The sequence below is a fragment of the Streptomyces morookaense genome (assembly GCF_013030945.1).
Classification (GTDB): domain Bacteria; phylum Actinomycetota; class Actinomycetes; order Streptomycetales; family Streptomycetaceae; genus Streptomyces; species Streptomyces morookaensis.
The window spans coordinates 1-57671 of sequence record NZ_JABBXF010000044.1 but is presented as its reverse complement, the minus strand read 5'-3'; the positions used below and the strand labels follow the sequence as shown (position 1 = coordinate 57671).

At 71.9% G+C, this 57671-nt stretch carries 49 protein-coding genes, 1 pseudogene and 1 riboswitch; of the genes and pseudogenes, 23 read left to right on the top strand and 27 right to left on the bottom strand.

Annotated features, from left to right (window positions below; translation table 11 throughout):
• The first annotated feature begins 145 nt into the window (after positions 1 to 145).
• Positions 146 to 1574 (top strand): annotated as a pseudogene (gene murJ, locus HG542_RS19930) (murein biosynthesis integral membrane protein MurJ).
• An 81-nt stretch (positions 1575 to 1655) separates the two neighbouring features.
• On the opposite strand, the gene HG542_RS19925 reads toward murJ, so the two are convergent.
• The 4 genes from HG542_RS19925 to HG542_RS19910 form a co-directional block, all read right to left on the bottom strand.
• Positions 1656 to 2882, bottom strand: a complete 1227-nt coding sequence (locus tag HG542_RS19925; protein WP_171083334.1) for a cytochrome P450 — start codon at positions 2880 to 2882, stop codon at positions 1656 to 1658.
• Positions 2883 to 2979: 97 nt separating this feature from the next.
• The gene (locus HG542_RS19920; protein ID WP_171083333.1) at positions 2980 to 3825 is read right to left on the bottom strand and encodes a DUF4097 family beta strand repeat-containing protein; all 846 of its coding nucleotides are present in this window, start codon (positions 3823 to 3825) and stop codon (positions 2980 to 2982) included.
• 47 nt (positions 3826 to 3872) lie between these two features.
• Complete coding sequence (locus tag HG542_RS19915; RefSeq protein ID WP_171083332.1) at positions 3873 to 4010, bottom strand: hypothetical protein; 138 nt, start codon at positions 4008 to 4010, stop codon at positions 3873 to 3875.
• A 209-nt stretch (positions 4011 to 4219) separates the two neighbouring features.
• Entirely contained in the window at positions 4220 to 4975 is a 756-nt protein-coding gene (locus tag HG542_RS19910; RefSeq protein ID WP_171083331.1) for a class I SAM-dependent methyltransferase, read from the bottom strand.
• 841 nt (positions 4976 to 5816) lie between these two features.
• Here HG542_RS19910 and HG542_RS19905 point away from each other — a divergent pair.
• Positions 5817 to 7259: a hypothetical protein gene (locus HG542_RS19905; protein WP_171083330.1), complete on the top strand. Its 1443-nt coding sequence runs from the start codon at positions 5817 to 5819 to the stop codon at positions 7257 to 7259.
• Positions 7260 to 7284: 25 nt separating this feature from the next.
• Here the strand turns inward: HG542_RS19905 and HG542_RS19900 are convergent, their stop codons facing one another.
• Positions 7285 to 7869, bottom strand: coding sequence for a dihydrofolate reductase family protein (locus HG542_RS19900; RefSeq protein ID WP_171083329.1), 585 nt, complete (start codon positions 7867 to 7869; stop codon positions 7285 to 7287).
• 125 nt (positions 7870 to 7994) lie between these two features.
• Here HG542_RS19900 and HG542_RS19895 point away from each other — a divergent pair, with 125 nt between their 5' ends.
• Positions 7995 to 8570 (top strand): TetR/AcrR family transcriptional regulator, encoded by a 576-nt coding sequence (locus tag HG542_RS19895; protein ID WP_171083328.1) that lies wholly within the window; start codon positions 7995 to 7997, stop codon positions 8568 to 8570.
• On the opposite strand, the gene HG542_RS19890 is transcribed toward HG542_RS19895, so the two are convergent.
• The 4 genes from HG542_RS19890 to HG542_RS19875 all read right to left on the bottom strand — a co-directional run bounded on the left by HG542_RS19890 (position 8545) and on the right by HG542_RS19875 (position 15511).
• On the bottom strand, positions 8545 to 9600 hold the full coding sequence (locus HG542_RS19890) for an MsnO8 family LLM class oxidoreductase (protein ID WP_171083327.1): 1056 nt from the start codon (positions 9598 to 9600) through the stop codon (positions 8545 to 8547). The two genes, HG542_RS19895 and HG542_RS19890, sit on opposite strands and share 26 nt — an antisense overlap.
• Before the next feature lie 1240 nt (positions 9601 to 10840).
• The gene (locus HG542_RS19885; RefSeq protein WP_171083326.1) at positions 10841 to 12139 is read right to left on the bottom strand and encodes a lanthionine synthetase C family protein; all 1299 of its coding nucleotides are present in this window, start codon (positions 12137 to 12139) and stop codon (positions 10841 to 10843) included.
• Positions 12136 to 15279, bottom strand: a complete 3144-nt coding sequence (locus HG542_RS19880) for a lantibiotic dehydratase (RefSeq protein ID WP_171083325.1) — start codon at positions 15277 to 15279, stop codon at positions 12136 to 12138. Before HG542_RS19880 ends, HG542_RS19885 begins: the two co-directional genes overlap by 4 nt.
• 85 nt (positions 15280 to 15364) lie before the next feature.
• Positions 15365 to 15511, bottom strand: a complete 147-nt coding sequence (locus HG542_RS19875) for a hypothetical protein (RefSeq protein WP_171083324.1) — start codon at positions 15509 to 15511, stop codon at positions 15365 to 15367.
• A 351-nt stretch (positions 15512 to 15862) separates the two neighbouring features.
• Here HG542_RS19875 and HG542_RS19870 point away from each other — a divergent pair, with 351 nt between their 5' ends.
• From HG542_RS19870 to HG542_RS19815, 12 genes are all read left to right on the top strand, one after another.
• A complete protein-coding gene (locus HG542_RS19870) occupies positions 15863 to 17176 on the top strand; it encodes an FAD-dependent oxidoreductase (protein ID WP_171083322.1) in 1314 nt (437 codons plus the stop codon).
• Complete coding sequence (locus tag HG542_RS19865) at positions 17173 to 18129, top strand: terpene synthase family protein (protein WP_171083320.1); 957 nt, start codon at positions 17173 to 17175, stop codon at positions 18127 to 18129. Before HG542_RS19870 ends, HG542_RS19865 begins: the two co-directional genes overlap by 4 nt.
• Before the next feature lie 19 nt (positions 18130 to 18148).
• Positions 18149 to 19492 (top strand): cytochrome P450, encoded by a 1344-nt coding sequence (locus tag HG542_RS19860; protein ID WP_171083318.1) that lies wholly within the window; start codon positions 18149 to 18151, stop codon positions 19490 to 19492.
• Positions 19493 to 19796: 304 nt separating this feature from the next.
• On the top strand, positions 19797 to 20459 hold the full coding sequence (locus HG542_RS19855; protein ID WP_190076325.1) for a double zinc ribbon domain-containing protein: 663 nt from the start codon (positions 19797 to 19799) through the stop codon (positions 20457 to 20459).
• A 183-nt stretch (positions 20460 to 20642) separates the two neighbouring features.
• Positions 20643 to 21200 carry a hypothetical protein gene (locus tag HG542_RS19850; RefSeq protein ID WP_171083316.1) on the top strand — a complete coding sequence of 186 codons (558 nt, stop codon included), beginning with the start codon at positions 20643 to 20645 and terminating at the stop codon, positions 21198 to 21200.
• Between the two features lie 19 nt (positions 21201 to 21219).
• Positions 21220 to 21978 carry a class F sortase gene (locus HG542_RS19845; RefSeq protein WP_171083314.1) on the top strand — a complete coding sequence of 253 codons (759 nt, stop codon included), beginning with the start codon at positions 21220 to 21222 and terminating at the stop codon, positions 21976 to 21978.
• A gap of 175 nt (positions 21979 to 22153) precedes the next feature.
• Complete coding sequence (locus HG542_RS19840) at positions 22154 to 22720, top strand: phosphoribosyltransferase family protein (RefSeq protein ID WP_171083312.1); 567 nt, start codon at positions 22154 to 22156, stop codon at positions 22718 to 22720.
• A gap of 53 nt (positions 22721 to 22773) precedes the next feature.
• A complete protein-coding gene (locus HG542_RS19835) occupies positions 22774 to 23742 on the top strand; it encodes a cysteine synthase family protein (RefSeq protein ID WP_171083309.1) in 969 nt (322 codons plus the stop codon).
• The gene (locus HG542_RS19830; protein WP_171083308.1) at positions 23739 to 24416 is read left to right on the top strand and encodes a YggS family pyridoxal phosphate-dependent enzyme; all 678 of its coding nucleotides are present in this window, start codon (positions 23739 to 23741) and stop codon (positions 24414 to 24416) included. Before HG542_RS19835 ends, HG542_RS19830 begins: the two co-directional genes overlap by 4 nt.
• Positions 24417 to 24434: 18 nt before the next feature.
• On the top strand, positions 24435 to 25376 hold the full coding sequence (locus HG542_RS19825) for an EamA family transporter (RefSeq protein ID WP_171083306.1): 942 nt from the start codon (positions 24435 to 24437) through the stop codon (positions 25374 to 25376).
• On the top strand, positions 25366 to 26601 hold the full coding sequence (locus tag HG542_RS19820; RefSeq protein ID WP_171083305.1) for an ATP-grasp domain-containing protein: 1236 nt from the start codon (positions 25366 to 25368) through the stop codon (positions 26599 to 26601). The genes HG542_RS19825 and HG542_RS19820 overlap by 11 nt, the downstream gene beginning before the upstream one ends.
• A 174-nt stretch (positions 26602 to 26775) precedes the next feature.
• A complete protein-coding gene (locus HG542_RS19815) occupies positions 26776 to 27216 on the top strand; it encodes a DUF779 domain-containing protein (protein ID WP_171083435.1) in 441 nt (146 codons plus the stop codon).
• Here HG542_RS19815 and HG542_RS19810 read toward each other — a convergent pair.
• Both HG542_RS19810 and HG542_RS19805 read right to left on the bottom strand, forming a co-directional pair.
• On the bottom strand, positions 27153 to 29330 hold the full coding sequence (locus HG542_RS19810; protein WP_171083433.1) for a putative bifunctional diguanylate cyclase/phosphodiesterase: 2178 nt from the start codon (positions 29328 to 29330) through the stop codon (positions 27153 to 27155). The genes HG542_RS19815 and HG542_RS19810 overlap by 64 nt on opposite strands.
• Positions 29331 to 29613: 283 nt before the next feature.
• Positions 29614 to 30954 (bottom strand): C39 family peptidase, encoded by a 1341-nt coding sequence (locus HG542_RS19805; RefSeq protein ID WP_171083303.1) that lies wholly within the window; start codon positions 30952 to 30954, stop codon positions 29614 to 29616.
• Between the two features lie 233 nt (positions 30955 to 31187).
• On the opposite strand from HG542_RS19805, the gene HG542_RS19800 reads away from it, so the two are divergent.
• Both HG542_RS19800 and HG542_RS19795 read left to right on the top strand, forming a co-directional pair.
• Entirely contained in the window at positions 31188 to 31775 is a 588-nt protein-coding gene (locus HG542_RS19800; RefSeq protein WP_171083301.1) for a uridine kinase family protein, read from the top strand.
• A gap of 518 nt (positions 31776 to 32293) precedes the next feature.
• The gene (locus HG542_RS19795) at positions 32294 to 34234 is read left to right on the top strand and encodes an AAA family ATPase (RefSeq protein WP_171083299.1); all 1941 of its coding nucleotides are present in this window, start codon (positions 32294 to 32296) and stop codon (positions 34232 to 34234) included.
• Positions 34235 to 34431: 197 nt separating this feature from the next.
• On the opposite strand, the gene HG542_RS19790 is transcribed toward HG542_RS19795, so the two are convergent.
• The 10 genes from HG542_RS19790 to ribD all read right to left on the bottom strand — a co-directional run bounded on the left by HG542_RS19790 (position 34432) and on the right by ribD (position 42913).
• On the bottom strand, positions 34432 to 35526 hold the full coding sequence (locus HG542_RS19790; RefSeq protein WP_171083297.1) for a hemolysin family protein: 1095 nt from the start codon (positions 35524 to 35526) through the stop codon (positions 34432 to 34434).
• Positions 35523 to 36860, bottom strand: coding sequence for a hemolysin family protein (locus HG542_RS19785; RefSeq protein WP_171083295.1), 1338 nt, complete (start codon positions 36858 to 36860; stop codon positions 35523 to 35525). The genes HG542_RS19790 and HG542_RS19785 overlap by 4 nt, the downstream gene beginning before the upstream one ends.
• Positions 36861 to 37016: 156 nt before the next feature.
• Positions 37017 to 37397: a PH domain-containing protein gene (locus HG542_RS19780; RefSeq protein ID WP_171083432.1), complete on the bottom strand. Its 381-nt coding sequence runs from the start codon at positions 37395 to 37397 to the stop codon at positions 37017 to 37019.
• 99 nt (positions 37398 to 37496) lie between these two features.
• Positions 37497 to 38345 carry an ATP phosphoribosyltransferase gene (hisG, locus tag HG542_RS19775; protein ID WP_171083293.1) on the bottom strand — a complete coding sequence of 283 codons (849 nt, stop codon included), beginning with the start codon at positions 38343 to 38345 and terminating at the stop codon, positions 37497 to 37499.
• Between the two features lie 54 nt (positions 38346 to 38399).
• Positions 38400 to 38669, bottom strand: coding sequence for a phosphoribosyl-ATP diphosphatase (locus HG542_RS19770; protein WP_171083291.1), 270 nt, complete (start codon positions 38667 to 38669; stop codon positions 38400 to 38402).
• 34 nt (positions 38670 to 38703) lie between these two features.
• On the bottom strand, positions 38704 to 39189 hold the full coding sequence (gene ribH, locus HG542_RS19765; RefSeq protein ID WP_171083290.1) for a 6,7-dimethyl-8-ribityllumazine synthase: 486 nt from the start codon (positions 39187 to 39189) through the stop codon (positions 38704 to 38706).
• A gap of 28 nt (positions 39190 to 39217) precedes the next feature.
• Positions 39218 to 40498 carry a bifunctional 3,4-dihydroxy-2-butanone-4-phosphate synthase/GTP cyclohydrolase II gene (locus HG542_RS19760; protein ID WP_227724715.1) on the bottom strand — a complete coding sequence of 427 codons (1281 nt, stop codon included), beginning with the start codon at positions 40496 to 40498 and terminating at the stop codon, positions 39218 to 39220.
• Positions 40495 to 41157: a nicotinamide mononucleotide transporter family protein gene (locus HG542_RS19755; RefSeq protein ID WP_171083288.1), complete on the bottom strand. Its 663-nt coding sequence runs from the start codon at positions 41155 to 41157 to the stop codon at positions 40495 to 40497. The genes HG542_RS19760 and HG542_RS19755 overlap by 4 nt, the downstream gene beginning before the upstream one ends.
• The gene (locus HG542_RS19750) at positions 41154 to 41771 is read right to left on the bottom strand and encodes a riboflavin synthase (RefSeq protein ID WP_171083286.1); all 618 of its coding nucleotides are present in this window, start codon (positions 41769 to 41771) and stop codon (positions 41154 to 41156) included. The genes HG542_RS19755 and HG542_RS19750 overlap by 4 nt, the downstream gene beginning before the upstream one ends.
• A gap of 2 nt (positions 41772 to 41773) precedes the next feature.
• Complete coding sequence (ribD, locus tag HG542_RS19745) at positions 41774 to 42913, bottom strand: bifunctional diaminohydroxyphosphoribosylaminopyrimidine deaminase/5-amino-6-(5-phosphoribosylamino)uracil reductase RibD (RefSeq protein ID WP_171083284.1); 1140 nt, start codon at positions 42911 to 42913, stop codon at positions 41774 to 41776.
• A 172-nt stretch (positions 42914 to 43085) separates the two neighbouring features.
• Positions 43086 to 43216: riboswitch (FMN riboswitch) on the bottom strand.
• A 223-nt stretch (positions 43217 to 43439) separates the two neighbouring features.
• Here ribD and HG542_RS19740 point away from each other — a divergent pair.
• Positions 43440 to 44657 carry an MFS transporter gene (locus HG542_RS19740; RefSeq protein ID WP_171083283.1) on the top strand — a complete coding sequence of 406 codons (1218 nt, stop codon included), beginning with the start codon at positions 43440 to 43442 and terminating at the stop codon, positions 44655 to 44657.
• Positions 44658 to 44669: 12 nt separating this feature from the next.
• Here the strand turns inward: HG542_RS19740 and HG542_RS19735 are convergent, their stop codons facing one another.
• Positions 44670 to 45371 (bottom strand): hypothetical protein, encoded by a 702-nt coding sequence (locus HG542_RS19735; RefSeq protein ID WP_171083281.1) that lies wholly within the window; start codon positions 45369 to 45371, stop codon positions 44670 to 44672.
• Positions 45372 to 45596: 225 nt separating this feature from the next.
• Between HG542_RS19735 and HG542_RS19730 the strand changes: the two genes are divergently transcribed.
• Both HG542_RS19730 and HG542_RS19725 read left to right on the top strand, forming a co-directional pair.
• Positions 45597 to 46997: a uracil-xanthine permease family protein gene (locus HG542_RS19730; RefSeq protein ID WP_171083279.1), complete on the top strand. Its 1401-nt coding sequence runs from the start codon at positions 45597 to 45599 to the stop codon at positions 46995 to 46997.
• A 90-nt stretch (positions 46998 to 47087) separates the two neighbouring features.
• A complete protein-coding gene (locus tag HG542_RS19725; protein WP_171083278.1) occupies positions 47088 to 47768 on the top strand; it encodes a DUF5995 family protein in 681 nt (226 codons plus the stop codon).
• Positions 47769 to 47803: 35 nt separating this feature from the next.
• On the opposite strand, the gene HG542_RS19720 is transcribed toward HG542_RS19725, so the two are convergent.
• A complete protein-coding gene (locus HG542_RS19720; protein ID WP_171083276.1) occupies positions 47804 to 49525 on the bottom strand; it encodes a flavin monoamine oxidase family protein in 1722 nt (573 codons plus the stop codon).
• A 64-nt stretch (positions 49526 to 49589) separates the two neighbouring features.
• Positions 49590 to 50390, bottom strand: coding sequence for a carbon-nitrogen hydrolase family protein (locus tag HG542_RS19715; protein ID WP_171083274.1), 801 nt, complete (start codon positions 50388 to 50390; stop codon positions 49590 to 49592).
• Between the two features lie 207 nt (positions 50391 to 50597).
• Here HG542_RS19715 and HG542_RS19710 point away from each other — a divergent pair, with 207 nt between their 5' ends.
• The 3 genes from HG542_RS19710 to HG542_RS19700 all read left to right on the top strand — a co-directional run bounded on the left by HG542_RS19710 (position 50598) and on the right by HG542_RS19700 (position 53578).
• On the top strand, positions 50598 to 52115 hold the full coding sequence (locus HG542_RS19710) for a hypothetical protein (RefSeq protein ID WP_171083272.1): 1518 nt from the start codon (positions 50598 to 50600) through the stop codon (positions 52113 to 52115).
• Between the two features lie 20 nt (positions 52116 to 52135).
• Positions 52136 to 52789, top strand: a complete 654-nt coding sequence (locus HG542_RS19705) for an NUDIX domain-containing protein (protein ID WP_171083270.1) — start codon at positions 52136 to 52138, stop codon at positions 52787 to 52789.
• Between the two features lie 87 nt (positions 52790 to 52876).
• Complete coding sequence (locus tag HG542_RS19700) at positions 52877 to 53578, top strand: metal-dependent hydrolase (protein WP_171083268.1); 702 nt, start codon at positions 52877 to 52879, stop codon at positions 53576 to 53578.
• Positions 53579 to 53593: 15 nt separating this feature from the next.
• Here the strand turns inward: HG542_RS19700 and HG542_RS19695 are convergent, their stop codons facing one another.
• The 3 genes from HG542_RS19695 to HG542_RS19685 form a co-directional block, all read right to left on the bottom strand.
• Entirely contained in the window at positions 53594 to 54049 is a 456-nt protein-coding gene (locus HG542_RS19695; RefSeq protein WP_126913291.1) for an Lrp/AsnC family transcriptional regulator, read from the bottom strand.
• A 78-nt stretch (positions 54050 to 54127) separates the two neighbouring features.
• Positions 54128 to 55645: an amino acid permease gene (locus HG542_RS19690; protein WP_227724702.1), complete on the bottom strand. Its 1518-nt coding sequence runs from the start codon at positions 55643 to 55645 to the stop codon at positions 54128 to 54130.
• Positions 55646 to 55974: 329 nt separating this feature from the next.
• Positions 55975 to 57417, bottom strand: coding sequence for a GuaB1 family IMP dehydrogenase-related protein (locus HG542_RS19685; protein ID WP_171083267.1), 1443 nt, complete (start codon positions 57415 to 57417; stop codon positions 55975 to 55977).
• Positions 57418 to 57671: the final 254 nt, after the last annotated feature.

Here is a 57671-nt window from a genome sequence, read left to right as displayed (position 1 = left end):
GCGCCCTTCGGATCAGAGGACGGAGAGGCCTATCAAGTGTTCAACTGCAGGGCGCGGCGAGCGTGGCAGGCAGAACTGACGGCTCCGGGTACGCGAGCGCAGATCGGACACCACTTCATGTGATCTCGGGCCGTAGGTTGGCCGTATGACGGATGGCAATGGCATACGGACTGCGGCCCGCACCGGACCGCAACGGCGAAAGCGCGGGCGGCACGCGGCCCCTCAGTCGGGCGGCGGCAAAGGAGGACTGGCGCAGTCGTCACTCTTGATGGCGGCGGGGACCCTGATGTCCCGGGCCACGGGGCTGATCCGGCAGGTGCTGCAGGCCGCCGCGCTGGGGACGGGGCTGCTGGCCACCGGCCTTCGAGCTGACGGTGACGTTCGCCCGGTTCCTGCTCCCGCAGATCTTCTTCTACGGCCTGTTCAGCATCCTGGGGCAAGTCCTCAACGCCCGGGACCGGTTCGGGGCGATGGCCTGGACACCGGTTCTCAACAATGTCGTGCTCATCACGGTGTTCGGCGTCTACGTCGGGCTCATGACCGTTCCGGACCGGGTGCAGGACATCACCCCCGCACAAGTGACCTGGCTCGGCGTGGGCACGACATTGGCCCTTGCCGTGCAGGCCGTCGCCCTGGTCCCGTTCGTCCGCGCGACCGGCTTCCGGTTCCGCCCGCGCTTCGACTGGCGCGGGGCGGGCCTGCGCAAGAGCATCGGTGCGGCCCGCTGGACACTGCTGTTCGTCCTGGCCAACCTGGTGGCGAGCACGGTGGTGACCCGTTACGCCTCGGCCGCCGACCAGGCCCTGCCCGAGGGCGGGGTGGGGTTCACCGCCTACTCCAACGCGCAGACGATCTGGATGCTCCCCCAGGCCGTCGTCACCGTCTCCCTGGTCACCGCCCTGCTGCCCCGCATGAGCCGGGCCGTCGCCGAAGGGCGCCCGGACGACGTACGCAACGACCTCTCCCGCGCCCTGCGGATCAGCGGTGTCGTCATCGTCCCCACCTCGTTCTTCTTCCTCGCCTTCGGGCCGGAGATCGCTCAGCTGCTCTTCGCCCACGGAGCCGCCGGCCCGGCGGCCGTCCGGCCGCTGGGCCACATGCTGCAAGCGCTCGGGGTCGGGCTGATCCCCTTCTCCGCCCAATACCTGCTGCTGCGCGGCTTCTACGTCTTCGAGGACACCCGCACCCCGTTCATGATGGCGGTGTGGATCGGCGCCGTGAACATCGCCCTGGCCACCGCCTGCCATCTGCTGCTGCCCCCGCGCTGGGCCGTCACCGGCATGGCCGCGGCCTACGCAGCCTCGTACGCCGTCGGCATGCTGCTCACCGCGGTCCGGCTGCGGCGCCGCCTCGAAGGCCGCCTGGACGGGCGGCGCTTGTGCCGCACCTACGGCAAGCTCGTCGCCTCCGCGGTGTCCGCAAGCGGGCTCGGCTGGCTCGCGGCCCGCTCCTGCACGACTTGGGCGCCTGTCCTGCCCCTGGCTGCGGGAGGCGCCACGATGGCCGTGCTGTTCCTGCTCCTCGCGCGCCTTCTGAAGACGGACGAACTGCGGAGTCTGCCCGGGATGAGGTGACCGGACACGGCAGCGCCGAGGAGCGGCCTCTGTTCGAGTATTCGAGCGTTCGAGAAGAGGCCGCTCCCCCTGTCGCTCGGCCTACCGGGCTGCTTCCGTCCAGGTGACCGGCAGTTCGTGGACGCCGTAGATGTTCATGTCGGTCTTGAGCTTCACCTCGCCGGCCGGAATGGCGAGTTCGAGCGTCGGGAAGCGGCGCAGCAATCCCGCGAAACCGGCGCGCATTTCGATGCGGGCCAATTGCTGGCCGAGGCATTGGTGGACGCCGTGGCCGAAGGCCACGTGACCGCGGGCCTTGCGGTGGACGTCCAGGGTGTCGGGGTTGTCGAAGCGCCCGGGGTCGCGGTTGGCGGCCAGCAGCGCGACGACGACGGTCGAGCCCTTGGTGATGGTTTCGCCGCCGAGTTCGATGTCCTCCGTGGCGTAGCGGTAGAAGATGTCCGCAACGGACAGGTAGCGCATGAGTTCCTCGACCGCATCGGGCATCAGATCCGGGTTTGCCCGCAGTTCGGCCAGCTGCTCGGGGTGCTCCAGGAGCGCGAAGGTGCCCAGTCCCAGCATGTTGGCGGTCGTCTCGTGGCCCGCGAAGAGCAGCAGGAAGGCGATGCCGACCAGTTCCTCGACGGAGAGGTCCTCGTCGCGGGCCAGGTCGGACAGGATGTCGTCGCCGGGTTCGGCGCGTTTGCCCGTGACCAGTTCGGCCAGATACGAGGTCAGTGCACCGTACGCGGCCACCTTTTCCTCCAGCGTCTGCTCCCTCACAAGGAACTTGGCCGAGTTGACCTGGAAGGTCTCCCGGTCCGCGTAGGGGACGCCGAGCAGTTCGCAGATCACCAGCGAGGGCACCGGCAGTGCGAATTCCTTGACCAGGTCGACCGGCGGGGCGAGGCGCGCCATTTCGTCCAGGTGCCGCTCGGCGATGTCGACGATGTGCTCTTCGAGTTGCTTCATGCGTTTGACGGTGAAGGCGCCGATGAGCTTGCGCCGCAGCCGGGTGTGGTCCGGCGGGTCCATGGCGACGAACATGCCCGGTATCTGCGGGGACGGTTCGGTGGGGGTGGGCATTCCGGGGGTCTCGTACGGCACGTGCAGCACGCCGATGTCCTGGCGGGAGCTGAACCGGGTGTCGGCCAGGAGTTGGCGGACCTCTTCGTATCCGGTGACGAGCCAGCCTTCGTGGCCGTCGGGGAAGAGCATCGGGCTGACCGGGCGGGCCTCGCGCAGCCGGGTGAGTTCGCGGGGCGGGTCGAAGGGGCCCGCATTGCGCTCCATCGGAAGGCCGTGCGGAGTGGGAATCGTTTGGCTCATCGGACATTCCTTTGCTGGTGTGAGCATGACAGATACATGAATGGTGTCCAGCCGGTCGAAGGCTGGAGCGCGGCCGGGGAGACGCCGGGGAGCGGCGTCAGGACCGGGCGCGGCGGATGTCGATGTTGCCGTGACGGGTGCGGGCGCGGACCCGCACGGTGTCCTGGGTGTGGTCCGGGGTGTCGGTGGTGGTGAGGGTGTTGCGCACCTGGCCGTTGCCGGAGTCGGCGTCGAGCCAGGCGGCGGTGCCTTCGCGGATGCCGACCTCGATGGCGCCGTAGGAGGTCTCCACCTGGACGTTTCCGCGGGCGACTTCGGCAACCCGCAGGGTGCCGTGGTCGGTTGTGGCGGTGACCGAGCTCTCGGCGCAGGCGATGGCGATGTCACCGTTCGCACCGCTGACCCGCAGCTCGCCGGTCGCGGTGCCGACGGTCGTGGTGCCGTGGGAGTTCTTCAGGACGGCAGGGCCGTCGAGGGTGCCGACGCGCAGGCTGCCGGAGCTGGTGGTGATCTCGGCCATGCCGTCCACCCGGCCCACGGTGATCGAGCCGTGCGACGCCTTCAGGTGCAGCGGGCCGGTGGCGTCGAGGCGGACGTCCCCGGAAGAGGTCTTGACGCGGACCTCGCCGAGGCCACCCTCGCCGAGCACCTGGGCCCAGGCGCCGGTCACGTCGATGTCCGAGCCCGCGGGCAGTTCGACCGTCACGTCGACGGTGCCGGTGCGGCCGACGAGATAGCGCTGCTTGGGGGTGACGACGGTGAGGAGGCCGTCGGTGCAGGCGACCTCGGTCTGGCCGACCGTTCGCACGTCCTGCTCCTTCTCCGGGTCGCGGGGGCGTACGTCGACGACGGTGTCGGTGCGGTCGCCCGCGATGAACTGGATGGAACCTGCCGTCACATGGGCGGTGACGGAGATCGGTTCGGGGGTGGCGAAAGAAGGCATGACTGTCCCGTCCTGCGTGAAGTCGTGGAGTGGGCGGGGGTGCGGGGTCAGCGCACCCGGCCCGTGATGTTCTGTCCGACGGTGCGGGCGGTGCCGCCCTCCTCGCCCTCCGTGGGCGGCGCGGCGGGCACGACGGGCACCGCCAACTCCCGGCGCAGAGTGCCGACATACGGCGTGAGGTCCATGACGAAGATAATGGCACCACAATGGCGCCACACGCAAGCCCCAGTGGCACCACGACGGGGCCGGTGTGAGATCCCAAGGAGCTGCACACGCGGGGGAAGTGGATGAACAACACAGTGGCGGCGGGTGGCGCACCAAACCGCGCCACCCGCCGCCATGTGGTGCCGTGTGGCACCACATGGCACCACACGGCAAGACGGCAATGCCCTGCTTACACCGGCCTCCCCGCACCCACAGCCGCCACCGCAGCCGAGCGGCTCTCGCCGCCCCCTTCCGGGCGCCGCGCACTGAACAACAGGCCCACCGGTTCGGCATCCGCCGGCAGCCCCAGCATCGGCTCCCAGGAGACGTCGGTGAAGCCGCAGTTCTGCAGAGCCTCCTCGTACGCCGCGCGGCTCCAGTAGTGAACGGCGAGCGATGTCGGCGGCGTGGTGGGGATCGAGATGGTGTACGGATCCCCCTCGCGCAGTTGATCGGAGCGGTGCAGGACGAAACCGTTGGGCTGGGAGATCTCCGGCTGCAGACCGGGGTTTCCCACAATGGCGAGCAGGCGTCCTCCGGGAGCGAGGTTGGCGTATGCGCTGCGGCACATGCGTTCCAGGGTGCTGCGGCTGTCCGCGTAATGCAGGACGAGGGCTGCGGTGACGATGTCGAAGGCGCCCAGCACCGGCAGGCCGGTGATGTCGTGCACTTCGTAGCGCACGCCGAGCTGTTCTTCCCGCTCTCTCCGCCGTGCGAGCTCGATCATCGCGACCGAGGCGTCCACGCCGAGCACCGCGGCGGCTCCCTGGCGGCGTAACACGCGGGTGAACGGCCCCACACCGCAGCCGAGGTCGAGGACCGAGGCGCCGTTCAGCCCGCCGATGGCGTGCAGCAGCGAGGGGATTTCCACACCTTCGCGATAGGGGCCCACGACACGGTCGACCTCGCGGTAGTGCGCCGCAATCTCGTCGTACTGGGGAGTCAAGGGTTCTCCTGGGGAGTGTGGCCGATGGGTCTGGTGGTGCGAGTGGGGCGATCATGTCAGCAGCGACCAAGGCCATCAAGAGCCCTTCACCAGGGCGGAGGCGGCGGCGGGAGCCCGTCGGCGAAGCGCGGCATCATCCTCCAACTCGGCCCCGTTGGCAAGGAATTCCCCGACGCCGGGCCATCACCGTCCGGCGCAGGGCCTCGGGGCGTACCGGGAACCGGATGACGCTTTCGGCAGCACTTCTGAACGTGGTTGCCGCCATCGCGCGGTGTTGCGATCAGCTGGTGCGCTGACGGCGTGCCGCTGACGTGGTTTCGGACGATCGGTCGGTCTGCTTGCCAAGTGGGCCCGGCCGCCGGGTAGTCGGCCGGGCCCACGCGATGCCTCGCGCGTGACCGACCTGGCTCCGGGGGCCGACGGAGCCGGGTCTTTCGTATGCCGCGCGAGAAACTGCCCTCGCCGGCCGGTCCGCGGAGTCGACGGAGTCCGCAGAGCTTCAACTGCAGGTTTGACGTTCAGTCAGTTGCAGGTCGACGACGCCCGCCACTGTAGCAACTGCCCATGCCGCGGACGCCCGTGCTGTCCTGGATTCCTGCAGGTCACGGGGATGGCGAATCCTGGAGTGCCCTTGCGAACATCTGGCGACCACCCCGTCCTCCCTCGCCGTCGAATACACCTTCACCGCAGGTCATCAGGGGTGGCGAAGGTGGCCAACAGGCTGGCGTCAGGGTGGCGCGGCCCTGGCGGACAAACGCGGTAACGACCCTGTGTCGACCGTCTGTTGAACGGCCCCCGCCACCATTCCGGCATCCCAGCCCCTCACGGATACGGATGCCGCATGCACGCCAAACACGTCATACACACGCTCCGCGCCACGGCCGTGGCGACTGCCGCCGCCGGCAGCCTGCTGATGCCGGCCACCGCCCTGGCGGCCGCGCCCGCTCCCGCCCCCAGCCCCTCCCCCAGCTCCTCCCCCGGTCACAACGGGTACGTGTCCGCCGCCCGGTCGGATGCCCAGATCCGCTCGTTCTGGGAGAAGCACGCACACGACAAGACTTTCGCTCCCACCCTCGACAAGAAGGCCGAGGGCCGGCCCGGGCCGGAAAGACGTGCGGCCGGGGCCGAAGACGGCACGGCAGCCACCGGCGGCGAGTCGGTCAAGATCGCCGGCACCCGGCCGGCGACACCAGCCACCGCCGCACAGGGCCGGAACGCCCTCCGCAGCGGACCCGCCGACCTCCGCGAGAGCGTCCGTACCTTCACCGGGCGGCTCAACTGGGACCTCGGCGGAGGATACATGGGCTTGTGCACCGCCACCGTCGTCGTGTCCGACAATCACGACACCCTCGCCACCGCCCGCCACTGCATGAAGACACTCCCCGACAAAACCACCATCGATCCCAACGCCAACTACCGCTTCGCCCCCGGCTGGTACGTCGACGCAAGCGGCGAGCACGCCCCCTACGGCTGGTTCACCTGGCGCGGTGCCGCGATCACCCCCGAGAACGACCAGCAGAACGACGACACCGCATTCATCGCCGTCAACCCGCAGAACGGCAAGCACGTGCAGGACGTCGTCGGGTCCGCCGGCATCGCCTTCAACGCGGCACTGCCGTCCAATGTCGCCTTCGCCGGGATCCCCGGCGACGTCAACCAGCTCCACGTGTGCGAGCAGCCCGCCCACTGGGGTCAGGAAAACCCTCCGCAGATCCTGCTGCGGAGCTCCTGTGACGGCGACAGCGAACTGGCCGGCGGCGCGTCCGGCGGCGGCGTCTACGATGCCGACGCCTTCCGCAACGGCGGGGGCGTGTACGACATCGGCTCGTACTCCGGTTCATACCTGAACCAGGCGGCCGCAGCCTCCTTCCGTGACGAGGCCGTCACCATCTACCGGGCCGTCGGCGGTTCGCAGGGCAACGGCGATGTCGTCCTCAAGCCGGGCTTCACGATGAAGGCCGGTTCGTCCGTCGCCGCGGGCGGCACCACGCTGACGCTGCAGAAGAACGGGCAACTGCACCTCAACGGCCCGCGCAGGGACTGGTGGAGCGGCCAACCCGACATCGACGGAGCCCACCTGGACTTCCAGAGCGACGGCAACCTCGTCATGTACGACGGCAACGGCACCGCGCACTGGGCGCTCAACCTCAACAACCGCGAGGGCGGCGCGACACCTGTGGCCGGCTCGACGGTGAAGGTGCAGGCCGACGGGAACCTGGTGGTGTACGGGCCGGACGGCGCGGTGAAGTGGGCGGCCTTCTGCTACGGAACCAACCGCTGCTGAGCGGTGACACCCGCCACCGTGCCCGTCATCGCACGCGGCTGTACGTCCTGACCACCACGCCGTTCTCGAACACACGCACCGCGTCCAGCGTGAACTCGGTGACCGCGAAGTCCGAGCCGAACATCGGTATACCGGAGCCGTACACCTGCGGGTACGTCTTGATGACGAGCTCGTCGATCTCGTCCAGCAGCTCGCCCGCAAGCTGCGATCCGCCGCAGAGCCAGACACCCAACGCGCCGTCCTCCGCCTTGAGTTCGCGGACCCGGCCGACCAGGTCGCCGGTGATCAGCTCCACATTCGGGTCGGGCGAGGCCGTGAGGGTGCGCGAGGCGACGTACTCGCGCATCTGCGCGTAGGGGCTGGTGATGCCGGCGTCCAGCGCCAGCTGGTAGCTGACCCGGCCCTGGACGACCGTGTCGAAGTGCCGGTTCTCGGCGCCGTCGAAGCCGAGGAGCTTGCGGCCCTCGGCCGAGACGGTCTCCGGGTACTCGGTCCTGAGGTACTCCAGGAACTCCTCGGTGGCGTACTTGAACATCGACGACGCGTCGCCGCCCGGGTCGCCGATGAAGCCGTCGATCGTGCAGGCGACGAAGTAGGTGAGCTTGCGCATGGCGGTCCCCTCCCGTTGGCACCGGGAACCTCCCGAGCGCCGTAACCACTTCATCTATAGTGCTTCACTTGTAGTGGTTGGGCAAGCAGGTTTTTCGAGGAGCCCGAGGAGACCGAGGAGGCCCCATGGCCAGGAACCCCGAACGCAGGACGGCCCTTGTCGACGCCGCCATCGAGGTACTCGCGCGGGAGGGGGCGCGCGGCCTCACCTTCCGCGCCGTCGACGCCCAGGCGGGCGTGCCGGTCGGCACGTCCTCCAACTACTTCGCGGACCGCGACGATCTGCTGACCCAGACCGCCGGCCGCATCCACGTGCGTATGACCCCCGACCCCGAACAGGTCGACCGGGCCATGCGGCCCGAGCCCTCGCGCGAGCTGGTCACGGAGCTCATGCGGTGGCTGGTGCAGCGGGTGTCCACGGAGCGGAGCGGCTATCTGGCCATGCTGGAGCTCCGCCTCGAGGCCACCCGGCGCCCGGCGCTCCGGGCCGAGCTCGACCGCGCCATACGCGGCGCGTACGACGAGTCCGTACGCTTCCACTTCGACGCCGGGCTGCCCGGGGACGAGGACAGCTTCCTCGTCCTCTACCTCGCCATGACCGGCGTGCTCCTGGAGCACCTCACGCTGCCCGACGCGCTGCCCGAGGCCGACCTGGACCGGCTGGTGGAATCGGTCGTCACGCGGGTGCTGCCGCCCCGGTGAGCCCGCTGAGCCGGGCCAGGCGCTCGTACGAACCCAGCAGCGCGGCACGGTCGTACGAGCCGGTCGTCACCAGCACCTCGTCCGCGCCGGTGTCCGCGACCAGCGTCGCCAGTTCCGCAGCGACCTGCTCCTCCGTGCCGTGGATGTGCCCGCGCAGCCCGGCCTCGTAGGCCGCGCGCTCCCGGTCCGTCATCGGCAGCGCCGCGATCTCCTCGGCGGGCCGCAGCGGCGGGAAGACGCCGTGCGTACGGGAATGGGCCAGCGCCCAGGCCTCCGGTATCAGCAGCCGCCGCGCCTCGTCGGCCGTGGCGGCGACGGCCACGTTCGCGGCGGCCACGACGTACGGCTCCTGCCACCAGGGGGACGGCCGGAAGGCCGCCCGGTACCGGTCGATCGCGGCTCGCATGCCGTCCCTGCCCTTCGGGCCGCCGATGACGAGCGCCGCTCCGGCCGCGGCGGCGACCTCCGCGCCGGCGTCGTTGGCCAGGACGAACGCCGGTATGCGCAGGCCCTCGGCCACGTGGGCGTGCACCTGCGGGTATGCGCGCGCACCCGCGGTGAACCACTCGGCCAGCTCGGCCAGTTGCGCGCCGAAGCCGTCCATCGCCTCCTTCTCCGTGCCCAGGGCCCGGCGGATCCCGTCCGTGAACCCCACGGACCGCCCGAGGCCCATGTCGATGCGCCCGGGGAACAGCGACTCGAGCACGCCGAACTGTTCGGCGACGACCAGTGGCCGGTGGTTGGGCAGCATCACCCCGCCCGTCCCGACCCGGATCCGCCGCGTCGCCGCGGCCACCGCTCCCGCGAGCACGGTGGGCGCCACTCCGGCGACGCCGGGCACACCGTGATGCTCGGCCACCCAGAACCGCCGGTACCCCAACTCCTCGGCCCGCTGCGCGAACCGCACGGTGTCGCGGAGCGCTTCGCCCGGCGGGCGGCCTTGCCGGGTGTGCGAACGGTCGAGGACGGAGAGGGGGACGGGTACGGGGGTGGGGGCGGTGCTCCGGGTGGGAGGGGCGGCGGTGGTCACGTTCAGTGCAACGTGGGGGTGGGGGTGGGGATTCCTCGGCGGATCCCTCAGATGGGGGCGGCCAGGCCAGCCGCCCGCAGGCAGTGCAGCGCCCTCCCCACACACTCTCCGGCCGAGACCCCGTCGGTCCTTATGGCATGCGGCAACGGCCCGCCGCCGGCGACGAAGGTCCACGCGGGCTTGTTCACGCATGCGCTCGACGTCGACGCGCAGCATGGGCGCGACGCCCTGCTCGCCGAGCCATTCCATGATGAGCAGCGTGACGTCCTCGACACCGCTGTCCGGGTCGGGCTTGGGCAACCGGCGCTTTCCTTGATCACGCCTGTGACTGTACGCACGTCTCGTCGAGCCAGGCCATCAGACCGAGGCTCTGCCCCGTGGGCAGCGGCTCGTCGTGCACAACCATCATCCACGCATGACCAGCGAACACCCACGGAACTCACCCAGTCAGGCACCAACGAGTGGGCACCCACTGATCACTTCGGAATCCAGGGTAGGAGCGTGGCTCGTCTCGGGTGAGCCCAATCCCCGCACTGCACGCGAAGCCTGGTTGCGGGGCGAGCCGGCGATCCTGCGCACCGGCATCCTTTTCGAGGCCGTCCGGCTTCCCGCATCCATGGTGCACCACCATGCAGGCAGCAGCGAGCGCGACGACGTCGAGCGGGCTCTGCGTACGGCCGGCATCGACAGCGCGGTCATCGCGGACCCAGCACGCCGCTGGTACTACGCCCTCGTACCGCCCGGCACCGCCACGACGTGGCACGAGCCCGGCACCGAGGTGCTCGGCCAAGGCCACTACCTCGGTGTCCCGGCACCGCACCAGGCCGAACCACCCGGTGCACACTGGTTGCTCACGCCGCCTGACAGCCAAAGCGCCCTCTGCCCGCCCGACAGTCTCCGTGAACTCACCCTCAGTCGCTGGTGTTCCTGGCACAGGGAGCTCACCTCGCAGCCAATCCCTGTGGCTGTCGCGTACGGCGACCACACAGAGGCGAAGGTCTATGCCTGTCCTGATTGCGCCGCCGCGCACCGCCCCTGCGGCTCGACGCGGAGGACACGATCAGTGTCCGGCTCAGCAGTCGCGCGTGCCGCAGCGCGATCTGCGGTCCGGCGGGGGACTCCGGGCCTGGGCGCAGTTCGCCCGTAGCCTCGCCGTAGAGATTGCGGTCCTCCTTGCTCCGGCGCGCAGCCGTGCAGGTCCTCGCGGAATTGGGCCCAGCAGCACCCCCCTCGATCCCCCTCACCCCACCAACAACGCCCGGTCCCACCCCGTCACCGGTGCCGTGTCCGTCGCGAACGTCCGCAGGGCCAGGGCCGCGCCCGCCGCGCCCGTCAGGAAGCCCGCCGGGTCGCTGGTGATGGTGCCCTGCCGCGCCGGCGGGACCAGGCCGAACGGGTCGGCCGGCGCCGCCAGTTCCAGGATGCGGTCCGCCAGCCAGGGCAGTGCGGCGCGCAGCGCCCCGTCGCCGGTGTCGGTCGCCATGCGCCACGTGGTCTGGAGCAGGCCGCCCCAGCCGTGGCACAGGCCCGCGTCCTCCAGGCGGCCCGCGGCGCTGGTCTCGTGGGACCGCCTGGCGTCCGCCACCGCAGCCCGCAGCGCCGTCACCGCCGTGTCGCGCCATTCGGGGACGTCCAGCGCGCGTCCCGCCAGGTACAGGGACCGCGCGATGCCGGCCGTCCCGTAGCACCACGACGGTCTGCCGGGTGTCGTGTCCTTCGGGACGACCTCCCCGTCGTGGCCCAGGACCATGGTGCGCGGCCACCACGGGCCGTCGCCGTCCGTGAACTGGCGGATCTCCATGAGCCATTGGGCCATGACTTGGATGGCCTTGTCCTGACCCGTCACCGTCACACCCGCCTCCCTCGCCAGGGACAGCAGGGCCAGCGGGCCAGGGACGCCATGGGCCAGGCCCACATTGGCGTGGCCGGTCCGCGGGGTGGCCGGGGCGAGGCCGTTGCGGAGTTGGGCGGTCCACCAGCCGGGCAGGGTGCGGCCGTCGAGGTGCAGCGGCTCGGTCAGTCCGGTGAGCGTGGTCAGGACCTCGGCCAACGCATCCCAGGCGCCCGGGACGTCGAGGAGGTGGGCGCCCAGACCCGTCAGGCCGGAGATGACGTCATACGTGCCGATCGTCACGCACACGCCGTCCTGCGGGCGGCGGCTCCGTTCCCAGGCGGCCAGGTCCCGGGCGAACTCCGCGACCTGGCCCGCGAGCCGGTCGGCGGCCTTGAGCGGGCGGCCTGCGATCAGCGCGGCCCGGGTCAGGGCGAACGACAGCGCCGGGACGCCCCGGTAGAGGCCCGGGGCATCGAGAGGGATGTTGCGGGCGCCGGACACGGCCTCGCTCAGCCAGCGGTGGGCGACCTCGGCGTCACCGGCTTCCAGGTGGAGCAGGGCGATGCCCGGCAGACCGTCGCTCAACGTCATGGCGTGCGCCGGGTCCGGCGGCTCAGGCAGCCGTTCGCGCACCCGGTCGGGGTCCGCGAGCCGCTGGGCGATGTCCGCGCACAGGGCTGCCGCCGCGCGCTGCTGTCGGATCACGTGCGTGCCCGTTCCCGGTCGACGTGGGCGCGAACGGCCGTACGCGCCAAGGCGAGCGACTCCTCCTCGGCCTTGCGCACCGTGCCCGCCAGGCGGTTGTGGTGCATGTGCAGCAGCGACGCAACGGCCGTCGCCCCACTGCCCCACGCCGCGTCGCCGAGCTCGCGCAGCCGTGCCCCGTAGGCGGCGACGGCGGGGCCGCGGCGGTCCCAGATGCGCAGCAGCTCCGCTCCGCCGGGGAGGCGGCCGAGTTCGTGCCAGTGTCCGTCCACGGCGATGAGCCGGCGCGCCTCGCGCCGGAGGGCCATGGGGGCCGCACGGTGCCCGTCGGGGCCTTCCCCGTCGAGCAGCCGGAGAGCCGCATTCCGCGGGTCGTCGCCCGTCCCTGCGTGGAAGCGGTGCAGGAGATCGACGTAGTTCGCCGCAGCCACCACCCGCGGGTCCGCCATCAGCGTCCCGGCACGGATCAGGGCCAGCTGTTCCACGCAGGCCTGGCTGTCGGCCTGAAACGCCGCCTCGGCGGCGGCCATGGCCTCGGGTCCGCCGTACCGCTCCCACTCGGGCTCGTATCCGTCGATGACCATGCGGCCGCACAGGCCCTGCTGCCGGAGCTCCTGGTGCCACTCCCCCAGCCGCGGCAGCAGCCCGGTGCCGTGGAAGCGGAGCCGCAGGTGCGGCGCGGGGTCCCGGTAGCGCAGGAAGAACCACCGGTCGACGCCCTCGGGCAACCGGTCCAGCAACTCCGGCAACTCCCGTGCGAGCAGGGCGTCCTGGCGCTCCGGCGAGCAGTACAGCTTGGCGTACAGCCACGGCGAGCCGGGGCCGTACACGGTGCTCGGGCGGGCCGGTCCGAAGGCGGGGGGCGGGGCCGTGCCGGCGGTGGTGCGTACGAGGGGGAAGGCGATCTCCGTGGACCGGCCTCCGGCCCAGCCGTTGCCGTACGCGCCTCCGGCGGGCGGCTCCTGGAGGTACGCGCCCGGGCGGCGCTGCCATTCGTGGCGCAGGAGTTCCAGGTGTGCGGGGTCGTCCAGGTCGAGGGGGATGCGGTGGTCCGCGAACACGGAGGCGACGTGCCGGGGCACCCCCGCCCTCGTGCGCCAGCGGGTGAACCGGCGCCGCCATGCGCCGGGTTCGGTGGCGGGGGCGTGCAGGGCGGGGTCGGCGGGGCGCCAGCGGGCCGCGGCCAGGACGGTCCGGCCGTGGCGGACGCGCGGCAGGCAGGGCAGGGCGTCCGCGGCACCCCAGTCCCAGCCCGGCCATGCGCCGTCCCCGCTGCGGCCGATCTCCTCCAGGAAGCGGGCCAGGTCGGGTGCGTTGCCGCCGGGCCGGAGCATGCTGGGCAGGGTGGGTACGATCTCGCGGCCGAGGGTGACCGACACGAGCGCGAGCCGGCGGGTGCCGGCGACGACGGCCAGGTCGGTGAGGGCGAGGGCGTGCGGTGCGGACCGGTCGGTGAACGCGGAGACGCTGATGGTGTGGTCGAGCCACTGCGGGACGGCGGAGACGTTCGCGGCCTTGCCCGTACGGGTCCGGAAGGTCAACTGGGCGCGCAGCGCCTGCGGGTTGCGGGTGGGAACGGAGCGTACGACGTCGCCGACGCCCTTGGCGGCCTCGCCCAGGACGTGCCCGAAGCGGCCGGCGACCGCTCCCGCCACCGCGGACACACCGCCGGCGACCAGGCGGAAGTCACCGGCCGCCATGGCGTCGACGGAGTCGGCCAGCAGCTCGGCGAGGAGGTCGAAGGACGGGGGCGGCCCGAGGTCGGGGTCGGGGTCGGCTGCACTCAGCGCGGTCAGCAGCTCGTTGTCCAGGACGAGTTCGCGCTCGCCCGCCATCGTGGTCTCCTGCGCGAGGGCGATCAGCAGCCGGTCGCGCGCGCTCGTACCCTCGGCCGGAGCGGATCCGGTCACCGGCCCGGGCCCGGGTCCGTAGCCGGCCGGCAGGCCCAGGCCCCGCTCGGGGTCGAGGAGTTCGAGCAGGGGGACGGCCCGGTCCGTGCCGTACCGCTCCAGGAAGTCCGCGTGATAGACGCGCAGGGAGTGGGGGCCTGGACGCCCGGCGGTCAGCGCGGCCAGCGTCCGCGCGGCGCTTTCCGCTTCGTCGCGTACGCACTCGGGCAGGCCTATGTGCGCGTCCAGGGCGAGGTCCACCTGCACCGTGCGCTCGCCCGGCTGGAGCTGCTGCATGCGCGCGCTCGCAGCGGTCAGCTCCGCCCGCCCCTCTCCCGGGGGCAGGGCCGCGTAGCGGGTCAGCGCATCACGGACGGCGACGAGTTCGGCGACGATGTGGCGGCTGTCGGGCGCGTACGTGCCCTCGTGCCCGGCGAGCAGGCCGAGGACGTGGTCGAGGGGATCGGTTCCGTCCAGCGGCGGCCGGAGGTCCGTGAGCAGCATGCCGTGGCGGACGAGTTCGGCGGGCATCCGTTCCACCGCCGCCGGGGGCGCGTCGGGGTAGGCGTCGTGCAGGAGCGCCGGCAACGCGCTCCAGGCCAGCGGGGTGGCGGCGAGCTCGAACGTACGCTGCACGGCTTCTGTATGACGGATCGTCACTTCTTGCAGCGACTGCCCCTGTTCCGCTCTGGGGACGAAGGGCAGGACGAGCCGGTCGCCGCGGACCGTGCACAGGTCGTTCGCCGTGACCCGGAGCCGGGCCAGGACGGCGGGGTCGCGTTCCAGGCGGTCGACGATGCCGGAGATCCAGCCCATGTCCGCCCGTACGTGCTTGATGTGGCCGGTCCCCCAGCGGGCGGCGGGTTCGGGGGCGAAGCCGGCGGCGCTCACGCCCGCCAGCAGACCGAAGGGGGTGGCACGGCCGCCCATTCGCAGCCGGTAGCGCGTGACCGCGCGGGCGGCCCGGCGGAGCTCCCTGGCCCGCGGGGTGCGGCCCTCGGCCACGGTGTCGAGGACGGCCGAGAGGGAGGGGCTGGAGAGGGCGAGCGCTTCCCGCAGGAGGGTGTCGGCGGCGGCCTGTCGGAGGACGGCGAGATCGTCCTCGGGGCCGGTGGGCATGGGCGCCGGGCCGGCGGGTTGCGGTTCCGGCGGCCGTACCGCTGCCCGGAGCAGGACGAGATCGGCGCAGCCGAATGCCGCGAGGGCGGGCGCCGTGCTCCTGCCGTCACCGCCGGGTCTTTCCTCGTGCACCGCCAACGCCCTTCCTCCGCTTCCTCCACGCCCGAGCCATCCCGGCACCGGCGGGGTCGGGGCCCCGCCGGTGGTCGGTCACCGACTAGCAGATACAGCCGGTCTCCGGGTTGCAGACGCGGCCGGTGATCGGACCGCCGTGGGTCGGGTAGTTGGCGGCGTCGGCCGCGCCCGTCTCCTCGAAGGAGGGTGCGGCGATTTCTTCCACATCGAGGTCAAACAGGTTTTCCATGGGAACTCCTCGTGTCGCCGATGAGCCGGTCCGCTTCGTCGGCCGGCCGTGGACGGGACCCTAGAGGCGTTCCGAACATTCATTCAATAGCCGTGCAATTCCCTGATAAAAGCCGTAGTTCCGCCTCCGCACCCCTTGCCGGAATGTTCAACAGTCCATAGGCTCCCGCGGTTGCACACCTGGTCGGCTGGACATGCCTCGCCGTTGCCGTCCTGTTGTGCTCCCCGACCCTCTTCGTACGCCCTCGCCCAACAGCGCGCCCCCGGGTGGCAGTTGAACGCGCCGTCGCCGGGCCGGTTCCCTGGTACGCACTGAGCGGAACCGGCGCGGACCGGCGCGGAAGGGCGGCTCGTGGACATACGTGCGGTGGTTGTCGGCGGCGGGTACGCAGGGCTCGTCGTGGCCCGGGTGCTGGCCGGGCGGTGCACGGAAGTGACCGTCGTCGAGCAGGACACCCCGGGGCCGGATCCCGGCCACCGCAGAGGCACCCCGCAGAGCCGTCATCCGCATGCGCTGCTGGCCCGGGGCGCGCAGATTCTCGAAGAGCTCTTCCCGGGCCTGCAGGACGAGTTGACCGGCAGGGGCGCGCCCGTCTCCGATTTCGGACGGTTCCCGATGCTGTACCCGACGGGCTGGACACCACGGGTGCCGACCGGGCTCGTCCTGCAGACCTTCAGCCGTCCGCTCCTCGAAGCCTGCATCCGGCGCCGCGTGCTGGAGGATCCGGCGGTGACCCCGCTCGGCGGCACCCGCGTCACGGGGCTCGCGCTCGACGCCCGCCGGGAACGGGTCACGGGCGTACGGACGGAGAGGCACGGCACGCTCCGTGCCGACCTCGTCGTCATCGCCACCGGACGGCACTCCCGCCTCCCCGCCTGGCTGGCCGAAGCCGGGCTGCCCGCGCCCGAAGTCCGGCGCGTGGACGGCAGGTTGTCGTACGTCTCCCGCCTCTACAAACGCGACACCTCCGCGGACTTCACGTGGCAGGCCTCCCTGCAGGCCACCCTCGCGCCCGGCACCGACCGCGGCGGCGCCGTCGTCGCCATCGAGGACGGCCGCTGGCTCGTCTGCCTGCTGGGGGCCGACGGCCGGACCGCCCCCACCGACCCCGACGGCTTCGCCGCCTACGCGGCCGCCCTCGCGAACCCGTACGTCCACCAGGTCACCGGAACCGCCGAACCGCTCGGCCCCGCCCACCGCTACGCCGGACTCGGCAACGAGTGGCACCGCTACGACCGGCTGCGCCCCTGGCCCGCCGGTCTGGTCGTGCTCGGCGACGCGCTCTGCTCGCTCAACCCGCTCTACGGGCACGGCATGACCGTCGCCGCACAGCAGGCCGTCCTCCTCGGCCGGACGCTCGACGGCACCACCGCGCTCCCCCGCGTCTGCCGTCGCTTCCAGCGGCGGGCCGGGCGCACGCTCACCCTGCCCTGGCTCATGGCGGCGAGCCTGGACCTGGGCTGGCGGCCGGGACGCACCCCGCTCCCGGCCGCCCTCGCCGGCCGGCTCCTGCACCGGCTGCTGCGCCGCATCCCGGACGACCCGGACCTGTACCGGCGGTTCCTCGACGTCCAGCACCTGACGGCGTCCCCCGCCACGCTCCTGGGCCCGGCCCTGCGACCCGCCCGCACCCGGCGTGCCCGCACCGGGGGGACGACGGCATGAAGACCTTCCCGCCCGCCGACCACGTCCTCTACCGGCTGCCCGCCTGCGCCCCGGCACCCGCCCTCGTACACGAGCTCGACCACGCGGTCATGGCCTGGGCCGAGGGCCCCGCCGAGCGCGACCGCCTGTCGGCCACGCGCGCCGGGGAGCTCATCGCCCGCGCCTACCCCGGCCTGCGCGAGGACCGGGCGGCACCCCTGGCCGGTTGGTTCGCCTGGCTCTTCCTCGTCGACGACCTCCACGACCCCGACAAGGCGGCCGACGCCGATGTCGCCTCGCGGCTGCTCGGCACGCTCGTCCCGGAACCCGGCCCGGCCCCCGACGGGCCGCCCCTGGCCCGGCACCTGGCCCACGTGTGGCAGCGCATCGCCTGCACCCAGAGCCGGTGGTGGCGGATGCGGTTCCTCACCCACACCATGCACTTCCTCTCGGCGTTCCGCTACGAGGCCCTCTACCGGCGGTACCGGCGCGTTCCCACGCTCCGCGAATACGTCCAACTGCGCCGCGCGTCCGGGTCGGTGACCGCCTGCCTCGATCTCCTCGAATTCGCGACCGGGCGGGAAGTGCCCCCGCTGCTGCACGAGACCGATCAGCTGCGCGGCATGTTCACCAGGGCAACGGACGTCGTGGTGTGGGTGAACGACGTGGTCTCGCTGGAGAAGGAACTCCATATCCGCGAGAGCGTCAACGGAGTGCTCGTGCTGCAGCGCCAGTTCGGCCTCACTCCGGAGGAGGCGGTGAACCGTGTCTACGGCAAAGTGGCCGCCGACATCCACGCCTTCCACGCGCACGAGCGGGAACTGCAGCGCATGTGCAGCAGCTGGCCCGGGCTCACCGGGCGGGACCTGACGGCACTCGCCTCGTTCACCGACGGCATGAAGGCGTGGATGCGCGCCAACGTCGACTGGTCGGCCCACTGCGCACGGTACCGGCACCGGCAAGCAGCCCCGTGACCCCGCGACAGGAGGCGCTATGAGCACCTTCACCACCGGCACCGCCCCCGGAGCGCTCCCCGGCCTCGGCCACATGTGGCCGCTGCTGCGCGACCCCACCGCCTTCCTCGCCTCCCTCCCGGCCCACGGCGACCTGGTCGAGATCAGGCTCGGCCGGGAACGGGCCTACGTGCCCTGCCACCCCGAACTCCTGCGGCACGTCCTGACCGACGACCGCACCTTCGACAAGGGCGGCGCCTACTACGACCGGGCCCGTGCCATGGCGGGCAACGGCGTGGCCACCTGCCCGCACCGGGACCACCGCAGGCAGCGGCGCCTCATGCAACCCGCCTTCCATCACGACCAGTTGAAGGCGTACGCGGCGGTCATGGAGCACGAGACGGCCGCGCTCGCCGCCTCCTGGGGGGACAGCGAGGTCGTCGACGCCTACCCCGTGCTCTACGCCCTCGCGCTGCGCACGGTGACCCGCACCCTCTTCGCCGCGCATGTGGACGAGGCCGTGGTCGAGGAGATCCGGCAGTCCTTCGAGACGGCCTTCAGCGGGTTCTTCCGGCAGATGTTCATGCCTCCTGCCGTGCGCCGCCTGCCGCTCCCCTCCAACGTCCGCCATCGGCGGGCGCTGCGCCACCTGCACGGAACCGTCGAGGGGATCGTCACCGCCTACCGGCGCGACGGGGCCGGCCGGGGCGACCTGCTGTCCGTGCTCTTCTCCTCCCAGGACACGGAGGGCGGTGACGGTCTGACCGACGCCGAGATCCAGGACCAGGTCGTGACCGTGCTGGCCGCCGGGACCGAGACCGTCGCCGCCACCCTCACCTGGGCCCTCCAGCTGCTCTCGGAGCACCCGGAGCAACAACGCAGGCTCCAGGCCGAGGCCGACGCCGTCCTCGGCGGGCGGCCGGCCCGCTGGGACGACATCGCCCGGCTCCCCTTCGCCGCACGCGTCGTGAACGAGACGGTCCGGCTCCATCCGCCCGGCTGGCTGTTCACCCGGGTCACCTCGGCGGAGACCGAACTGGCCGGGCGGCGGCTGCCGCCGGACACCACGGTCGTCATCGCGCCCACCACCGTGCACCGCCGCACCGGTGCGTACGCCCGTCCCCTGGAGTTCGACCCGGACCGCTGGCTGGCCGACCGGGCGGCCGCCCTGCCGCGCGGGGCGTTCCTCGGATTCGGCGCGGGGGCGCGCAAGTGCATCGGCGACGACTTCGGGGTGGCGGAGTGCGTCCTGGTACTGGCCACGATCGCGGCCGGCCGGACCGTGCACAGCGTGCCGGGCGCGGACACGCGACCGGTACCGCTGGCGGCCTTCCACCGGCCGCGGCGGCTGCCGTTGCGCCTGGACCGGCGCGGGCCCCGATAGGGGTGCGCCCCGTCAGACGCGCCCCGTCAGACGCACCCCGTCAGACGCGCCCCGTCAGGGGCGCGGGGAACTGCGCGACCAGCCACAGACGGCCTGCAGCCGACGCACCATCCTGGGGTCCGGGGCGAAAGCCCCGGGACGTCGGCTGCGGGTGCGTCGTGGCCGATCGCGCAGTTCCCCGCGCCCCTGACGGGGCGCACCCGGAACCGCTGCGCGAGCAGAACCGGCTGCGCGAGCAGAACCGGCCACGCCGCCCCGGCGTCATCCGCTGCGAAGCGCAGAACCGACCACGGGGGAGCACACGGTGAGCGGCACCGAGATCTACTTCGCCGGCAACTACCACGACATGTGCCACCAGTACGGCACGGAAGCCGGCTTCCAGTTCGAGTTCTACTGCTCCCGCTGCCAGGACACCTGGCGCTCCCCCTTCGAGCCCTACCGCGGCGGGCGCCTGGCGGGCTGGCTGAGCAAGGGGGTCGGGGCGGCATCCGGCCTGCTCGGGTCCGTGGTGGGCGAGGTGTCCACCGCCGCCGACGGGCTGGCGGGCTCCCACTGGGGCAAGGCGCGCGACACCGCGTTCCGGCGTGCCGTCACCGCGGCCGAGGGGCACTTCAACCGCTGTGCGCGCTGCGCCTCGTACGTGTGCGGGCGCTGCTGGAACCCCGAACAGGGGCTCTGCCTGCACTGCGCGCCCGACACCGCGGGCGAGATGATGGCGGCGCAGCAGCGCGGGCTCAACGATCTCGTGGCGCAGCGCGCCTACGCCGAAGGGCAGCGGCGCGGCCAGGAGCACGACGCGCAGACGCCCCGGCAGTTGGTGTGTCCGCAGTGCCGCACCGAGACGCACGGCGGCCGGTTCTGCATGGGCTGCGGCCATGAGCTGGCGCAGCAGTCGGCGTGCGCGGGGTGCAAGGCGCCGCTGCCGGACGGCGCGGCGTTCTGCCCGGGGTGCGGGCAACGGCGCTAGGGCGTGTCCGATGGGCCGGCGACCGGCGGCCCATATATCCGAAGCCGCCCCGGATCCCGCGGATATCCGCGCGGCGCTCCCCCGTGTGGCCCTGATTCCTTACCGAATGGAGCAGTAGGACTACGCAGCAGATGCTCCGGGCGGAGCGGCGGGTGAATCTCTGAAGCGAAGGAGGTACACCCAATGAAGTCAATTCGTACCGCTCTCTGTGGAACTCTGACGGCAGTTGCCCTCTGCGCGGCCCCGGCCGCGTACGCCCTCAGTCCCGCCCAGGCCGAGGCCCGCCTCGTCCAGGCGCCCCAGGACCATCGTTGCGACCACGGCTGCGGCGACCACGACCGTGACAACGGCCGTGACGACGAAGGCCGGGACGAGGACCACGGCCGTGACGACAACGGCCGGGACGAGGACCACGGCCGTGAGGACCACGGGCGTGAGGACCACGGCCGCGATCACGGACGTGAGGACCACGGGCGTGAGGACCACGGCCGGGACCACGACCACGGTCGCGGTGAGGACCACGGGCGCGACCACGGCCGCGACCACGGCCGGGATCACGACCACGGTCGGGACAACAGCCGTCCGCACGGTCACAACCACGCGGGCGGTGGCGCCACCGCGATCACCCCGGCCGCGGAGTCCTCTCCCGACACCTCGACGCTCGTCCTCGCGGGCGGCGCCACGGTGGCCCTGGCCGGTGGTCTGATCTGGAACCGCCGCCGCGCCGCGGCCAAGCGGTGACGGGAAGCGAACCGGCACCATGTCAGAAGCGCGCACAGGCGGTTTCGGCCGCCTGCTGACCGGAGCGGCCTGGACGGCACTGCTGCTGGCCTTGTGGCTACGCGGCCACGACATCGCCGAGGAGCCGATATCACCGGCTCCGCGGACCGGTGACGCCGCCGCGGCCCGCTCCCCCGCGCGCACCGGCCTGCCCCCGGCACGCGATCCGTTGCCGGGGGCCGGCCCCCAACAGCTGGCGATCGACGCCATCGGTCTGCAGGCCCCCATCGAGGGCCATGGCCTCGACCCGCGCGGCGGCGTCGAGACACCTCCGTACGACAGGCCCAACTCCGTGTCCTGGTACCAGGGCGGCCCGCAGCCCGGCAGCGAGGGCGCCGCCATCCTGGTCGGGCATGTGGACACCGACAAGGCCCCGGCGGTCTTCTACGAGATCCGCTTCCTCAAGCCCGGTGCCTCGATCACGGTGAGCCGCAACGACGGCACCACCGCCCGGTTCACCGTGGAGGACGTCGCCCTCGTCGACAAGAACCACTTCGACGACGACAAGGTCTACGGGCCGCACAGCGCCGGCCGCGCCGAACTGCGCCTGATCACCTGCGGCGGCGACTACGACCGCGCCCACCACGAGTACTCGGCCAACGTGGTGGTCTCCGCCTATCTGACGGGGTCCGCGAAGTCGGCACCCCCGGCGCCCCCGGCTCCTCCTCCGGCACCGCCCGCACCGCCCCGGGTTCCCCATCCGCCCGCCGGCACGGCCGAACAGGGCGAGGAGGCCTGACCTCCCCGCCCCCGGACCTGACAGACTATCGACCGGCCCCCGACCTCGGCATCGGCCCAACTGCCGCAGGTCAGGGGCCGGTTCACTGACGTAAGGGGCTCTTTCGCACACTCGGCCGGCACGGGCGCGACTGATAGAAGAGGCATTCTCGCCCCACGCCGAAATGAGAGTGCGCATGCTGCTCGAGCAGGTCTATCAGGATGCCCCCACCGTTCGTTCCGGAAAGCACCGCACGACGGTCAACGAATTCACCGACCAGATACCCGCCCTGCGCCCCGAGGTTCTCCGCGAGGCCACCGAACGGCTCGTGGAACTCGGCAAGTTCGACAGCGACAAAATCCTCGTCGAGGAGGACAAGGGCGCGATACTCGGCGGAGCCGTCTCCCTCGCGGCCGGTCTCCCGCTCGCCGTGGCCCGCTGGTACACCTACGCCGTCGGGCACAGTTCCATCCCGGTGCCCATCGACAGCGAGTACTTCAGCGGAACGCTGTACGTCAACGGCATCGAGCCGGGCGACCGCGTGACGATCGTCGACGACACGATCAGCACCGGCGGCACGCTCATCGCCCTCGTGGAGGCCGTGCAGGCCGCGGGCGCCACGGTCTCCGAGGTGCTCGTCGCCGTGGAGAAGCCCCAGAACGGCGGCCGGGAGAAGGTCGAGAAGCGCTTCGGCATCGACGTCAGGACGCTCGTCAGGATCGCGGTGGACGACACCTCCCAGCGCGCGTACGTACTCGACTGACGCACCGCCGCCCCACGCGCCCCGACCGAACCGCCGAAGGAGAACCCCCAGCCATGCCCAGCCACCAGGGCCCGGTCAAGCCCACCGAACTCCACGAGCTGACGCACCTCGCGGAGCCGGGAGCCGCCCGGATCTTCGCCAAGTGCGAATTCATGAACCCCACCGGAAGCCACAAGGACCGCGTGTTCTCCTACATGCTCGACGAGCTGGAGAAGGAGGGCCGGATCAGCCCCGGCATGACCCTCGTCGAATGCTCCACCGGAAACGGCGGGGCCGCGCTCTCCCGCGTCGGCAGGGACCGCGGATACAAGATCGCCATCATCATGCCGGCCGGCATGACCGAGGAACGCCGCAAGCAGATCGAGACGTTCGGCGCCACCATCATCGAGACCTCGCAGGACGGCTTCCTCCTGGAGAGCGAGGACACCGCGCGGCAGTACATCGCGGACCACCCCGGCAGCCACTTCCTCGACCAGTCGACCAACGAGCTCAACTGGCGGTCCTGGCGCAGCTGCGGACACGAGATCGTCGCCGGGATGAAGGAACGCGGGCTCGTACCGGACCACTTCATCTGCTCCGTCGGCACGGGCGGCACGTTCACCGGCATCGCCGACGTCCTCAAGGCCGAGTACCCGGACATCGTCACCACCGCGGTGGAGGTGGACCGTTCGGCCGCCCTCTACGCCAAGCGCAAGGGCCTGCCCTTCGAGCACCACGCCCACAACATGATGGGGCTGGGGCCGGGCAAGGTACCGTCCAACCTCCGCGAGGAGCTGGTCGACGAGGTCGAGCTGATCACGGGCGACGACGGCTGGACGACGATGAAGCGCCTGATCGCCGAGGAGGGCCTGTTCACCGGCCCCACGGCGGGCGGCAACATCTTCGCCGCGCAGCGCCTGGCGCGGACGCTGCCGCCGGAACAGGTCGTGGTCACCGTCCTGTTCGACGCGGCGTGGAAATACTTCAGCATCTGGGACGGCAAGTACCGCGACTACGAGGCCACCGGGGAGCGCACGCAGTGACGGGGCCGGGAGAGCGGCTGACCGCGGTGGCCGGGCGGCTGCGGGAGGCCTGCGAGCGGGCCGGGCGGCCGGCGGACGGCGTCGCGCTGATCGCCGTGAGCAAGTTCCACCCGGCGGAGGCCGTCCTCGATGCGCTGGCGACCGGGCACCGGTGCTTCGGGGAGAGCCGGGTGCAGGAGGCACAGGCCAAGTGGCCCGCGCTGCGGGAGCGTTGCCCGGATGCGGAGCTGCATCTGATCGGGTCGCTGCAGACCAACAAGGCCGCGGCCGCGGTCGGGATCTTCGACGTCATCCACTCCGTCGACCGGCCGAGGCTGGCGGCGGGTCTGGCCGCGGCCATGGAGCGCACGGGCCGGCGGCCGCGCTGCCTGATCCAGGTGGACACGGGCGCGGAGGAACAGAAGGGCGGGGTCGCGCCCGCCGCGCTGGCGGCCCTGGTGAAGGAGTGCCGGGACGTCTGCGAACTGCCGCTCACCGGGCTGATGTGCATCCCGCCGGCCGGGGAGGACCCGGTGCCGCACTTCCGGCTGCTGCGGTCGCTGGCGGCCGAACACGGCCTGGCCGAGCTGAGCATGGGCATGAGCGCGGACTTCGGGACGGCCGTCGCCGAGGGCGCGACGATGGTGCGGGTCGGCTCCGCGGTGTTCGGGCCCCGGCCCCGTCCCGGAGCCTGACGGAGCGAAGGAGGCGGTGTGGTACCGCTGTTCGTGTTCAGTGCGCTCTCGGCGCTGGTGGACGTGTTCGCGGGCGACCGGCTGCAGCGGGTGGACCCGGGCAGCGTGGCCGCCGTGGCCTTCACCGCCACGGGCGCGGTCTTCTGCACCGCGGCCCTGGTCCGGCTGCGGTGGGCGCGGCTGGTGGCGGTGGTGCGCGAGCACGGCAGGGACCTGGCCGTGCTCAACCTCTCCACGGCCGTCACCTGGCTGACCCTGCTGTATGCGCTGAAGCTGATGGAGCCCGCGATCGCCAACGTCGTGTCGATCGCCGTCGGCCCGGCCTGCACGGTGGTGCTGCAGGCGGTGTGGTGGCGGCGGGACCGGGTGCTGCCGGGCGAGGTCGTGTCCTCGTGCGGGATCCTGGCGACGCTCGTGGTGCTGGTGTGGCTGTCGCTGGCCGGGCGCAGCGGGGTGGGTGCGCAGGATCTGGCGCCCATGCTGCTGGGGGTGCTGGCGGCGGTGGTCTCCGGTGCCGCGTCCGCCGCGAACGTGGTGTTCTCGGCGCGGCTGGGCGCGTCCGGCCTGGACGTGCCCACGGTGCTGGGGCTGCGGTTCGGCGCGGTGGCGGTGGGCGGCTGGGTGCTGGCCGGGGCGGGTGGTTCCGGCGAGCTGCCGCGGGCGGTGCTGCCGGGGCTGGTGGTGGCGGTGATCGGAGTGGCCGTTCCGGCGTATCTGGTGCAGCTGGGGGTGCGCAGGGTGACCCCGATGACCGCCTCGATGATCATCTCGCTGGCCCCTGCCATGACCCTGCTGCTGCAGATGGCCGACCCGCGGCTGTCGTTCTCCCCGTCCTCGGCCGTGGGCATCGCGGTGATCACGGCACTCATCGGGGCGGGCCTGCTGGCTCGGCGCGGGGAACGACAGCCGACGGTGGTACAGGAGAAGGGTGACAACACACATGCACTGCGTGATCGTTGATGCGTTCTCGACCGGGAGGTACCTGCCGGCCGCGCTGGCGCGGCGCGGCGTGACCTGCACCCACGTCCAGAGCTCGACGGCGGTTCCCGGCTTCTATCTGCGGACCTTCCCGTCCGGGGCGTTCGCCCCCGAGGACTCCCTGGTGCACCGGGGCGACCTGGACGGGCTCGTGGCCGAACTGGCCCGGCGGGACCCGGCGTTCGTGGTGGCGGGGGCCGAGACGGGCGTCGACCTCGCCGACGCGCTGGCCCACCGGCTGGGCCTGCCCGGCAACGCGGTGGACGCGGGGCGGGTCCGGCGGGACAAGTACGAGATGGCCATGGCCGTGCGCGGGCACGGCCTGCGGGCGCCGGACACCCTGCGCACGCACCGGTTCGAGGCGGCCCGCGCCTGGGCCGAGGCGTACGACCGGTGGCCGCTGGTGGTCAAGCCCGCCGACAGCGCGGGCACGGACAACGTGTTCTTCTGCGCCAACACGGTCGAGATGTGCACGGCGTTCTCCCGCATCCTCAACTCCCGCAGCCTGATGGGGACGGCCAACCGGACCGTGGTCGTCCAGGAGTTCCTGGCGGGCACCGAGTACTTCGCCAACTCCGTGAGCGTGCACGGCCGGCACCACGTCGCGGAGATCTGGCGCTACCACAAGCGGCCGGGGCGGGGCGGGGCGGCCGTCTACGACTACGAGGAGCCGCTGCCCGACGACGACCCCGCGGCCCGGCTGATCCGCCCGTACCTGCTCGGCGTCCTGGACGCGCTCGGTGTGCGGCACGGCCCGGCGCACTCGGAGATCATGCTGACCGAGCACGGGCCGGTGCTGGTGGAGTGCGGGGCGCGGCTGGCCGGTTCCATCCTGCCCGAGGTCGTCGACCGCTGCTTCGGCACCAACCACGTCGACCTCACCGCCGAGGCGCTGTCGGACCCCGCAGGATTCCGGACATGGGCCGACCGGCCCGCCGAACTCAAGGCGCACATGCGCTACGTGTCGCTGATCTCGCCCGTGTCGGGCCGGGTGACCTCCCTGGCGGGCTTCGAGGGGATCCGCGGCCTGGAGTCCTTCGCGGGGCTTCAACTGGGCGTGGGCGTCGGTGACATGCTGACACCGACCGTGGACTCGGCCACCTCGCCGGGCGTCTGCTACCTGCTGCACGACGACCCCGACCGGATCGAGGCCGACTACCGGGCACTGCGCGCCGCGGAACTGGACGGGCTGTACGCGGTGCGGTGACGCGTATGCCTCTGGCGTTCGGGGGGCGGGGTGGGTCAGGCTGGGCCCCGTAAGGGGCGCGGGGAACTGCGCGAGCAACCAAGACGCGCCCGCAGTCGGGGTCATCGACGGGGCGCAGGCACCCGGAACCGCATCGAGGAGGCGCATGCCGTGGATGAGGACGTCCCCTCCCCCGTGTCCCGCATAGCGATCACCCCGGCGGCAGCCGAAGTGCTCCGCCGGCTGCGTGCGCAGCACGGCCCGCTGATGTTCCACCAGTCCGGCGGCTGCTGCGACGGCAGTTCGCCGATGTGCTACCCGCGCGGCGAGTTCCGCACCGGCGGCTCCGACGTGCTGCTCGCGGAGCTGGCCGTCGAGGGCGTGGCCGAGCCGACCGGGTTCTGGATGTCGGCCGAGCAGTTCGAGCGCTGGCGCCACACACACCTCACGGTGGACGTGGTGCCGGGGCGCGGCAGCGGCTTCTCGCTGGAGGCACCGGAGGGGGTGCGCTTCCTCATCCGTTCACGCCTGCTGACGGACGAGGAGGCACGCCTGCTGGACGGGCCGGGCGCTCAGGACGCGGCATCGGCCAGCGACAGCGTATGCAGCCGCTCCGGCGGCCCGGGACGCGCGTAGTACCAGCCCTGCGCGGTTTCGCAGCCCAGCGACCGCAGATGCTCGGCCTGGATGCCGGTCTCCACCCCCTCGACGGTCACCGACAGGTCCAGCGTGTGGGCGAGGGAGACGATCCCCTCGACGATCTTCACATCGACGGGGTCGGCCGGCGCCTGCTGCATGCCGCGGGTGAAGGAGCGGTCCAGCTTGAGCGTGCTGACGGGCAGCCGGCGGAGGTAGGAGAGGTTGGAGTAGCCGGTGCCGAAGTCGTCGAGGGCGATGTCGACGCCGAGGTCGGCGAGCCGGCGCAGGGTGTGCAGCTCCTCCTCGTCCGCGCCGATGAGGGCGTTCTCGGTGACCTCCAGGCACAGTGCCGAGGCGTCGAGCCCGGCATCGTCGAGGACGGCGACGGTGTCGGCGACGAGGGTGGGGCAGCGCAGCTGGGAGGGCGAGAGGTTGACGTTGACCCGCAGCGGCCCGCGGCCGTCCTGTTCGCCGCCCCATGCACGGGCCTGCCGGGCGGCCTGCTCCAGCACCCAGCGGCCGAGCGGCACGATCAGGCCGGTGCTCTCGGCGAGCGGGATGAACTGGTCGGGCCCCAGCACGCCGTGGACGGGGTGCAGCCAGCGGACCAGGGCCTCGGCCCCGCGCACGGTGCCGTCGTCGAGCCGGACCAGCGGCTGGTACTCGATGAAGAACTCGCCGTTGTCGAGCGCGACGGGCAGGCGGGTGGTGAGGCTGTGCCGGACGATGGCTCGGGCGTCGGAGTCGGCGTCGGCGGTCTCGTAGCGGTTGCCGCCGGCCGCCTTGGCCCGGTACATGGTGATGTCGGCGCTGCGCAGCACCTCGGCCGCGCCGGACTCGCCCGCGGCGCCGGTGACGATGCCGATGCTGGCGCGCACGACGAGTTCGCGGCCGTCCACGATGACGGGTCCGGAGAGCGCGGCGAGCATCCGGCGGGCGACGGCCGTGGCGTCGGTGTCCGCGGCCGGGCCGGTGGTCAGGGCCACGAACTCGTCGCCGCCCAGCCGCGCCACGAGTTCACCGGGGCCGCAGACGCAGGAGCGCAGCCGCTCGGCGACGGCGACGAGCAGCCGGTCGCCGACGGCGTGGCCGAGGCTGTCGTTGACGGCCTTGAAGCCGTCCAGGTCGAGGTAGCAGAGGCCGAAGCGGGCATCCTCCGCGCCGGTCTCCAGGGCCCGGTCGAGGCGTTCGAAGAACAGGGTGCGGTTGGGCAGCCCGGTGAGGGCGTCGTGCGTGGCCTCGTACCGCAACCGCTCGTGCAGCATGCGGCGTTCGGTGATGTCCTCCATGAGCGCGAGCTGGTACTGCGGCCGGCCCGCCGCGTCGCGCAGCAGGGCGACGGACATGTCGGTCCACAGCACGCTGCCGTCGCCGCGGTAGTAGGGCTTCTCGATGCGGTAGTAGTCGCGGTCGCCGCGCACGAGTTCGCGGTACAGGCCCCAGACGCCGGGCTCGTCGTCGGGGTGCACCAGCTCGCCGACGTTGCGGCCGGCGACCCCCCGGTCCAGACCGCCGAACATGCGGATCAGTGCGTCGTTGACGTCCATGATGCGGCCGTCGACATCCGCGATGCCCACGCCGACGGCCGCTCCCTCGAACACCGCGCGGAACCGGGCCTCGCTGGAGCGCAGGGCCTGTTCGGCCTCGGCCCGGGCCAGGCGGGCGGCGGCCTGCTGGTCGGCGACGGTGCGCTCGTGCAGGGCACGCGCGAAGCCGGCGGCGACGGCGTGCTGCAGCCGGGCGCAGCGGGCGCGGCTCTCCTCGGGGGAGACGGCGGGGCCCGGCGGGCAGTACAGCACGAGGTAGGCGTCGATGACGCCGAGGACGAGCGGCAGCACCTCGGGGTCGGTGCACTGCGCCCGGACGAGCGCGGTGCCGACCTCGGTGGCGGGCCCGGCGTCGAAGACGCGGGCGTGCAGCGCGTCGCGCAGCGTGGCCGCCAGGGGCAGCAGCTGGTTCTCGAACTCGGTGCGGGTGAGGGAGGTCTCCGCAGTGGGATGGAGCGCCCGGCTCCAGATCGCGGCGAAGCGCCGGAGCCGGTCGTCATGCCCGGTCCGGTCGCCCAAGAGCAAACCGGTTGTGCGGTTCGGACCGGTCGGGCGGCGCTCCATCAGACTGTCTCTCCAGCTCATCGGAGGGGTGATGACAGGAGGCTACTGATCACACGTTCGAAGGGAAGTGTGAAACGGAAATGCGCGATCCGCATTCGGCCATCGTGCACCTTCCGCCTCCTGCGCCCGTTTCTGCACAAACGATCACGCTATCGACAACATCGTTGGCCGCTGCAAGCAATGATCGCAAATAAATGATCACATAAAGACCCGATGCGCAATACCTCCGGGGTGCCGAATGCGGTGCGGCACCCTCCGCGGAGGGTGCCGCACCGCTTCCCGCTCAGCGCACTCCCACCGACGCCAGCGCACGCCGCTGGGCCGGGGAGACCCGGGTGGGGAAGTACAGATAGCAGACGCCGCCGGACCCGCTCCTGACCTGGCCCTGGGCGTTGCGGCGCTTGGTGCGCAGCCAGATGTTCTCGAACTGCCGCCGCTTGTAGACCCGTTCGACCTCGGCGTCGGTCTTCGCCGCCGGGTCGTGCACGACCACGTCCCCGGACCGCGTGAATCCGGTCACGCACATCAGGTGGCCGGCCGTGCCGTAGCCCGCGCCGTCGAGCTCGGAGGCGAGGAAGGACTGCGAGGTGATGACGGGGATGCCCGCGCGCACCAGCCGCTCGGCCTCGTTCAGCGTCCGCAGCCGGGTGATCACGGCCTGCATGTCGTGGTACGTGGCCGCGTAGGCGGCGTTGAACGGCCAGTTGCCGCAGCCCTGGTACTGGTAGTCGTAGGTGAACCGGGCCGCGTGGCAGACCTGGGGGTCCGCGTAGGAGGGGTCCACCCAGGCGAGGTCCCGGGGGGACGGCTTGCGGCCCCAGTACTCGAGGACCATCTGCGAGGAGGTCGGACTGCACCAGGCCTCCCCGCCGTTGTCGTACTGCGGGTACTGCCCCTTGTGGATCTCCTGCGAGTAGCGCGGCACGGTCAGCCGGTGCCCCGCACCCTCGCCCGGCCGGGAGGCCGGCACGGTGAAGCGGTCCGGGACCGCGGAGGCCATGGCGCCGAGCCGCCAGACGGTGGGCGTCAGCGTGGTGCCGGGCTTGCGGTACAGGGTGAGGCGGAGCTCGTAGGAGACCAGGCGCAGGCCGCTCGACGCATCGCTCACGGCGAGCGTGTCGGTCGAGACGCCGCTCTTCCGGTCGCTCTGCCCGTCGACGGAGGTGCGCCGGATGTCACCGGTCCCGTCACCGGCCGTCCAGCGGCCCATGACGTACCAGGGTGTCTGCGTGCGGTCGTTGTAGGCGGCGCGCAGCTCGGCCTGCAGCCAGGTGCCGGCCGGGGCGTGGGCGTTCCAGGAGACGACGATCTCGGTGGCCGGGGCGGGGAGCGTGTGGACGGGGGAGCTCCAGGTGGCGTACTCCCACTCCGCCGTGACGTGCGTGTGGGGATCCGCGTACGTCCGGGTGCCGAGGGCATGGGCGATGCACAGCCCCGGGCGCCCGTCACCGAGCACCCGGGTACCGGCCCCTCTGCCGCCGGCCCACTGGGGATAGGTGGTCCAGGCCCGGTAGTCGACGGAGGCCTCCGCACGCGGCGCGGCGGTGGCGACGGGCGTACTCGCGGCGGCGAGCGCGAGGGCGGCGGCGAGCACGGTTCGGCGGGGTGTGGCTCTGCTGGACATGGCAGGTGGGCCCCCAGTCGTGGGAAGTCGGACGTGTGGTTCTTTCCCCTGCGCCGCAGGACACCAATCGGGCCATCCGGCCCGTGTACCGCCACCACGGCGCCCCGTCAGGGGCGCTGGGGGCACCTCTGGGGGGACCCCCAGCGGTAGCTGGGGGAGGAACTGCGCGACCAGCCCCCACCGGCCCGCAGCCGACACACCGCCCAGGCGAACCCCACCCGTAGGGTGACCCGGTGAACGATCCGCTCCCCGCCCTCGCCGGCCGGCTGCAAGCCCTGCCCCCCTCGCTCGGCCCCGTCCGCCTCGTGGCGGTCGACGGCCACGCCGGCTCCGGCAAGACCACCTTCGCCGCACACCTCTCCGCCGCCCTCGGCGGCGCCCCCGTGCTGCACCTGGACGACCTCGCCACCCACGACGAGCTCTTCGCCTGGACGGACCGGCTCCGGGACGGGATCCTCGCCCCGCTCGCGCGCGGCGAGACGGCGCACTACCGCGCCTACGACTGGACGGCCCGCCGCTTCGCCGGGCCGGAACAGGCGCTCGCGCCCGCCCCGGTCGTGATCGTCGAGGGCGTGGGCGCAGGCCGCAGCGCCCTGCGGCCCTTTCTCGCCCGCCTGTTGTGGATGGAACTGCACCACGAGGGCTCCTGGGCGCGGGGTCAACTCCGTGACGGCCCCGCACAGGCCGAATTCTGGGACGGCTGGAAGCGAGCGGAGCGCAGACATTTCGCGGCCGACCCCTCGCGCCCGTATGCCGAACTCCTGGTGCTGCAGTGCACAGGGGGGTACGAGTTGCTGCCGGGACCCATGGCCACCGGCTGAACCCCCGTGCTCCTCACGCTCGGTGACGATCCTCCGATCCCTCCCTCCCCGGCGTCCGGCCAATCCCCGCCGGCTCCCTCAACTCGGCTTGACCGAGGGGCCGTACAGGACTTACGTTCTCAATACGCGGCCCCCGAGGGCCGCTTGCGGACACGAAGCCCCCGGTTGTTCCCCCGTGATCGGGGGCTTCGTACTGCCCGCCACACCCACGGTTTGGGTGGTTTGTCCTCTTGCCGCACACCCTCGCGTCACCCTCGGTAACGGCTCTGCGGATCGCTCTTCCGTCCGCCCCCTGATCACCCGTGCGCCGTGAACTGCGCTCCCCGCACCCTTCGGCCGATCCCGACCGCGCAGGTACGATGCGAGGCGGCGCACCCTCCGTCGGGACCTCCACGGGACCTGTTGCCGGGTGCGCCGAGAGCACTGGTCAACTCCCGTCCACAGCACAGCGGTTCGGAAAGGCGCGGCCAGGCACTCGCCCGGCAGCACGCTACGGGGGCAGGTTTGTGGGGGACGTGATGGATCTCGGCATGCAGGGCCCGCCCGCCCCGGCCGATCTCGCCTGGCTGCGCGCCGTCGACGCCTACACCATGGGCGCCTACGCGCAGGCGGAGGAGGAGTTCCGGACGGCGGTCCGCATCGACCCCGGCATGGCCGACGCCTGGCTCGGGCTGCACGCGCTGCGCGCCGACACCACCACGGCGCTGCTGCGGATGTACCGGCACCGCGACAGGTTCGGCGAACAGCGCGCCCGGCACCGGCGCCCGCTGAACTCCTGGTACTGGCTGGGCTGGTGGGTCCAGCCGTTGCTGGAGAACAGCCGTGACCTGCTCCTCGCCCACGCCTCGCACTGGCTCGACGGGCGGCACGTCCCCGAGCTGGACCGGGCGCTGGCCGGCTGTCCCCCGGCCGAGACCGACGCCCAGGTGCGCTTCCTGCACGCCTGCCGCGCCTACCTGGTCAAGGACTGGGACCAGCTCGTCCGGCACACCGAACCCCTGCTGGACGACGCCCTGCTGGGCATCGAGGCCGGGCTGTTCGGCGGCATGGCGCGGGTGCGGCTGGAGATGTACGGGCAGGCCGAACCGCTGCTCGCCGCCGCGCTGATGCGGTGCCGCAGCGAGCAGCCGCAGCGCAAGGAGCTGCGCTACTGGCTGGCCCGGGCGCACGAGGGCACCGGCCGCAGCGCCGCCGCCCTCCCGCTCTACCGGGCGGTCCACCGGGTGGACCCGTCCTTCATGGACACCGCGGCCCGGCTGACCGCCATCGCCGACGCGGACGGTCTGGACGACCACCTGGGCCTCCCGACCGTCCCTCTCGGCGGCAGCCCGCCGCCGGAGGCCGACCCGCCGCCCGGCCCGGCGGTTCCCCCGGCGGGTCCGGCCGGTCAGGGCGGCCCGGGTGGACGCACCTCCCCCGGCCCCCTCGACAACCGCGACCTCCTCACCGGCATGGACCCCGAGCCCACCGGCACCGCGCCGGTCGACTCCGACGGCGTGCGCGAGAAGTTCCGTGTGCCCGCCCAGCCGCTCCCCCAGCCGCTGCCCGGGCGCTCCGACCCCGTCCTGCTCGCCAAGGCGCTCGCCGAACTGGAGCGGATGGTCGGGCTGGAGCCGGTCAAACGGCAGGTGCGGGCGCTGTCCGCACAGCTGCACATGGCGCGGCTGCGCGCCGGGCAGGGCCTGCCCGTCCAGCCGCCCAAACGGCACTTCGTCTTCTCCGGCCCCTCGGGCACCGGCAAGACCACCGTCGCCCGCATCCTCGGCCGGGTCTTCTACGCGCTCGGCCTGCTCGGCGGCGACCACCTGGTCGAGGCCCAGCGGGCTGACCTGGTGGGCGAGTTCCTGGGGCAGACGGCCGTCAAGGCCAACGAACTGATCGACTCCGCGCTCGGCGGCGTGCTCTTCGTCGACGAGGCCTACAGCCTCTCCAACTCCGGCTACAGCAAGGGCGACGCCTACGGCGACGAGGCGCTGCAGGTGCTGCTCAAACGCGCCGAGGACAACCGCGACCGCCTGGTGGTCATCCTGGCCGGCTACCCGGAGGGCATGGACCGCCTGCTGGCCGCCAACCCCGGCCTGGGCTCCCGTTTCACCACTCGCGTCGACTTCCCCAGCTACCGTCCCTCCGAACTCACCAGCATCGGCGAGGTCCTGGCCGGGGAGAACGGCGACGCCTGGGACGAGGAGGCCCTGGACGAACTGCGCAGCATCAGCGCCCACGTGGTCGAGCAGGGCTGGATCGACGAACTGGGCAACGGCCGGTTCCTGCGCACCCTCTACGAGAAGAGCTGCGCCTACCGCGACCTGCGCCTGTCCTGCTCCCCCTGCACCCCCACCCGCGACGACCTGGCCACCCTCCGTCTCCCGGACCTGATGCAGGCCTACGGCGAGGTCCTCTCGGGCCCCGGCTGGGGCGTCACCCGCCGGGAGACGAGGGACCCCCAGGACCCGCAGTAGGCGGGTCCCTCTCCCCGTGAGGGGCGCGCCCCGTAGGGGCGCGGGGAACTGCGCGAGCAACCACGACGCACCCGCAGTCGAGGTACCCGGGGCTGCGCCCCGGACCCCCGTGGGTGGTGCCTTTGCCTGCGGCCCGGTGGGGGCTGATCGCGCAGTTCCCCGCGCCCCTGACGGGGCACCGACGGTGCCCCGAACCGTCAGCCCGCCAGCACCTCCTGCTCCTGAGGAGCCCGCGGCACCCGTGCCGCAACCGGCATGCGAACCCGGTGCGCCGGGTCCCGTACCTCGCCGACCAGCATCTCCAGCACGTCCTCCAGGGCGACGAGCCCCAGCACGCGCCCCGACGCATCGGTGACCGCGGCCAGATGGGCGGCAGCCCTCCGCATCACCGTCAGGGCGTCGTCCAGCGGCAGTTCGGCCCGTACGGTCTCCACCCGCCGCCACACGTGCTGCGGCACGGCCCGTTCCCGGTCCTCCAGGTCCAGCACGTCCTTGACGTGCAGGTAGCCCATGAAGGCCCCGCCGGGTGACGCGCACACGGGGAACCGGGAGTAGCCGGTCCGTACGGTCAGCTCCTCCACCTGCCGCGGGGTGACCGACGGGTCGACGGTCACCAGCGTCGCGGGGTCGAGCAGCACATCGGTCACCGGCCGGCTGCCCAGCTCCAGTGCGTCCTCCAGCCGCTCCTGCTCGGCGGGCTCCAGGAGCCCGGCCTGCCGCGAGTCCTCCACGAGGTGCGTCAGCTGCTCACTGGTGAACACCGCCTCGACCTCGTCCTTGGGCTCGACGCGGAACAGCCGCAGCACCGCGTGCGCGCAGGCGCCCAGCAGCCGCGTGACCGGTCGGCACACCCGGGCGAAGGCGACCAGCCCCGGCCCCAGCCACAGCGCGGTGCGGTCGGGTGCGGCCATGGCGAGGTTCTTCGGCACCATCTCGCCGATCACCAGGTGCAGGAACACCACCAGCGCCAGAGCGATCACATAGCCCAGGGGATGCACCAGTTGGTCCGGCAGCCCCACGCCCTGGAAGACCGGCTCCAGCAGCGCCGCCACCGTCGGCTCGGCGACCGCACCGAGGGTCAGCGAGCACACGGTGATGCCGAACTGGGCGGCGGCCATCATCTGCGGCAGGTTCTCCAGCCCGGTCAGCACCGTCCGGGCGCGGCCCGAACCCTCGGCCGCCTTCGGCTCGATCTGGCTGCGCCGTACGGACACGAGCGCGAACTCGGCGCCCACGAAGAAGCCGTTGGCCAGCACCAGTACGCCGGCGAAGAAGAGTTGCAGCACGCTCATCGGGCGTCCCCCGTCACACCGCCGGTGCGCACGATCCGCACCCGCTCGGCCCGGTGGTGGCCCACGCGCCGCACCGACAGCCGCCAGCCGGGCAGTTCCGCGGCGTCCCCGGACACGGGGATCCGTCCCAGCAGGTCGGCGACGAGCCCGGCGACGGTCTCGTACGGGCCGTCGGGCGCCTCCAGTCCGATGCGCCGCAGCGTGTCGACCCGGCAGCCGCCGTCCGCGTCCCAGGCGGAGCGGCCGTCCTCGCAGACGACGGGCGCCAGTTCGGGCCGGTCGGCGTCCAGCGCGTCGTGCTCGTCGCGGACCTCGCCGACGAGCTCCTCGACGATGTCCTCCAGGGTGACCACGCCGGCCGTGCCGCCGTACTCGTCGACGACCACGGCTATCGGCTGCTCGCTGCGCAGCTGTTCCAGCAGCGGCTGCACCGGCAGGGTCTCGGGGACGAGCATGGGGGACACGGCGATCCGCCCGACGGGCGTGCGTCCGCGGTCGGGCCGGGGCACCGCGAGGGCGTCCTTGAGGTGCACCATGCCGACGACCTCGTCCAGCCGCTCCCGGTAGACGGGGAAGCGCGAGAGGCCGGTGGCGCGGGTGAGGTTGAGCACGTCCTCCGCGGTCGCGGTCGACTGCAGGGCGCTGACCTTCACCCGGGGCGTCATCACATGCTGTGCGGTGAGGTCGCCCAGCGACAGGGTGCGCACGAACAGGTCGGCGGTGTCCTGCTCCAGGGCACCGGCCAGGGCCGAGTGCCGTGCGAGCGAGACGAGTTCGCCGGGCGTGCGGGCGGAGGCGAGCTCCTCGGCGGGCTCGACGCCCAGCGCCCGGACGAGCCGGTTGGCGACCGCGTCGAGCAGGGTGATCACGGGCCGGAAGAGGTGGGTGAAGACGCTCTGCGGGCCGGCCACGAAGCGGGCGACCTGCAGCGGCCGGGAGACGGCCCAGTTCTTGGGCACGAGCTCGCCGACGACCATCTGCACCGCGGAGGCGACCAGCATGCCCGCCACGACGGCGACGCCGGAGGCGGCACCGGCCGGCAGCCCGGCCGCGGTGACCGGCCCGGTGAACAGCCGGCCGAGCGCGGGCTCGGCCAGCATGCCGACCGCCAAGGAGGTGATGGTGATGCCGAGTTGGGTGCCGGAGAGCTGGAAGGACAGCTCGCGCAGGGAGTCGACCACGGTCCGGGCCCGGTGGTCGCCGTCCGCCGCGGCCCGCTCGGCCTCCGGCTTCCCGACGGTCACGAGGCCGAATTCGGCGGCGACGAAGAAGCCGTTCGCCAGGATCAGGAGCAGTGCTGCGGCAAGCAGCAGAAGAGACACGGTGACACTCATGACGCCGCCTCGCGAGGGGAGGCGGCGCAGGTACTACAGGACGATCCGTCCATTGCCGGAGGGAGTCACTCCTCGGTTCGCAGGTACCCCGGTCGGGGCGGGCACGTGTGTGCCCGAGGCACCAGAGTAATCAAGAAACCCGGGCGATGGACCACGTCAGGCCGTGGAAGGGCCGGTTCCGTGTGCCTCGACGAGGGCCCGGAGCGCCTTGAAGTCGGCGATGGCCCGCTCCCTGGCCACGCCGGGCTGGATGCCCATGGCGGGCAGGCTGGTGCCGTCGGAGAGGTCGAGGTGCACCCAGGCGTCGCCGTTGCGCAGGTTCACGCGGACGATCTCCGCCCAGGCCAGCCGGCGGCTGCGGGTGAGGTTCACCACGGTCACGCCGTCCGGGGTGGCCACGACCTTGGGACGGCTGAGGAGGAAGAGGACCCCGAGGCCGAGCAGCCCGGTGGTGATGAAGGTGATCCGGTCCCCGGTGGACAGGGCCTCCAGCATCAGCGAGACCGCCGTGAGCGCGACGAGCAGCGCGACGCCCATGGTGAGCAGGACGATGCGGGTGCGGGTCGGGCGGAAGGTGACGGGCAGCTCGGGCACGGTGTTCTCCTCCGGGCTCTCGTGGTGCGTGCGGACCGGAGGTCAGAGGCGGCAGGCGTGGATGCCGGTGGTCAGGATGGCGCGGGCACCGAGCTCGTACAGCTCGTCCATGATCCGCTGGGCGTCCTTCGCCGGGACCATCGAGCGGACCGCGACCCAGCCCTCGTGGTGCAGCGGGGAGACGGTGGGCGACTCCAGGCCGGGGGTGAGGGCGACCGCGCGCTCGACGTGCTCGACGCGGATGTCGTAGTCCATCATCACGTAGCGCCGGGCGACCAGGACGCCCTGCATGCGGCGCAGGAACTGCTGCACCTTGGGGTCGTCGGCCGGGGCGCCGGTGCGCCGGATGACCACGGCCTCCGACTTGAGGATCGGCTCGCCGATGATCTCCAGCCCGGCGTTGCGCAGGGTGGTGCCGGTCTCCACGACGTCGGCGATGATCTCGGCGACGCCCAGCTGGATGGCGGTCTCGACGGCGCCGTCGAGGTGCACGACGGAGGCGTCCACGCCGTTGTCGGCGAGGTGCTTGGTGACCAGGCCGGAGAAGGAGGTGGCGATGGTCATGCCGCCGAAGTCGGCGACGTCCTTCGCGGTGCCCGGGCGGGTCGCGTAGCGGAAGGTGGAGCCGGCGAAGCCGAGCTGCATGATCTCCTCGGCCTGCGAGCCGGAGTCGAGCAGCAGGTCGCGGCCGGTGATGCCGATGTCGAGCTTGCCGGAGCCCACGTAGACGGCGATGTCGCGGGGGCGCAGGAAGAAGAACTCGACCTCGTTCTCCGCGTCGACGAGGACGAGTTCCCTGCGGTCCTTGCGCTGGCGGTAGCCGGCCTCATGGAGCATCGCCGACGCAGGCTCGGAGAGAGAACCCTTGTTGGGGACGGCGATGCGCAGCATGAGGTCGGTTTCCTTTGTGCGTGGGAGGGGTTGGGGTGGTTGCTGACCGGACGGTCAGAGGTGGGCGTAGACGTCGTCCAGGGAGATGCCCCGGGCGATCATCATCACCTGGAGGTGGTAGAGGAGCTGGGAGATCTCCTCGGCGGTGGCCTCGGCGCCCTCGTACTCGGCGGCCATCCACACCTCGGCGGCCTCTTCGACAACCTTCTTGCCGATGGCATGCACGCCCTTGCCCACCAGTTCGGCGGTGCGAGAGGTGGCCGGGTCGCCGGAGGCCTTCTGCTGGAGCTCGGCGAAGAGCTCCTCGAACGTCTTCCTGTCCATGGTGCCCCCTACCCTACGGGGTCCGCCGCGGCGCTCAGTGCCAGGGCTCGGACACCGAGCGCAGGACGGACGCCGTGGTGAGGGCGGCGGTGACCGCCTCGTGGCCCTTGTCCTCGGACGAGCCCTCCAGCCCGGCGCGGTCCAGGGCCTGCTCCTCGGTGTCACAGGTCAGCACGCCGAAGCCGATGGGGACCCCGGTGTCGACGGACACCTGGGTGAGCCCCTGGGTGACGCCCTGGCACACGTAGTCGAAGTGGGGCGTGCCCCCGCGGATGACGACGCCGAGGGCGACGATCGCGTCGTAGCCGCGGCCGGCCAGGACCTTGGCGGCGACCGGCAGTTCCCAGCTGCCGGGCAGCCGCAGCACGGTCGGCTCGTCGATGCCGTGCTCGTGCAGGGCGCGCAGGGCGCCGTCGACGAGACCGTCCATCGCCTTCTCGTGCCACTGGGCGGCGATCACGGCCACTCGCAGGTCCTGGCAGTTCTTCACACTCAGCTCGGGTGCGCCCTTGCCGCTCACGTCTCTCCTCGGTTCTGGTCGGGTCGGTTCACTGGTTGCCGCAGGCGGACACCGGGTCGGTGTCGAGCCAGGGCAGGTCGTGGCCCATCCGGTCGCGCTTGGTGCGCAGGTACCGGAGGTTGTGCTCGCCCGCCTGTACGGGCATGGGCTCGCGTCCGGTGACGGCGAGGCCGTGCCGGACGAGGGCGGCGGTCTTCTCGGGGTTGTTGGTCATCAGCCGCAGCGACCGGACGCCGAGGTCGGCGAGGATGCGCGCCCCGACGGCGTAGTCGCGGCCGTCGGCGGGGAGGCCGAGTTCCAGGTTGGCGTCGAGCGTGTCACGCCCGTCCTCCTGGAGTTCGTAGGCGCGCAGCTTGGGCAGCAGGCCGATGCCGCGCCCCTCGTGGCCGCGCAGGTAGAGCACGACCCCGCGGCCCTCGGCGGCGATCCGCTCCATGGATGCCTGCAGCTGGGGGCCGCAGTCGCAGCGCAGCGAGCCGAAGACGTCCCCGGTGAGGCACTCGGAGTGGACGCGCACCAGAAGGTCCGTGCCGTCGCCGAGGTCACCCGCGACGAGTGCGATGTGCTCGACCCCGTCCGCCGTGGAGCGGTAGCCGTGGGCGCGGAATTCGCCGAAGGCGGTGGGCAGCCGGGTGGTGGCCTCGCGGCGGACGGCGGGCTCGGTGGCGCGCCGGTGGGCGACGAGGTCCTCGATGGAGATGACGGACAGGCCGTGCCGGCGGGCGAAGGGGATCAGCTCGGGCAGCCGCAGCATGGCGCCGTCCTCGCCCGCGATCTCCACGATCGCGGCGGCCGGGCGCAGCCCGGCGAGCCGGGCCAGGTCGACCCCGGCCTCGGTGTGGCCGGGGCGGACCAGGACACCGCCGGGCTTGGCGCGCAGCGGGAAGACGTGGCCGGGGCGGACGAAGTCGCCGGGGACGGACGCCGGGTCGGCGAGCATCGCGATGGTGATGGCCCGGTCGGCGGCGGAGATGCCGGTGCTGGTGCCGTGTTCGCGGCCGGCGTCGACGGAGACGGTGAAGGCGGTGCCCATCGTCTCGGTGTTACGCGCGACCATCTGCGGCAGGTCGAGCCGGTCGATGTCCGGCTCCTCCAGCGGCACGCAGATCAGTCCGCGGCACTCGCTCATCATGAAGGCCACGATCTCGGGGGTGACCTTCTCGGCGGCGACGACGAGGTCGCCCTCGTTCTCGCGGTCCGCGTCGTCCACCACGACGACGGGCCGGCCGGCCGCGATGTCGGCGATGGCCCGCTCGACGGGGTCCAGCACGAGTTCGTCGGCAACAGTCCAGCTCTGCAACGTGGTCACGCTGCAACTCCTTCCGCAACAGCGGCCGTCGGCACGCTCGCCCGGCGCGAGCGCAGCCACCAGTCGCGCATGCCCCATACGACGAGGGCGAAGTAGACGACATAGACAAGACCGGAGAACGCCAGGCCGCTGCTGAACGCGAGCGGCACGCCGACCACGTCGACGAGCAGCCAGGCGAACCAGAACTCCACCAGCCCGCGGGCCTGGCAGACCATCGCGGTCAGGGTGCCGACGAAAATGTAGGCGTCCGGCCAGGGGTTCCAGGACAGTTGGGGCACGGCCGTGAACAGCCCGCCCACGGCGAGGGTGCCGACGGCGGTGCCCGCGAGCAGCAGGCCGCGTTCGCGCCACGTGCCGAAGCGCACGGCTATCGAGCCGTCCTGCGCGTCGCGCCGGCCGCGCACCCACTGCCGCCAGCCCCATACGGCCACGCCGATGACGAGGAGTTGCTTGCCCACGCCGCCGCTGAGGTGGGCGGAGGCGTATGCGGCGACGAGGATGACGCCGGAGAGCAACTGGATCGGCCAGGTCCACATGTTGCGGCGCCAGCCGAGCGCGAGGGCGATGAGGCCCACGGTGTTGCCGACCATGTCCGACCAGATGACGTGCTGCCCGGCGACCGTGAAGGCCTCGCCGTTCAGCCAGGTGAGGGCGCTCATGCGACAGGCTCCCCGGAGGTGCGGGACGAGTGGCCGAGCAGCCGCTCGACGTATTTGGCGAGGACGTCGACCTCCAGGTTGACCGGGTCGCCGGGCTTCTTGATCCCGAGGGTGGTCAGGTCGAGCGTGGTGGGGATGAGGCTGACGGTGAAGTGGTCGTCGGCAGCGTCGACGACGGTCAGGCTCACGCCGTCGACGGTGATGGACCCTTTCTCCACGACGTAGCGGCCGAGTCCGTCCGGCAGCGCGATCTTCACGATCTCCCAGTGCTCGCCGGGCGTCCGCTCGACGATGGTGCCGGTGCCGTCGACGTGTCCCTGGACGAGGTGCCCGCCCAGGCGTCCGCCGAGCGCCATGGGGCGTTCGAGGTTGACGCGCGAGCCGGGCGCGAGGGCGCCGAGGCTGGAGCGATTGAGGGTCTCGGCCATCACGTCCGCGGTGAACTCCCCGTCGGCGTGCTCGACGACGGTGAGGCAGACGCCGTTGACGGCGATCGAGTCGCCGTGCTTGGCGCCTTCGGTGACGATGGGGCCGCGCAGCTTGAACCGGGAGCTGTCGCCGAGCTGTTCGACGGCGACGACTTCACCCAGTTCTTCGACGATTCCGGTGAACACGCTCAACTCTCCTCGGTGGCGGGGACGGTGGCGGGGGCGGTGGGTGTGGCGGTGATGCGCAGGTCGGGGCCGAGCCGGGCGACGTCGGTCACGTCGAGGCGCAACGCCTGGGCGATGGTGCCGATTCCGGCGTCGCCGAGGGCGGTGGGGCCGGCCCCGAGGAGGGCGGGGGCGAGGTAGCCGACGACGCGGTCGACGGCACCGGCCGCCAGGAAGGACCCGGCGAGCGTGGGTCCGCCCTCCAACAGGACGGAGCAGACGCCGCGTTCGCGCAGGGCGGCGAGCAGGGCGGTGACGTCGAGGCCGGGCCCGTTCGCGGCGCGGGGCAGCCGGACGACATCGACGTTCCCGGACCCTCCGGTCCCGGCGAGGTGCCGGGTGTCGGCGTCCTCGGCGACGGCGACGAGGGTGGGGGCCGCATCGTCCAGGACCCGGGCGCCGGGTTTGACGGTGGCGCGGGTGTCGGCGACGACGCGCAGCGGCTGGGTGGCGTCCGGGCGTCCGCGTACGGCGAGATGCGGGTCGTCGGCGTGCAGGGTGCCCGAACCGACCACGACGGCGTCGGCCTCGGCGCGCAGCCGGTGCACGTCCGCACGGGACGCGGCGGAGGTGATCCAGCGGCTGGTCCCGTCGGCGGCGGCGCTGCGGCCGTCGAGGGTGGCGGCGTACTTCCAGGTCACGAAGGGTCGGTGGTGCAGCACCGAGGTGAGCCAGGCGGCGTTGCCCGCCGCGGCCTCGTCGGCCAGCAGGCCGCCCTCGGTGTCCACGCCCGCTGCGGCGAGGGTGGCGGCGCCGCCGGTGGCGACGGGGTTGGGGTCGGCGACGGCGTAGACGACGCGGGCGATCCCGGCGTCGATCAGCGCCTGGGCGCAGGGGCCGGTGCGACCGGTGTGGTTGCAGGGTTCGAGGGTGACGACGGCGGTGCCGCCGCGCACGTCGTGGCCCGCTCCGGCGGCGGCGCGCAGGGCCTCGACCTCGGCGTGCGGCCCGCCGGCCCGACGGTGCCAGCCCTCGCCGAGGGTGCGGCCGTCCGGGTCGAGGATCACGCAGCCGACGACGGGGTTGGGGCTGGTCGAACCGAGGCCGCGGGCGGCGAGCACCATGGCGCGGCGCATCGCGTCTGCTTCGGTAGCGGTGGCCACCGGGGTCCTCCTGCCTCTTCGGGGCACGGACTCCGGGGCCGTCGTCGGGGGACGACGAGAAGCGGGTGCACTGCACCGGGAAACCACATCCGGGACGGACTGCGGGGGTTGCCGACGCCCACGAGGGACGGACCGCCCGCGCCGGCCGCGACGATGTGCCGATGCGTACCCGCCGCGCACTGCCTCCCATCCGGACTTTAACCGTCGGTCCAGGAATTTCACCTGGTCAACCGGCCGCTGGCTGCGGACGGGTCGCGGACTGTAACCGCCGGTTCGGACTTTCACCGACCCCGGAGTGCGCTGCGTAAACGATTGTCGTTTGCTGTTGCATAGTGCCTGACCTGCGGTTTCCCAGAAATCAGCAGATCCGGCGCCTCCGAGCGTACGCCGCGCGACGCCACGGTGTCCACGGGGTCTTGACATGGAGGGAGTGGTTCTGGGTGAGACACCGGTCACGTGGGGCGGTGCACTCCCCCGCCCGCGGCCCTCTGGCCGGACCCGGGGTGCTGCTGCTGCACTGGGCCGGATGAGACGGTACGACTGCCCGTTATCACCGGCGCGGCGGGCCCTCGCCGCGGTCTTCGCCCTGCACGGCGCCCTGTCCGGAAGCCTCGCCACCCGGCTCCCGTGGATCCAGGACCACCTCGGACTCGGGCCGGGGCGGCTCGGTCTCGCCCTTGTCTTCCCCGCGCTCGGCGCCTCGTGCGCCATGCCCCTGGCGGCGCGGCTCGGCCACCGGTTCGGCAGCCGGGCGGCGCTGCGCGGGCTGCTCGTCCTGCTGTGCGCCGCCTTCGCGCTGCCCGCGCTCTCCCCCGGCCCGGTGGTCCTGTGCGCCGCGCTGGCCGGGTACGGGGCGGCGGCCGGAATGGTGGACGTCGTCATGAATGCGCTCGGGGTGGAGGTCGAGGACCGGCTGGGCCGCTCGATCATGTCGGGGCTGCACGGGATGTGGAGCACGGGGACGCTCGCGGGTTCGGCGCTGGGCACGCTGGCCGCGCACCACGGGACCGACGCCCGCGTCCATCTCGGCCTGACCGCCGCGGGTCTCGCCCTGCTGGGGCCCGCCGTCTGCCGGTGGGTCCCGGATGTGCGCGGGGGGACGGACGCGGCACAGGATCCGCCGCCGCGTTTCGCCCTGCCGCCGCGTTCCGCGCTGGCCATCGGGGCGGTGGGCTTCTGCGCGGTGTTCGCCGAGGGGGCGGGCCTGGACTGGTCGGCGGTGTACCTCCGCCGGGAGCTGGGCGCCGATCCGGGTCTCGCGGCGGCCTGTACGACGGCGTTCACCTGCACGATGGCGGCGGCCCGGCTCGCGGGCGACACGGTGGTGCGGCGGTTCGGCCCGGTGGCGGCGGTCCGGGCGGGCGGTGCGGTGGCGGCCGCCGGCGGCGCGCTGGTGGTCACGGCGCGCGGCCCGGTGCCGGCGATGGCCGGATTCGCGTTGATCGGCCTGGGAGTTGCGGTGGTCGTCCCGCTGGTCTTCGCGGCGGCGGGGCGCAGCGGTCCGCAGCCCGCCCGCGCCATCGCGGGGGTCGCGACGATCGTCTACACCTCGGGCCTGGTGGCACCGGCCGCCGTCGGGCAGCTCGCCGCGGCGACGTCCCTGTCGGTGTCCTTCGGCCTGGTGACCCTGCTGGCGGCGGGCCTGCTGCTCGCGGCGGGCGCGCTGCGTCCGGCCGGGGACGCGCCGCGGGCCGTGGAGCGGGCCCGAAGGACCCGGTCCACGGCCCGTGGTGGGGGACCGTGAGGCGTGCGAACGTCAGATCAGGATGCCGATCCGGTTGTGTCCCCGGTGGCGGCCGCCCTCGCGGTCGCAGTCGCGGTCACGGCCACGCTCGCCGCGCTCGCCGCGGTCGCAGTCACGGCCGCGGTCGCCACGGTCCCAGCCGCGCTCGCCACGGTCGCAGTCACGACCGCCACGCTCCCAGCCACCGCGCTCCCAACCGCGGTCCCAGCCACGGTCGCAGTCACGGCCACGCTCGTGACCGCCGCCACCCCAGCCCCAGCCGCCGCCCCAACCCCAGCCGTTGCCCCAGAAGTTGTGGTGGTGGTGCCGGAGCAGGCCTACGATCCAGCCGTGGTCGCCCCAGCCGCCGCCCCAACCGCCGCGGTCCCAGCCGCGGTCGCAGTCACGGCCGCGGTCCCAGCCACCGCGCTCCCAGCCACCGCGCTCCCAGCCGCGGTCGCAGTCACGGCCGCGCTCCCAACCGCGGTCCCAGCCACGGTCGCAGTCACGGTCGCGGCCATGCTCACGGCCGTGGTCACGGCCCCTGTCGCGGTCGCCTTCGCGACCTCTGTCACGGTCGCCTTCGCGACCCCTGTCACGATCGCCGTCGTGGTCGTGGTCCCACGCGTGGTGGTGGGGCGCCGCCGGCGCGGCCTGGGCCACCCCGGCGACCGGAACGACAACGCCCGCGGCGAGGATCGCGGCAGCCGCGGTGCGGCCGACGAACTTACGCATGTATCTCTCCTGGATTGCAGGAAATCGGACAACCCACCCATACCTCGCATCCGTCGGCCCCCAGCCGTCGGTCATGGGCATACAGCCCTAAGGGGTGAGAATTGCGCCGATCGCAGCAACGCCGGGCCGCACGGCGGCCCGAGGGGAACCGGGCCGGGGAATCCGCCCTCCGCCGCCCGCCTAACATGACCGGGACCCCCGCACGGAAACCCCCAGGAGCACACCATGGGCCTCGGCCTCCGCTGGACCCTGCACGGCGACGGCCGCACCCCCGCCCCCGGCGCCGTCGTCAGACCGGACGAGCGTCTTTCCTGGCCCAGGACCGCGGGACTGGGCGCCCAGCACGTCGTGGCCATGTTCGGCGCATCGTTCGTGGCTCCGGTGCTCATGGGCCTGGACCCGAACCTGGCGATCATGATGTCCGGCGTCGCGACCATGCTCTTCCTGCTGGCGACGCGCGGCCGGGTGCCCAGCTACCTCGGCTGCAGCCTCTCCTTCGTCGGCGTCGCCGCGATCATCCGGGCACAGGGCGGCGGCAGCGCCGCGGTCACCGGAGCCATCCTCGTCGTCGGCGCCGTGCTCTTCCTCGCGGGCCTGGCGGTGCGGAAGTTCGGGGCGCGGGTCATCCACGCGACGATGCCGCCGGTGGTCACCGGCGCCGTCGTCATGCTGATCGGCTTCAACCTGGCGCCGGTGACGGCCACCACCTACTGGCCGCAGGACCAGTGGACGGCGCTGCTGACCATGCTCTTCACCGGGCTCGCGGTGGTATGTCTGCGCGGCTTCTGGTCCCGCGTGGCGATCTTCCTCGGACTGCTCTTCGGCTATGCGGTCTCCTGGCTCTCCGACCGGGTCTTCGGCAAGATCCACTCGGTGCACGGCGGCACGGAGGCCGTCGACCACTGGCGGCTGGACCTCTCGGGCGTCGCCAAGGCCGACTGGATCGGACTGCCGTCGCTGCACGGGCCGAGCTTCGGCTGGTCGGCGGCGCTCGTGGCGCTGCCGGTGGTCATCGCGCTGATCGCGGAGAACGCCGGCCATGTCAAGGCGGTCGGCGAGATGACCGGCGACCCGCTGGACGACGAGCTGGGCACGGCGATCTCGGCGGACGGCGTGGCCACCGTGCTCTCCACGGCGGTCGGCGGTCCGGCCAACACCACCTACTCCGAGAACATCGGCGTCATGGCCGCGACCCGCGTCTACTCCACCGCCGCCTACTGGGCCGCGGCGTGCTTCGCCCTTCTCTTCGGCGTCTGCCCCAAGTTCGGCGCGGTCGTGGCGGCGATCCCGGGCGGGGTGCTCGGCGGCATCACGGTCATCCTCTACGGCATGATCGGCCTGCTCGGCGCGCAGATCTGGGTCCACAACAAGGTCGACCTGCGCAACCCCCTGAACCTGGTGCCGCTCGCGGCGGGCATCATCATCGGCATCGGCGGCGTCAGCCTCAAGATCACCAAGAACTTCGAGCTGAGCGGCATCGCGCTGGGGACGATCGTGGTCATCAGCGGCTACCACGCGCTGCGTGCCCTGGCTCCCGCCCACCTCAAGCAGCAGGAACCGCTGCTGGACGAGGGCACGAGCGCGTACGACGCCGAGGCGGACGCCGCCGGGACAGAGGAGTCGTAGAGCGCCGGAGGCCCGCCGTTCGTTCACCCGTTCGGCTTAACTGTCCGGCAGGTTCGCCTACTCTCCGCATTCGTCTGTCACTCTACGTATATGACGATGACGCGGGGGACGGTCACCGGACTCGACGGTGTCCTGGACGACATGCGGGAACTGGCGGCCGCGCTGCCGCCGACGGACGGCGTGGCCGTCTTCAACGGGGTGTACCTGACGGTCACCGAGGAGGTCGTGCACCGGCTGGATTCCGGCGCCTTCCCGGACCGGGCGGCGGCCGCCGAGCTCGACGTGCTCTTCGCGGACCGCTACCTCGACGCGGTGCACCCCGAGGCGGGCCGGCGCCCGCCCGCCTGCTGGCGCCCGCTGATCCAGATGCGCGGCCACCCCGCGGTACGGCCCCTGCAGTTCGCCCTGGCGGGCATCAACGCCCACATCGGGCACGACCTCGCCCTGGCCCTGGTCGACACCTGCCGCGCGCTGGACGCCGAACCCTGCGCGCTCGAAGGCGACTTCCAGCGCGTCGGCCGGCTGCTGATCACGCTGGAGGAGCGGATCCGGGAGGACCTGTCGCCGGGCCCGGACCTGCTGGACGTCGCCGATCCGCTGATGCACCTGCTGGGGTCGTGGACCCTGGAGGCGGCCCGCGGCGCCGCCTGGTCCGCCTTCCGGGCCCTGTGGGCCCTGCGCGAACTCCCCGATCTGGCCGAGGAGTTCACGGAACGTATCGACGCGAGCGTGGGGATGGTGAGCCGGTGTCTGCTCACTCCGCTGGGCTGAAGCGCCCCGCGCCGACCCCCACGCCGCTCCCCGCGTCAGTCCTCCGGCAGCTCGACCGGGGCGATCTCGTCGTAGACGTCGCCGGGGCCGGGGTTCGTCGCATCCGTCCCGCCGCCGAACTGGTGCATCACGCCCCACACGGCGTTGAGCGCGGTCTGCACGGCACCCTCGGCCCAGCCGGCCGTCCAGGAGATGTCGTCGCCCGCGAGGAAGATGCCCCGCTTGTCCTCGGGCAGCCGGTCCTGCATGAAGTGGGTGAACAGCCGCCGCTGGTAGCGGTAGTGGCCGGGCAGGTTCGCCTTGAACGCGCCCATGAAGTACGGCTCGTTCTCCCAGGAGACCGTCACCGGATTGCCGATGATGTGCTTCCGGATGTCGACCTTGGGGTAGATCTCGCCGAGCGACTTGAGCATGACCTCCATGCGCTCACCCGCGGACAGCGGAAGCCACTTGAGGCTGTCGTCGCACCAGGTGTAGGAGAGGCAGATGACGGCGGGCTTGTCCGGCCCGTCGTCCAGGAGGTAAGTGCCGCGGGTCATCCGGTCGGTGAGCGTCATCGACATGACGTCCCGGCCCGTCGGATTCCCCCTGTCGTCGACGGCCTTGTCCAGCCAGAACGGCCGGTCGACCGGCACGAACAGCTTGGACGACTCCATGTAGTGCGTCCGCTCCATCGCCGTCCAGTGGTCGATGGGGAACAGCTCGTCGTCGCACTGGATCTTGGACAGCAGCATCCAGGACTGCGCCGTGAAGATCGCCGCCCGGTAGGAGCGGATGTCGCCGTCCGCGTCGGTCACCGTGATGCGGTTGCCCGACGTGCGGTGCAGCCGGGTCACGGCCGGGCGGTGCGCGCCGCCGTGCAGCGAGGACAGCGAAGTGCCCAGCGGCCAGTGGACGATCTTCTCGGGCTCGCGCTCCCACAGCCGCAGCGGAAGCTGCTGGCTGCCGCCGACGATGCCGCGGTGGTGGTCGTCCGCCTCGGTGTAGACGACGCGCAGGATCTCCAGGATGGAGTTGGGGAAGTCGGTGTCCCAGCCGCCGGTGCCGAAGCCGACCTGGCCGAAGATCTCGCGGTGCCGGAAGGACTTGAAGGCCGCGGAGTCGCAGAGGAAGCCGTAGAAGGTCTGGTTGTCGAGCTTCTCCACCAGCTTCGCCCATATCTCGCGGATGCGCGGCACGTCGCGCTCGCGCATGGCGCGGTTCATGTCGGAGAAGTCCGCGCCCTCCTCCAGGCAGGCGTTCCACGCGTCGGCCACGTCGCGGTAGACCTGCGGCAGGTCGTCGATCGACTCCGCATAGTGCGACTCGCCCTTGAGGTCCACGACGGTGGAAGGGGTCGCGGGGGCAAGGGGGTTGGGGAACGGCTTGGTCTCCAGGCCCACCAGGTCGATGTAGTGCTGGAAGGCGGTGGAGGAGGGCGGGAAGCGCATCGCGCCCATCTCGGCGGTCAGGTCGCCGTCGCAGCCCTCGAAGCCGACGGTGCGCAGCCGTCCGCCGATCTGGTCCGCCTCGTAGACGACGGGCTTGAGCCCCATCTTCATCAGCTCGTACGCGGCCACGATCCCGGACAGCCCGCCGCCGATCACGGCGACCTCGGTGCCGTGCTCGGTCGCCGGTATCTGGCCGAGGCCCGCCGGGTGGGCGAGGAAGTCGTCGTAGGCGAAGGGGAAGTCCGGGCCGAACATGGTGATCGGCGGCTCGACGGGCCGGCCGGACTCGTGCTCGTCGTGGGCGGCGGTGGGCACCGTGGACGTCATCGGCTGGACTCTCCTACTGACAGGGGGTGTTGGGGAGGGGGTGGCAGGCGAGGTACCGCGGTGGTCAGCGCAGCGCGCCGTACAACTCGGGGCGCCGGTCGCTCAGATAGGTGTTCAGGGCACGCGAGGACGCGAGCAGGGCCGGGTCCGCCTCGGCGAGGACGAGATCCTCACCGGCCCCGGCCCGGGCCCGTACGGTCCCGTCGGGTGCGGCCAGGCAGGACAGCCCGGCGAAGGGGAACTCGCCTTCGACACCGCAGCGGTTGACGTAGGCGATGTAGAGCTGACTCTCCCAGGCGCGGGCCGGCACGATCGTCTGCGGGACGATCTCGAACGGGCGCACCAGTGCCGTCGGGACGAGCAGCAGCTGGGTCCCGGCGAGCGCGTGGGCGCGCACGGCCTCGGGGAACTCGACGTCGTAGCAGATCAGCAGGCCGAGGCGGACGCCGTCGAGGTCGGCCTGGACGACGAGCTCCCGGCCGGGGGTGAAGTGGGCGTTCTCGTAGTCGCCGAAGACGTGCGCCTTGCGGTAGTTGGCGAGCCGGGAGCCGTCCGGGCCGAAGAGCTGGAAGGAGTTGAAGACCGTGTCGCCGTCCCGCTCCGGGTAGCCGTAGCCGATGGCCAGATCGTGCTCGGCCGCGATCCGGGAGACGGCCTCGGCGCCGGGCCCGTCGGCGGGTTCCGCGAGTTCGCCGAACCGGGAGCCGACGGCGTATCCGCTCAGGTACAGCTCGTTGGTCAACAGCAGCCGCGCACCCCCGTCGGCCGCCCGCCGGGCGGCGGCGGCAAGGGCGGCAAGGCTGTCGGCGGTGGAGGACGGAACGCCGCCGGGGCCCTGGTACAGCGCGATGCGCAGCGGCTTCATACGGCGTCCTCTTCAGCTGATCGAGCGGGGAGACCCGGGAGACAAGGATTCGTTAAACGCCTTGACGGTACGGGCCGGTAACAGGGCGGGACAAGGCATCGATGTTGCGTGTCTTCGGCATATTCATTGCGCGTTTCGGCGGCATCGCGGCGATTCGTTGCACGCACCGCTACCGTTGGCGCGTCGGTCGGAGGACTGGGGGTTGACATGACGCAGGGCACGGCCGGGACGACGATCAAGGTGCGACCACCCGAATTACGGAAAGGCGCGGTGATCGCGCAATCCCTCGACAACCAGTGGGTCACTGCTCGCCTGACCAGAGAAATGGTCAAAAAGGGCCGGTCTTTGAGGGACGTCGAGAACATACGCGGGAAGGAGGTCCGGGCGGAGTACTTCCGCAGCCTCATCAACACCCGGCAGGTCGTGGTCAACCGGGTGTTCTTCTACAACAACCGGGCCATGAGCCGGGACCTCCTGGAGGGCGGCGCCGCCCGCCTCGCCCACCAGAAGCTGCTGGCCGAGGGGGCTCTGGTCCCCTATCTCCTCCACGAGCGGGAGCCGGCCGACCGGCCGCGCGGCGTGGATGTCGACGAGGAGGGGTTCGCCGCCTGGCAGGAGACGCTGGAACAGATGCCGGCGGGTGCGCGCACCACGTGTGTGCGGCTCTCCTGGGACGACCGGGAGAACGCCGACACCACCAGAAACGCCCTCTTCAACCCGTTCGCCGCCCGCGTCCAGGGACTGACCGCCAAGGACATCCCCCTGCTGGCCTCCCAGGTCGGGGTCCCGGAGCGGCGGGTGCAGCAGTTCGCGGAGAAGATCGGCGAGGTCGTCCAGCTGAGCAACGAGCGCCGCACGCACGACCAGCACGTCACCCGCAACGTGCTCTACGAGCAGTTCGTCTCCGCACCGGGCCTGCCGGTGTCCGACGGGAAGTACGACGGGGCGAAGCCGTTCGCCGGGGAGATCAAGCAACTGCTGGATCTCATCTACAACGTCAATCTCGCCGACGCCCTGGGCATGTATCCGCTGACCCCGTCCGGCAGCCTCCGGCGGGTCGCCCTCCAGGAGTGGCGGGATCTGCGCACCGCACCGAGCGGGACGATCACGGACCCGGAGCAACTGCTGCTGTTCCTGCAGCGCCAGGCGTTCTCCACGGTGCAGGACCGGCTCGCCCTCACCCCGTCCACGGTGGACGCGCTGGCCCTCGAGGACATCGTGTCCCTGCGGCAGAGCACACCGTGGCACCGCTACATGGAGGCGTTCGACGCCCTCATCGCCGACCCGGTCGCCTTCCACGAGCGCGCGGGGCTGGTCTTCGACCGCTATGTGCGGCTGAACTCCGAGATCGTGCGCCTCGCCGGGGCCCGATACGCCCAGCGGGCCCGGGCCAACAAATGGTGGCCGGTCCTGGAGATCGTCATCACCATCGGCGGCAGCGTCTTCTCCGCGATCACGGGGAACGAGACCTGGTCCGTCACCGGTGAAATAGGCGCCGCCACGGCCAAGTACGGCGGATCCGTGCAACTGGTGCTGCGCAACCGGCGGGAGGGGCGCCGCGAGCAGAAGTTCGCCCGCGAGATGGCCTCCGTCCGGTTCGACAGCACGCGTGAATGGGAACAGTTCCACAGCATGGTCCGCCGACTGCCCGGGTACCAGGAGCAGGCCCGCCGGGCGGCCGCCACCAGCTCGGCCACCGTCCAGGACGAGAACCTGGACTACTGAAGCCCGTGCGAGGAGACGCCGTGACCCCCTATGACCGCCTGCGCGCCGCGCGCCCGGAGCTGTTCGGGAACTCGCCGGGCGGGATCGAGATTCTCCTCGATCCCGCCCGTATCGAGGAGGCGCGGCGCAGCGTCGGAGCGGGCACGGACGAACCGGTCGGTGTGGTCTACGCCGACCGGTTCGTGACCGTCGTGCGCGACGCGGTCCGCTTTCCCGGCGGTGCGCTGGGGCTGTACGTCCGGCTGGTGCCCACGGCGGAGAGCCCCGGTGCCGTGGTGCTGCCGCTGGTCGGTGCCGACGGCATCGTGCTCGTCGAGCACTACCGGCATGCCACCCGCCGCTGGCACTGGGAGGCGCCGCGGGGCATGGGGGCGGCGGGGGCCACCGGCGCGGCGAACGCGGTGCGCGAGCTGGAGGAGGAACTGGGCGCGCAAGCCGAGGAGTTGGTGCCGCTGGGTGCGCTGCATCCCGACAGCGGGCTGCTCGGCGAGCACGTCGAGCTCTTCGCGGCCCGCATCCGCGGCACGGGCGCCCTGGACACGGCCGAGGGCATCCGGCGGGCGAGCACCGTGTCCCGGCGCACGGCGGAGGAGATGATCGCGTCCGGTGCCATCACCTGTGCGTTCACGATCGCGGCGTTCACCCGGGCCCGGCTGAAGGGGCTGCTCGCCTGAGGGAACCGTGGATCTTGCTGGTAGCGTCTCCCGGGTTTTGATGATGCGTCACCCTCGTGACGCCGGAACGGGGAGAACGACCACGTCATGATGGGCCACTCGCACGCCGTGAGCGGTGCGCTGCTGTTCGCGGGCACGGCACCGTACCTGCCGCCGCTGGTCATGCATGCGCATCTGGCGCCGCAGGAAATACTGATGGGAACGGTCCTGTGCGCCGGTGCCGCGCTGCTGCCGGACCTGGACCATCACGACGGAACCATAGCCAACTTCCTCGGCCCGGTGTCCAAGACGCTGTGCCGCTTCGTGGCCTGGGCCTCCGGCGGCCACCGGCACGCCACGCACTCGCTGTTCTTCGTCGCGCTGATGACGCTCGGCAGCTGGGCCGGAGTGACGTTCCTGGGGCGGCCGTTCACGCTGGGCATGACGTTCTTCCTGCTGGCCCTGGCCGTCCGGGCGCTCAACATCTGCCCGCCCGGCCACGGTTTCCACGCGTGGGGCACCATCGTGGCGATGGCCGGCATCGGCACCGCGGTGATAGCCAAGTTCATCCCCTCGGCGCCGGGCTGGCTGCCGTACGCCGTCGGGCTGGGCTGCGTGGCCCATCTGCTGGGCGACTCGATCACCAAGCGGGGCGCGCCCTGGCTGTGGCCGATCAGGACCCGCTACGAAATAGTGGTGATCAAGTCCAGCGGCAACCGGCTGGAGACGGAGATCCTCACGCCGATCATGGGTGTGGCGACCGTGGCCCTGCTGTGGTTCACGGCGCTCTCGCCGAACGCCACGAGCTGACCCGTCGGGCACGCCCTAGGACGGCGCCCCGGAGCTGAAGCGCCGCAACAGCGGGGAGAGGACGAGCACCGACTTCGTCCGTTCGACGAACGGCTCGCCCGCGATGCGTTCCAGGACCCGTTCGAAGTGCCGCATGTCCGAGGCGAAGATCTGGACGATCGCATCGGCCTCGCCCGTGACCGTGGAGGCCGAGGCGACCTCCGGGTAGCGGGACAGCCCCCGGTGGATCGCCTCGGGCGAGGTGTTCCGGCGGCAGTAGAGCTCGATGAACCCCTCGGTCTCCCAGCCGAGTGCCGCGGGGTCCACGCGGACCGTGAACCCCGTGATGGCGCCCTCGGCGCGGAGCCGGTCGACGCGCCGTTTGACGGCCGGCGCGCTCAGCCCGATCTCCGCGCCGATGTCGGCGTAGGAGCGCCTGGCGTCTTCGGCCAGGGCATGCACGATGCGTTCGTCGAGCTCGTTCAGTCGCACTGCGGGTGGATCACTTCTCTAAGAGGTCTGCTGTAGTGAGAAGTAGATCACGGACGGCGCAATCGCGACATCGCAGGCCTACTCCGCAGCAGCGGGCTCCACGGCGGGCGTCTCCGTCTCCCCCGCGGACTCGCGCTCGAGCCGGGAGGCCTTGCGCCCGTAGAAGAAGTAGATCAGCAGGCCGACGACCATCCAGGCGCCGAAGACCTCCCATGTGACGACGTCCAGGCTGCCCATCATGTAGATGCAGAGCAGGAAGCCGATGGCCGGGAAGAACGGGCTGAGCGGCACCCGGAAGCTGCGCTTCATCTCGGGGCGGGTGCGCCGCAGCACGATCACGGCGACGTTGACCAGGGCGAAGGCGAAGAGCGTGCCGATGCTGGTGGCGTCGGCGAGCTGGCCCAGCGGGACGGCCGCCGCGAGGACGCCGCAGAACAGCGAGACGATGATCGTGTTCGTCCGCGGGACACCGCTCTTGGCGTGCACCTTGGAGAAGGCCTTGGGGACCAGGCCGTCACGGGACATGGCGAAGAGGATGCGGGTCTGGCCGTAGAGCACGGTCAGCACGACGCTCGCGATGGCGATGACGGCACCGGCCGCGAGCAGCACGGCCCAGAAGCTCTGACCCGTGACGTCCTTCATGATCCCGGCGAGCGCGGCCTCCGTGCCCGCGAACTGCTTCCACGGCAGGGCACCGACGGCGACAGCCGCGACCAGGCAGTACAGCGCGGTGACGATGATCAGCGAGAGCATGATCGCGCGCGGCAGGTCGCGCTGGGCGTCCTTGGCCTCCTCGCCCGCGGTGGAGGCGGCGTCGAAGCCGATGTAGGAGAAGAACAGCGAGGCACCGGCCGAGCTCACGCCCGCCACGCCCAGCGGCATGAACGGGGCGTAGTTGCCGGCCTTGACGCCCTGGAAGGCGACGCCGCAGAAGAGCAGCAGCGCGGCGATCTTCACCACGACCATGATCGTGTTCGCCCGGGCGCTCTCCTTCGCCCCGCCCAGCAGGAACACCATGCACAGCAGCACGACGATCAGCGCCGGCAGGTTGAAGATGCCGCCGTCGCCCGGCGGGTTGGCCAGCGACGCCGGGATGGTGACCCCGATCGTGCCGTCGAGCAGCTCGTTCAGGTACTGCCCCCAGCCCACGGCGACGGCCGCGACCGAGACGCCGTACTCCAGGATCAGGCACCAGCCGCAGACCCAGGCGACGAGCTCGCCCAGGGTGGCGTAGGCGTACGAGTACGAGGACCCGGACACCGGGATCGTGCCGGCGAGCTCGGCGTAGGACAGGGCCGAGAACAGCGCGGTGATGCCGGCGATGACGAACGAGACGATGACCGCGGGACCGGCCTTGGGGACGGCCTCGCCGAGCACGACGAAGATGCCGGTGCCCAGCGTGGCACCGATGCTGATCATCGTCAGCTGCCACATGCCGAGCGACCGGCGCAGGGTGCCGCCCTCGCCCTGGCCGCCCTCGGCGACCAGCCGTTCGACCGGCTTGCGTCGCATCAGACGGGCACCGAATCCGACGGGCGCCTGCGGGGTGCGCGCGTCGTGACCGGTGGCGGGGGGCGCTGTGCCGTGGTCCAACACTGGGTGGCTCCTTATCGCTGCCGGTGGAGGGCGCGGGCGAACGGCGGTCACCCACGGGCGCGCCGACAGGGCAGAGCTGTCCCGTAGCAGGGGGTACCGCCGAGCAAGCGGTACCCGCCACTCCACGTTCTGCGCAGACCTTACGAGGTGATGACCTGCGCTCGTAATGCACCATTATTGCGTATGGCCGTTCGATCATTGCGTGGGGTGCTCCGAAACGAAAGATCATTGCACCCTGCATCAGCAATCGGTACAGGCTGAGCAAAAAAGCGAAGCAAAAAGGGGCGCGACCCGGAAACCGGGTCGCGCCCCTTTCGGGCACTGCGGGACTACTGCCAGCTGGCGTGCAGCGGCTTGCCCTCCGCATAACCAGCGGCGCTCTGGACGCCGACGACGGCACGCTCGGCGAACTCCTCCAGGGAGCCTGCGCCGGCGTAGGTGCAGGAGGAACGGACACCCGCGATGATCGAGTCGATCAGGTCCTCGACACCCGGGCGGGCCGGGTCGAGGAACATGCGGGAGGTGGAGATGCCCTCCTCGAAAAGGCCCTTGCGGGCGCGGTCGTAGGCCGACTCCTCGGAGGTGCGGTTGCGCACGGCGCGGGCCGAGGCCATGCCGAAGCTCTCCTTGTAGAGCCGCCCGTCGGCGGTCTGCTGGAGGTCGCCCGGGGACTCGTAGGTACCCGCGAACCAGGAGCCGATCATGACGTTGGAGGCACCGGCGGCGAGCGCCATGGCGACATCGCGCGGGTGACGGACGCCACCGTCGGCCCAGACGTGCTTGCCGTACTTCTTCGCCTCGGCGGCGCACTCCAGCACCGCGGAGAACTGCGGGCGGCCCACGCCGGTCATCATGCGGGTGGTGCACATGGCGCCCGGGCCCACACCGACCTTGATGATGTCCGCGCCGGCCTCGATGAGGTCGCGCACGCCCTCGGCGGCGACGATGTTGCCCGCGACGATCGGGACCTGCGGGTCCAGCCCGCGGACGGCCTTGACCGCCGCGATCATGCCCTCCTGGTGGCCGTGCGCGGTGTCCACGACGATGGTGTCCGCACCGGCGGCGAGCAGGGCCTTGGCCTTGCCGGCCACGTCGCCGTTGATGCCGACGGCGGCGGCGATGCGCAGCTTGCCGTCCGCGTCGACGGCCGGGGTGTAGAGGGTCGCGCGCAGGGCGCCCTTGCGGGTCAGGATGCCGGCCAGCCTGCCGTCCTTGTCGACGGCGGGGGCGAGCTTGCGGTGGGCGGCGTCGAGCTGGTTGAACGCCTCGCGCGGGTCGATGTCGGCGTCGAGGAGCAGCAGCTCCTTGGACATCACCTCGGACAGCTGGGTGAAGCGGTCCACGCCGGTCAGGTCGTGCTCGGTGACGACGCCGACCGGGCGCTGGTCCTCGTCGACGACGACGCCGGCGCCGTGGGCCCGCTTGGGCAGCAGGGAGAGCGCGTCGGCGACGGTCTGGGAGGGGCTCAGCACGATGGGGGTGTCGAGCACATGGTGCCGGCTCTTGACCCAGGAGATGACGTCGGTGACGACCTCGATCGGGATGTCCTGGGGGATGACCACGAGGCCACCGCGGCGGGCGACCGTCTCGGCCATGCGGCGGCCGGCGATCGCGGTCATGTTGGCGACCACGAGCGGGATGGTGGTGCCCGTTCCGTCCGGAGTGGAGAGGTCCACTGCCTGGCGGGAACCGACCGCGGAGCGGCTCGGCACCATGAACACGTCGTCGTACGTGAGGTCGTACGGCGGCTTCTGGTCGTTGAGGAAACGCATACTGGCTCTCTCACCTGCGGTTTTGAGTACAAAGCGGGTGGGGAGTCAGCACCGAACCCGCACCGGATCGGGCTGAGGTTCCTGGACCCATCATCCATGATGTCGCCGCTGACTGGCCAATGGGAGTCGCATTCTGTGACTTCCCCCAGGCCCCGCATGTCCGGTCTGTACCTTCGGCCAAGGCCCCGGAGACGCTCTGGTCCAGGGCCATTGGACGATGCCGGCCCTACAGTCCGGCGGCCTGCTTCAGGGCC

Bases quoted from the DNA above. Each gene is read 5' to 3' on its own strand.
- HG542_RS19925 (WP_171083334.1), bottom strand. From the start codon at position 2,882: ATGAGCCAAACGATTCCCACTCCGCACGGCCTTCCGATGGAGCGCAAT.
- HG542_RS19920 (WP_171083333.1), bottom strand. From the start codon at position 3,825: ATGCCTTCTTTCGCCACCCCCGAACCGATCTCCGTCACCGCCCATGTG.
- HG542_RS19915 (WP_171083332.1), bottom strand. From the start codon at position 4,010: ATGGACCTCACGCCGTATGTCGGCACTCTGCGCCGGGAGTTGGCGGTG.
- HG542_RS19905 (WP_171083330.1), top strand. From the start codon at position 5,817: ATGCACGCCAAACACGTCATACACACGCTCCGCGCCACGGCCGTGGCG.
- HG542_RS19900 (WP_171083329.1), bottom strand. From the start codon at position 7,869: ATGCGCAAGCTCACCTACTTCGTCGCCTGCACGATCGACGGCTTCATC.
- HG542_RS19895 (WP_171083328.1), top strand. From the start codon at position 7,995: ATGGCCAGGAACCCCGAACGCAGGACGGCCCTTGTCGACGCCGCCATC.
- HG542_RS19875 (WP_171083324.1), bottom strand. From the start codon at position 15,511: ATGGAAAACCTGTTTGACCTCGATGTGGAAGAAATCGCCGCACCCTCC.
- HG542_RS19865 (WP_171083320.1), top strand. From the start codon at position 17,173: ATGAAGACCTTCCCGCCCGCCGACCACGTCCTCTACCGGCTGCCCGCC.
- HG542_RS19860 (WP_171083318.1), top strand. From the start codon at position 18,149: ATGAGCACCTTCACCACCGGCACCGCCCCCGGAGCGCTCCCCGGCCTC.
- HG542_RS19850 (WP_171083316.1), top strand. From the start codon at position 20,643: ATGAAGTCAATTCGTACCGCTCTCTGTGGAACTCTGACGGCAGTTGCC.
- HG542_RS19845 (WP_171083314.1), top strand. From the start codon at position 21,220: ATGTCAGAAGCGCGCACAGGCGGTTTCGGCCGCCTGCTGACCGGAGCG.
- HG542_RS19840 (WP_171083312.1), top strand. From the start codon at position 22,154: ATGCTGCTCGAGCAGGTCTATCAGGATGCCCCCACCGTTCGTTCCGGA.
- HG542_RS19835 (WP_171083309.1), top strand. From the start codon at position 22,774: ATGCCCAGCCACCAGGGCCCGGTCAAGCCCACCGAACTCCACGAGCTG.
- HG542_RS19810 (WP_171083433.1), bottom strand. From the start codon at position 29,330: ATGGAGCGCCGCCCGACCGGTCCGAACCGCACAACCGGTTTGCTCTTG.
- HG542_RS19805 (WP_171083303.1), bottom strand. From the start codon at position 30,954: ATGTCCAGCAGAGCCACACCCCGCCGAACCGTGCTCGCCGCCGCCCTC.
- HG542_RS19795 (WP_171083299.1), top strand. From the start codon at position 32,294: ATGGATCTCGGCATGCAGGGCCCGCCCGCCCCGGCCGATCTCGCCTGG.
- HG542_RS19790 (WP_171083297.1), bottom strand. From the start codon at position 35,526: ATGAGCGTGCTGCAACTCTTCTTCGCCGGCGTACTGGTGCTGGCCAAC.
- HG542_RS19785 (WP_171083295.1), bottom strand. From the start codon at position 36,860: ATGAGTGTCACCGTGTCTCTTCTGCTGCTTGCCGCAGCACTGCTCCTG.
- HG542_RS19780 (WP_171083432.1), bottom strand. From the start codon at position 37,397: ATGGGCGTCGCGCTGCTCGTCGCGCTCACGGCGGTCTCGCTGATGCTG.
- hisG (WP_171083293.1), bottom strand. From the start codon at position 38,345: ATGCTGCGCATCGCCGTCCCCAACAAGGGTTCTCTCTCCGAGCCTGCG.
- HG542_RS19770 (WP_171083291.1), bottom strand. From the start codon at position 38,669: ATGGACAGGAAGACGTTCGAGGAGCTCTTCGCCGAGCTCCAGCAGAAG.
- HG542_RS19755 (WP_171083288.1), bottom strand. From the start codon at position 41,157: ATGAGCGCCCTCACCTGGCTGAACGGCGAGGCCTTCACGGTCGCCGGG.
- HG542_RS19740 (WP_171083283.1), top strand. From the start codon at position 43,440: ATGAGACGGTACGACTGCCCGTTATCACCGGCGCGGCGGGCCCTCGCC.
- HG542_RS19735 (WP_171083281.1), bottom strand. From the start codon at position 45,371: ATGCGTAAGTTCGTCGGCCGCACCGCGGCTGCCGCGATCCTCGCCGCG.
- HG542_RS19730 (WP_171083279.1), top strand. From the start codon at position 45,597: ATGGGCCTCGGCCTCCGCTGGACCCTGCACGGCGACGGCCGCACCCCC.
- HG542_RS19725 (WP_171083278.1), top strand. From the start codon at position 47,088: ATGACGATGACGCGGGGGACGGTCACCGGACTCGACGGTGTCCTGGAC.
- HG542_RS19720 (WP_171083276.1), bottom strand. From the start codon at position 49,525: ATGACGTCCACGGTGCCCACCGCCGCCCACGACGAGCACGAGTCCGGC.
- HG542_RS19715 (WP_171083274.1), bottom strand. From the start codon at position 50,390: ATGAAGCCGCTGCGCATCGCGCTGTACCAGGGCCCCGGCGGCGTTCCG.
- HG542_RS19710 (WP_171083272.1), top strand. From the start codon at position 50,598: ATGACGCAGGGCACGGCCGGGACGACGATCAAGGTGCGACCACCCGAA.
- HG542_RS19700 (WP_171083268.1), top strand. From the start codon at position 52,877: ATGATGGGCCACTCGCACGCCGTGAGCGGTGCGCTGCTGTTCGCGGGC.
- HG542_RS19685 (WP_171083267.1), bottom strand. From the start codon at position 57,417: ATGCGTTTCCTCAACGACCAGAAGCCGCCGTACGACCTCACGTACGAC.